This is a genomic window from Alicyclobacillus hesperidum (assembly GCF_900107035.1).
Taxonomy (GTDB): domain Bacteria; phylum Bacillota; class Bacilli; order Alicyclobacillales; family Alicyclobacillaceae; genus Alicyclobacillus; species Alicyclobacillus hesperidum.
Genome location: NZ_FNOJ01000018.1, coordinates 1 through 57,671, shown reverse-complemented (window position 1 = coordinate 57,671; position 57,671 = coordinate 1). Strand labels below are relative to the sequence as shown.

General features: G+C 51.0%; 57 protein-coding genes. 13 read left to right on the top strand and 44 right to left on the bottom strand.

The genetic code is table 11. From position 1 onward, the window contains the following. Nucleotides 1–282 precede the first annotated feature (282 nt). The 6 genes from BLU70_RS12005 to BLU70_RS11985 all read right to left on the bottom strand — a co-directional run bounded on the left by BLU70_RS12005 (nt 283) and on the right by BLU70_RS11985 (nt 4,999). Entirely contained in the window at nt 283–639 is a 357-nt protein-coding gene (locus tag BLU70_RS12005; protein ID WP_074693615.1) for a YciI family protein, read from the bottom strand. A 165-nt stretch (nt 640–804) separates the two neighbouring features. Further along, nucleotides 805–2,070 carry a glycosyltransferase family 87 protein gene (locus tag BLU70_RS12000; RefSeq protein ID WP_074693614.1) on the bottom strand — a complete coding sequence of 422 codons (1,266 nt, stop codon included), beginning with the start codon at nt 2,068–2,070 and terminating at the stop codon, nt 805–807. Between the two features lie 471 nt (nt 2,071–2,541). Next, nucleotides 2,542–2,928 carry a ubiquitination-like system serine protease family protein gene (locus BLU70_RS14995; protein ID WP_476774931.1) on the bottom strand — a complete coding sequence of 129 codons (387 nt, stop codon included), beginning with the start codon at nt 2,926–2,928 and terminating at the stop codon, nt 2,542–2,544. Nucleotides 2,929–2,934: 6 nt separating this feature from the next. After that, on the bottom strand, nt 2,935–4,341 hold the full coding sequence (locus BLU70_RS11995) for a HesA/MoeB/ThiF family protein (RefSeq protein ID WP_074693613.1): 1,407 nt from the start codon (nt 4,339–4,341) through the stop codon (nt 2,935–2,937). Nucleotides 4,342–4,369: 28 nt separating this feature from the next. Then, complete coding sequence (locus tag BLU70_RS11990; protein WP_074693612.1) at nt 4,370–4,738, bottom strand: E2/UBC family protein; 369 nt, start codon at nt 4,736–4,738, stop codon at nt 4,370–4,372. Between the two features lie 3 nt (nt 4,739–4,741). Continuing rightward, nucleotides 4,742–4,999: a multiubiquitin domain-containing protein gene (locus BLU70_RS11985; protein ID WP_074693611.1), complete on the bottom strand. Its 258-nt coding sequence runs from the start codon at nt 4,997–4,999 to the stop codon at nt 4,742–4,744. Between the two features lie 881 nt (nt 5,000–5,880). On the opposite strand from BLU70_RS11985, the gene BLU70_RS11970 reads away from it, so the two are divergent. Then, nucleotides 5,881–6,990, top strand: coding sequence for a DNA cytosine methyltransferase (locus tag BLU70_RS11970; RefSeq protein ID WP_074693608.1), 1,110 nt, complete (start codon nt 5,881–5,883; stop codon nt 6,988–6,990). Between the two features lie 33 nt (nt 6,991–7,023). Here BLU70_RS11970 and BLU70_RS11965 read toward each other — a convergent pair whose 3' ends face one another. Next, nucleotides 7,024–8,628 carry an AlwI family type II restriction endonuclease gene (locus BLU70_RS11965; protein WP_074693607.1) on the bottom strand — a complete coding sequence of 535 codons (1,605 nt, stop codon included), beginning with the start codon at nt 8,626–8,628 and terminating at the stop codon, nt 7,024–7,026. 4 nt (nt 8,629–8,632) lie between these two features. Next, nucleotides 8,633–9,145 (bottom strand): hypothetical protein, encoded by a 513-nt coding sequence (locus BLU70_RS11960; protein ID WP_074693606.1) that lies wholly within the window; start codon nt 9,143–9,145, stop codon nt 8,633–8,635. 142 nt (nt 9,146–9,287) lie between these two features. Between BLU70_RS11960 and BLU70_RS11955 the strand changes: the two genes are divergently transcribed. Continuing rightward, nucleotides 9,288–9,737, top strand: a complete 450-nt coding sequence (locus BLU70_RS11955; RefSeq protein ID WP_074693605.1) for a very short patch repair endonuclease — start codon at nt 9,288–9,290, stop codon at nt 9,735–9,737. Beyond that, entirely contained in the window at nt 9,730–10,092 is a 363-nt protein-coding gene (locus tag BLU70_RS11950; RefSeq protein WP_074693604.1) for a hypothetical protein, read from the top strand. Before BLU70_RS11955 ends, BLU70_RS11950 begins: the two co-directional genes overlap by 8 nt. A 137-nt stretch (nt 10,093–10,229) precedes the next feature. Here BLU70_RS11950 and BLU70_RS11945 read toward each other — a convergent pair whose 3' ends face one another. Then, a complete protein-coding gene (locus tag BLU70_RS11945; protein ID WP_143027535.1) occupies nt 10,230–12,170 on the bottom strand; it encodes a helix-turn-helix domain-containing protein in 1,941 nt (646 codons plus the stop codon). 1,181 nt (nt 12,171–13,351) lie between these two features. Between BLU70_RS11945 and BLU70_RS11940 the strand changes: the two genes are divergently transcribed. Continuing rightward, complete coding sequence (locus BLU70_RS11940) at nt 13,352–14,347, top strand: site-specific integrase (protein WP_074693602.1); 996 nt, start codon at nt 13,352–13,354, stop codon at nt 14,345–14,347. A 106-nt stretch (nt 14,348–14,453) separates the two neighbouring features. Here BLU70_RS11940 and BLU70_RS11935 read toward each other — a convergent pair whose 3' ends face one another. The 3 genes from BLU70_RS11935 to BLU70_RS11925 all read right to left on the bottom strand — a co-directional run bounded on the left by BLU70_RS11935 (nt 14,454) and on the right by BLU70_RS11925 (nt 16,865). Then, a complete protein-coding gene (locus BLU70_RS11935) occupies nt 14,454–14,819 on the bottom strand; it encodes a hypothetical protein (RefSeq protein WP_074693601.1) in 366 nt (121 codons plus the stop codon). A 625-nt stretch (nt 14,820–15,444) separates the two neighbouring features. Further along, the gene (locus tag BLU70_RS11930) at nt 15,445–15,819 is read right to left on the bottom strand and encodes a hypothetical protein (protein ID WP_074693600.1); all 375 of its coding nucleotides are present in this window, start codon (nt 15,817–15,819) and stop codon (nt 15,445–15,447) included. A 236-nt stretch (nt 15,820–16,055) separates the two neighbouring features. Further along, nucleotides 16,056–16,865 carry a DUF3800 domain-containing protein gene (locus tag BLU70_RS11925; RefSeq protein WP_083341283.1) on the bottom strand — a complete coding sequence of 270 codons (810 nt, stop codon included), beginning with the start codon at nt 16,863–16,865 and terminating at the stop codon, nt 16,056–16,058. An 812-nt stretch (nt 16,866–17,677) separates the two neighbouring features. Here BLU70_RS11925 and BLU70_RS11915 point away from each other — a divergent pair. Next, on the top strand, nt 17,678–19,354 hold the full coding sequence (locus BLU70_RS11915) for a recombinase family protein (protein ID WP_074693597.1): 1,677 nt from the start codon (nt 17,678–17,680) through the stop codon (nt 19,352–19,354). Here the strand turns inward: BLU70_RS11915 and rlmH are convergent. The 19 genes from rlmH to BLU70_RS11820 form a co-directional block, all read right to left on the bottom strand. After that, a complete protein-coding gene (gene rlmH / locus BLU70_RS11910) occupies nt 19,307–19,786 on the bottom strand; it encodes a 23S rRNA (pseudouridine(1915)-N(3))-methyltransferase RlmH (protein WP_074693596.1) in 480 nt (159 codons plus the stop codon). The genes BLU70_RS11915 and rlmH overlap by 48 nt on opposite strands. A 16-nt stretch (nt 19,787–19,802) precedes the next feature. Beyond that, nucleotides 19,803–21,017, bottom strand: coding sequence for a S1C family serine protease (locus BLU70_RS11905; RefSeq protein WP_074693595.1), 1,215 nt, complete (start codon nt 21,015–21,017; stop codon nt 19,803–19,805). Nucleotides 21,018–21,109: 92 nt separating this feature from the next. Next, entirely contained in the window at nt 21,110–21,916 is an 807-nt protein-coding gene (locus BLU70_RS11900; RefSeq protein ID WP_074693594.1) for an MBL fold metallo-hydrolase, read from the bottom strand. A gap of 48 nt (nt 21,917–21,964) precedes the next feature. Then, nucleotides 21,965–22,804, bottom strand: coding sequence for a two-component system regulatory protein YycI (gene yycI, locus BLU70_RS11895; protein WP_074693593.1), 840 nt, complete (start codon nt 22,802–22,804; stop codon nt 21,965–21,967). After that, nucleotides 22,801–24,114, bottom strand: coding sequence for a two-component system activity regulator YycH (gene yycH / locus BLU70_RS11890; protein WP_083341281.1), 1,314 nt, complete (start codon nt 24,112–24,114; stop codon nt 22,801–22,803). The genes yycI and yycH overlap by 4 nt, the downstream gene beginning before the upstream one ends. Further along, on the bottom strand, nt 24,111–25,877 hold the full coding sequence (locus BLU70_RS11885) for an ATP-binding protein (protein WP_074693592.1): 1,767 nt from the start codon (nt 25,875–25,877) through the stop codon (nt 24,111–24,113). Before BLU70_RS11885 ends, yycH begins: the two co-directional genes overlap by 4 nt. Next, a complete protein-coding gene (locus BLU70_RS11880) occupies nt 25,878–26,567 on the bottom strand; it encodes a response regulator (protein ID WP_074693591.1) in 690 nt (229 codons plus the stop codon). It abuts the gene before it with no gap. 23 nt (nt 26,568–26,590) lie between these two features. Next, complete coding sequence (locus tag BLU70_RS11875; protein WP_074693590.1) at nt 26,591–27,049, bottom strand: hypothetical protein; 459 nt, start codon at nt 27,047–27,049, stop codon at nt 26,591–26,593. After that, nucleotides 27,046–28,425 carry a replicative DNA helicase gene (gene dnaB / locus BLU70_RS11870; protein WP_074693620.1) on the bottom strand — a complete coding sequence of 460 codons (1,380 nt, stop codon included), beginning with the start codon at nt 28,423–28,425 and terminating at the stop codon, nt 27,046–27,048. The genes BLU70_RS11875 and dnaB overlap by 4 nt, the downstream gene beginning before the upstream one ends. Nucleotides 28,426–28,434: 9 nt before the next feature. Continuing rightward, nucleotides 28,435–28,878 (bottom strand): 50S ribosomal protein L9, encoded by a 444-nt coding sequence (gene rplI / locus BLU70_RS11865; RefSeq protein WP_074693589.1) that lies wholly within the window; start codon nt 28,876–28,878, stop codon nt 28,435–28,437. Between the two features lie 123 nt (nt 28,879–29,001). After that, on the bottom strand, nt 29,002–29,298 hold the full coding sequence (locus tag BLU70_RS11860; RefSeq protein ID WP_244885199.1) for a MazG-like family protein: 297 nt from the start codon (nt 29,296–29,298) through the stop codon (nt 29,002–29,004). Between the two features lie 165 nt (nt 29,299–29,463). Next, nucleotides 29,464–29,694 carry a 30S ribosomal protein S18 gene (rpsR, locus tag BLU70_RS11855; RefSeq protein WP_040288723.1) on the bottom strand — a complete coding sequence of 77 codons (231 nt, stop codon included), beginning with the start codon at nt 29,692–29,694 and terminating at the stop codon, nt 29,464–29,466. Nucleotides 29,695–29,781: 87 nt separating this feature from the next. Continuing rightward, entirely contained in the window at nt 29,782–30,255 is a 474-nt protein-coding gene (locus BLU70_RS11850; protein ID WP_074693587.1) for a single-stranded DNA-binding protein, read from the bottom strand. A gap of 18 nt (nt 30,256–30,273) precedes the next feature. Beyond that, the gene (gene rpsF / locus BLU70_RS11845) at nt 30,274–30,561 is read right to left on the bottom strand and encodes a 30S ribosomal protein S6 (RefSeq protein ID WP_006446057.1); all 288 of its coding nucleotides are present in this window, start codon (nt 30,559–30,561) and stop codon (nt 30,274–30,276) included. A 117-nt stretch (nt 30,562–30,678) separates the two neighbouring features. Then, the gene (gene ychF / locus BLU70_RS11840) at nt 30,679–31,779 is read right to left on the bottom strand and encodes a redox-regulated ATPase YchF (RefSeq protein WP_074693586.1); all 1,101 of its coding nucleotides are present in this window, start codon (nt 31,777–31,779) and stop codon (nt 30,679–30,681) included. 327 nt (nt 31,780–32,106) lie between these two features. After that, nucleotides 32,107–34,149 carry a molybdopterin-dependent oxidoreductase gene (locus BLU70_RS11835; protein ID WP_074693585.1) on the bottom strand — a complete coding sequence of 681 codons (2,043 nt, stop codon included), beginning with the start codon at nt 34,147–34,149 and terminating at the stop codon, nt 32,107–32,109. Then, nucleotides 34,112–34,348 (bottom strand): DUF951 domain-containing protein, encoded by a 237-nt coding sequence (locus tag BLU70_RS11830; RefSeq protein WP_074693584.1) that lies wholly within the window; start codon nt 34,346–34,348, stop codon nt 34,112–34,114. The genes BLU70_RS11835 and BLU70_RS11830 overlap by 38 nt, the downstream gene beginning before the upstream one ends. Before the next feature lie 15 nt (nt 34,349–34,363). Continuing rightward, nucleotides 34,364–35,218, bottom strand: a complete 855-nt coding sequence (locus BLU70_RS11825; protein ID WP_074693583.1) for a mechanosensitive ion channel family protein — start codon at nt 35,216–35,218, stop codon at nt 34,364–34,366. Nucleotides 35,219–35,245: 27 nt separating this feature from the next. Then, complete coding sequence (locus BLU70_RS11820; RefSeq protein ID WP_074693582.1) at nt 35,246–35,854, bottom strand: hypothetical protein; 609 nt, start codon at nt 35,852–35,854, stop codon at nt 35,246–35,248. 93 nt (nt 35,855–35,947) lie between these two features. Between BLU70_RS11820 and yyaC the strand changes: the two genes are divergently transcribed. Further along, nucleotides 35,948–36,559, top strand: coding sequence for a spore protease YyaC (gene yyaC / locus BLU70_RS11815; protein WP_074693581.1), 612 nt, complete (start codon nt 35,948–35,950; stop codon nt 36,557–36,559). 55 nt (nt 36,560–36,614) lie between these two features. On the opposite strand, the gene BLU70_RS11810 is transcribed toward yyaC, so the two are convergent. From BLU70_RS11810 to rpmH, 13 genes are all read right to left on the bottom strand, one after another. Beyond that, nucleotides 36,615–37,133, bottom strand: coding sequence for a DUF4446 family protein (locus BLU70_RS11810; protein ID WP_074693580.1), 519 nt, complete (start codon nt 37,131–37,133; stop codon nt 36,615–36,617). 150 nt (nt 37,134–37,283) lie between these two features. After that, a complete protein-coding gene (locus BLU70_RS11805; RefSeq protein WP_074693579.1) occupies nt 37,284–37,991 on the bottom strand; it encodes a DUF554 domain-containing protein in 708 nt (235 codons plus the stop codon). A 50-nt stretch (nt 37,992–38,041) separates the two neighbouring features. Then, nucleotides 38,042–38,893, bottom strand: a complete 852-nt coding sequence (locus tag BLU70_RS11800) for a ParB/RepB/Spo0J family partition protein (protein WP_074693578.1) — start codon at nt 38,891–38,893, stop codon at nt 38,042–38,044. Then, nucleotides 38,886–39,653 (bottom strand): ParA family protein, encoded by a 768-nt coding sequence (locus BLU70_RS11795; RefSeq protein ID WP_074693577.1) that lies wholly within the window; start codon nt 39,651–39,653, stop codon nt 38,886–38,888. The genes BLU70_RS11800 and BLU70_RS11795 overlap by 8 nt, the downstream gene beginning before the upstream one ends. Before the next feature lie 219 nt (nt 39,654–39,872). Further along, nucleotides 39,873–40,715, bottom strand: a complete 843-nt coding sequence (gene noc / locus BLU70_RS11790; RefSeq protein WP_074693576.1) for a nucleoid occlusion protein — start codon at nt 40,713–40,715, stop codon at nt 39,873–39,875. Between the two features lie 155 nt (nt 40,716–40,870). After that, nucleotides 40,871–41,590: a 16S rRNA (guanine(527)-N(7))-methyltransferase RsmG gene (rsmG, locus tag BLU70_RS11785; RefSeq protein ID WP_074693575.1), complete on the bottom strand. Its 720-nt coding sequence runs from the start codon at nt 41,588–41,590 to the stop codon at nt 40,871–40,873. Beyond that, the gene (gene mnmG, locus BLU70_RS11780; protein WP_074693574.1) at nt 41,583–43,469 is read right to left on the bottom strand and encodes a tRNA uridine-5-carboxymethylaminomethyl(34) synthesis enzyme MnmG; all 1,887 of its coding nucleotides are present in this window, start codon (nt 43,467–43,469) and stop codon (nt 41,583–41,585) included. The genes rsmG and mnmG overlap by 8 nt, the downstream gene beginning before the upstream one ends. A gap of 37 nt (nt 43,470–43,506) precedes the next feature. Further along, nucleotides 43,507–44,886, bottom strand: a complete 1,380-nt coding sequence (gene mnmE / locus BLU70_RS11775; protein WP_338082089.1) for a tRNA uridine-5-carboxymethylaminomethyl(34) synthesis GTPase MnmE — start codon at nt 44,884–44,886, stop codon at nt 43,507–43,509. Between the two features lie 101 nt (nt 44,887–44,987). Beyond that, on the bottom strand, nt 44,988–45,638 hold the full coding sequence (gene jag / locus BLU70_RS11770; RefSeq protein WP_074693572.1) for an RNA-binding cell elongation regulator Jag/EloR: 651 nt from the start codon (nt 45,636–45,638) through the stop codon (nt 44,988–44,990). 49 nt (nt 45,639–45,687) lie between these two features. Beyond that, on the bottom strand, nt 45,688–46,686 hold the full coding sequence (locus tag BLU70_RS11765) for a membrane protein insertase YidC (RefSeq protein ID WP_074693571.1): 999 nt from the start codon (nt 46,684–46,686) through the stop codon (nt 45,688–45,690). A 12-nt stretch (nt 46,687–46,698) separates the two neighbouring features. Further along, the gene (yidD, locus tag BLU70_RS11760) at nt 46,699–46,917 is read right to left on the bottom strand and encodes a membrane protein insertion efficiency factor YidD (RefSeq protein ID WP_040288737.1); all 219 of its coding nucleotides are present in this window, start codon (nt 46,915–46,917) and stop codon (nt 46,699–46,701) included. Between the two features lie 21 nt (nt 46,918–46,938). After that, entirely contained in the window at nt 46,939–47,277 is a 339-nt protein-coding gene (gene rnpA / locus BLU70_RS11755) for a ribonuclease P protein component (protein ID WP_074693570.1), read from the bottom strand. Between the two features lie 55 nt (nt 47,278–47,332). Then, complete coding sequence (gene rpmH / locus BLU70_RS11750) at nt 47,333–47,467, bottom strand: 50S ribosomal protein L34 (RefSeq protein ID WP_040288739.1); 135 nt, start codon at nt 47,465–47,467, stop codon at nt 47,333–47,335. Between the two features lie 483 nt (nt 47,468–47,950). On the opposite strand from rpmH, the gene dnaA reads away from it, so the two are divergent. The 7 genes from dnaA to BLU70_RS11715 all read left to right on the top strand — a co-directional run bounded on the left by dnaA (nt 47,951) and on the right by BLU70_RS11715 (nt 57,582). Beyond that, nucleotides 47,951–49,348: a chromosomal replication initiator protein DnaA gene (gene dnaA / locus BLU70_RS11745; protein ID WP_074693569.1), complete on the top strand. Its 1,398-nt coding sequence runs from the start codon at nt 47,951–47,953 to the stop codon at nt 49,346–49,348. Between the two features lie 228 nt (nt 49,349–49,576). Continuing rightward, nucleotides 49,577–50,698: a DNA polymerase III subunit beta gene (dnaN, locus tag BLU70_RS11740; protein ID WP_006446077.1), complete on the top strand. Its 1,122-nt coding sequence runs from the start codon at nt 49,577–49,579 to the stop codon at nt 50,696–50,698. A 2-nt stretch (nt 50,699–50,700) separates the two neighbouring features. Continuing rightward, a complete protein-coding gene (locus BLU70_RS11735; RefSeq protein ID WP_040288741.1) occupies nt 50,701–50,925 on the top strand; it encodes an RNA-binding S4 domain-containing protein in 225 nt (74 codons plus the stop codon). Continuing rightward, the gene (gene recF / locus BLU70_RS11730) at nt 50,912–52,024 is read left to right on the top strand and encodes a DNA replication/repair protein RecF (RefSeq protein WP_040288743.1); all 1,113 of its coding nucleotides are present in this window, start codon (nt 50,912–50,914) and stop codon (nt 52,022–52,024) included. The genes BLU70_RS11735 and recF overlap by 14 nt, the downstream gene beginning before the upstream one ends. A gap of 29 nt (nt 52,025–52,053) precedes the next feature. Continuing rightward, a complete protein-coding gene (gene gyrB, locus BLU70_RS11725; RefSeq protein WP_006446079.1) occupies nt 52,054–54,009 on the top strand; it encodes a DNA topoisomerase (ATP-hydrolyzing) subunit B in 1,956 nt (651 codons plus the stop codon). A gap of 55 nt (nt 54,010–54,064) precedes the next feature. Then, nucleotides 54,065–56,539 carry a DNA gyrase subunit A gene (gene gyrA, locus BLU70_RS11720; RefSeq protein WP_040288744.1) on the top strand — a complete coding sequence of 825 codons (2,475 nt, stop codon included), beginning with the start codon at nt 54,065–54,067 and terminating at the stop codon, nt 56,537–56,539. A gap of 251 nt (nt 56,540–56,790) precedes the next feature. Further along, entirely contained in the window at nt 56,791–57,582 is a 792-nt protein-coding gene (locus BLU70_RS11715; RefSeq protein ID WP_040288746.1) for a GNAT family N-acetyltransferase, read from the top strand. Nucleotides 57,583–57,671 lie beyond the last annotated feature (89 nt).

Here is a 57,671-nt window from a genome sequence, read left to right as displayed (position 1 = left end):
GGATTCGCTTCGTGCCTAGGATCTCTATCCAAAATCACATGGAATTATGCCGTTCTTATACTCCCTCTCATGAATGTATGCGACAGTGCATTCTGAACCAGGAGCAAGGCGGCACTTTTTGTGTGGTTTCAATCGTATACCCACAAAATCGCTCTTGTCCGGTCAGGAAGACCTGCGCACAGTCATTCCCCCACAACGATGTTGAATCGCCGAAGTGCCAATCAAAATGACAGCAACGCCATCACCTCGCGTATTTCCACCAATAAATCCTCTAGATACCGATCACGCTGAATGAAACTGCCGTACTTCAATTTTCCGATTGCAAGCCCTCGATCCATCAGCGGCAAGCCTAAGTGCAACGCTCATATCAGGAGCATCAATGATCCATATTCCAGCGACATACTCCTTTGATTCTGAGGATGGCCCGTCAATGACAACGGCATCTCCACTGCGGTTGTCTATCACAGTGGCCGAATTCGGAGATCCGAGACCGCCGGCGAAAAGCAAGTGGCCATCGGCCATTAGTCGGTCATTGAAGGCGTCGATCGCCGCTCTCTCGTCCGAGGTTGCCGTGCCATTCGTAAGCTCGGCATCGGACCGAATGGTCATGTCATCCATCACGAAAAGTATGTACCGCATGTCAGGCTATCCCCTTAGATCAATTAAATGGCACAACGTAAACGCTCGGCTCTATGTACTTTCAGCTGCTTCAGAGAATGACCATATCCATTCTCGGTTTTGGAGTGTCCACTGTATTGACTCAATACCAAACACTCTTGAATAAAAGCTGGTTAACTCACCCCCTTATAATGACACGTCTAATTGTTTTAGGGTGCTAGGACGTTGTAAAACAAGCAGCATGACGATAAGGCAAACGAGAGACACAAACATTTGTGTGTGTAACCAGAAAAGCGACGGTACTCTCCGGGTCAGATCATTGAACAAGAACGTCACCGGCAAGGTCTGAAGACCGTATGCAAGTGCGATGATAGCAAGGTACCGCGACTTGATACTGACGTTCATCCGTTCTGCCATGTAGAGTCCGGTTAACATTGCAGGTAATGTGAAAACCATATGCGGTTGTTCAAGCAACGGCGATACCGAGATGGGTAACATCGACGTGAGCCCTACACTTACGTGAGCCTCGGTGTGCTTGGCCTGACGAATCCTCCACACAATTGCCGCCAAGACCGCTACGGCGTAGATATTGAAGGTGAACTGGAGCATAGGTTGGTGGTATAGACCCTTCAGATGAACTAGGAAAAGTTCCATCACCCCGAGTAGCGACTGATTGTATGGTGCCGGCCCATTTTGCATACTGTCGTGGCTAAATTGTAGGAAGTGGATAGCGTATCCAAACGTGCTCCCAGGTCCCAACCAGCACCATGATGTCAGTATGATCAAAGCACCGAACACAGCTGTGTACCATATCGTCCTCCATTTTCGCTGCATGGCAAGCGGGAGCAAAATGACGATGGGGGTAACTTTCATCAAAATAGCCAGGGCTATAGGCAGTGCAGCGGCGGTCTCTAATTTACGTCGATATAAAAGATAGAAAGCGAGCGACAAGCAGCCGAACAGCACCGTATTCACGTTGCCCACAGCGAGGTCCAATTGAAATGGAGTCAAAGTCATTACTGCAACCATGAGACCCAACAGATAACCACGGCGCAATCTCCCCCACAACAGCTTCGCCGTCCAAAATACGCCGAATACGCCACATAGAACCGTTAACAACCGCCATACGGCCAGCGAAACTCCAAAAGGCAACCAGGCGAGCCAGGAGAATAACCAAGCAAATTGGGGTGGATAGACATATTGATTGTGCATATCCATTGGATAGTGGTGAGTTTGCAGAAATGCACGCTCCGAAGTACCACTGTATAATGCGGCCCATGTCACGTGCCCCTCGATGACATGCAGGAATGCCGTATAAAAAAACGCATAATCATAGCCCAGGAAGTGGATATGCGCTAAACCCGTCCATTCCTTCCAAACACACACGATTACGATCACGATGGCACAGGAGAACCACCATAGCCGCAGACGTCCCAACCACAGCACACTCACCTACAAGCCCTCTTTCCAGTTAGATTTCCAAAATGCTGAGTTGGCATCACAGTATTCATAGTTTACAAGGCGCACCTCGAAATGGTCTTTGTTTGCTCCCAGCGCCTGTAGGCATCCATACTGGTTATAAGGGCATGTACAATTATCACGAAATCGGATAACGATTATCGGTTAGTGCGTTTATGGCATAGACATGTGCGCAACTTAGCGACAACCGTCCATTCAGCCATGCAACACAGTGCTCTGATCCTCAGTTTACTTGTGGTACGGTTCACCGTACCAATCTAAAGGTGACGGATGTACTTTAGGAATTCGGTCGGAGACGTCACGGGTGGTTTTAGATAGTCTCATCCAATCCCGGAATCCCTGAGAAATCAGGGTTTTCCGGGGTAGCATTTCACTGTTAGTCACGGGCCGTCACGGATAGCATATGGGCACGATATGGGCAACATCCACCTGTTTAGATCGTAATCACCGAAGACCGGACTTCTTCTTCCTTATAGAACGGTTCGGCTTTAGTTCTGCCCATACTACCTTGCTCCGCTTTATCCAAAAGTGAGCTCCACACCCCGGCGCCGCTACATCAACGGAAGGATATACCGATATAGTTCCATTGTTTTCGTATGTGACTTGCCAATGGGGGCGCCGATTCGACATCAACGGCAGGCTGTGTATTGCACCGCATCCGCATGGACATGAGAACTTTAGCCATTTGGGACTTGTACCGCCCATCACGAGAACTAACGTCCCGTCAGGTATCAGATCCGGTTGCTCGTCCGTTTCAATGATATTTCCAAATATTTCGATTCCCCGTTCACCACGAAAGAGTTTCCATAGTTGCTTCGCCCATCCAAACACGTTTTACTACACCTCACATTCCGGTTCAGCCATGAAGAGCATTCCAAGAAACTGTCTTCGATCACCCCGTCCAACTTTCTTATAAGTGGTACAGGAGCATCCTTCTGAATTTGGGACGGGACGAAAGCTGTACGCTGTCGAGTCCAGGCGCCAAAGAATGTCTCTTACATCACGCTCGTCTCCCATGTACCCAGTGATAAGATGTAGCATCTCCATAACACTTTGAGTAGCGACCGCCGTGGTAAAGCTCACGACTGCTGGATCCTTCTCCTCAAGTTCTGGCGCATATCCTTCCTTTACTCTTTGCTCACGCAACTCCGCCGCCATTAGTTCAGCAGCTACCAAATCCATCCTGATCCATTGTCTACAAAGTAGGCAATTCGCCTTGGGTCGAACTATCGTGACACGGCCTAGCACGCTACGGAGGTAGCCCAAATGTGAGTCAATCACAACCCCCATATCGATGAGAGGGATATAGTAATGAATGGATAGCTCATTTAGAACCATCCGGCCGGCTTGGTCATCAGTACAGCCAAAAATAAGGTCACAGTTACGGAGGTCACGAGCGACTGACTCGTAAATCACTTTCTTCTCGATGACATGAACTCTCGTCCCGAACCCAATCTGCTTGATCATGTCTTCCATTACTTGAACCTTGCTACGGCCTTTATCGTATAGGCCACTGCCATGAATCCGGCTTATGTTTGTGTCTTCCACCTTGTCAGGGTCGACGATTGTCATCTGACCTACGCCAAGACGTGCTAATTGCTCGAGGACTGCGGAACCAGTACCGCCACACCCAACGACTCCGATATGGAGGTTCTCAAGCAACCTCTGTAGATCTTTACCAAACGCACGTATTTGCCGTTCAAAAAACCTCTTTGGCATTACGGTCTGCGGAGCTGGCCCATTTGCCGGAATCAAAAACTCGTATCTGCGACCTATGATACGAATCAAATTGAGTGGGATTGGTCGCAATTCATCACCATCGTCGATCCACACTCGTCCTGATAATGTATCTCGCCCGCTAAACACTAAACTACCGTGAATGCCGAAGCCAACACGAATGTAAGCCGTACGAAAGAGTTTTGGTTCCTCGAGATCATCCTGCGATGAAAAATCCTCAAATCCTGGGGGATGAGAATGCACAAGGAAAAAACACTCTTGGCGGTCAGCCGCCTGCTTCAACACAGGAACAAAAGAGGACGATGGGATAGACAGATGCTTGTCGCTCTGTTCTTTCAATGTATCGGGGGAAACTAGGACCACGGTCCGAACTAGAAACCGAATCTCTGACTGGGTTTGCGAAATTCCACATAACAAGTACGCCGCCTGTTCCACTGAGGAATCCTCAAACAGGTGGGCTGTCAATTTTTCGTAATCGTCTGATACAAAAGTCATTGAGTATCGCAAAGGGCTCAACCTACTTCTGCCGGTGATTTCAGGCCCGTTCCAAAGAATTTTGTATGACCCGTAGATGGCTTTCCAAACTGTCAATATTCGGCCGCCACTGGTAGTGTCTTGAAAATCGTTGCCAACGGTCACCGAGATAGTTCTCGAAGTAGTCGGCTGCCTGTGGATAAGCACCTGATGCTTTCAACCGAATTTCCGGTCGTACCCAGAACATATCAAGGGGATTCATGGGATAAAGTCTCGGAATGATGATGAGGACGTCAGTCATATCCAGGGTGAACTTGCTTGGCAATTGGTAATCCTTTATCACAAGCAGGGTGCGCTCTGGCTCTTCATGAATCTCAAAACGCCATCCCTTCTCCGTCAAATACTGCTCATCATCTTCTAGCAGAGGCATAAACTACCGACCGCTCCCAGGATTGATAACGGGTGGTACAGAGAAAAACTTCATTCCAGACTTCAATTCGATACTCTGGGTGTTCTCAATTTTGTCGTCCTCTCCGCTGTGTACCTCAAGCCACAACTCGTAGTCTTGAGGAATACCTGCCAAGCTTTTAAGTTCACTACCTGTCATTGCATCCTTTTCAATTGGATAGCGCTTTTTGTCTATGAAGATGTTTCCATCGTGGTCATGATGACTCTGGTCATGATCCGCCATTTTGACGCCCCCTGCTTATCTGGATTTTCAAATATTCTGCCGCTATTATATCCGAATTCTACCAATCCAACAACGCTAGGCCAACTCGCTCTTTCACGGTTCTGTATGAGCGTTTTTTTTGTATGCGTAAACATAGGTGGTTTGGTCGCTTCCGCCTCCAGGACCGCCATCTGTCCCCAACGTTTCAATGAAGTATTTCTCAATTCGTCGGGCCACTGTTGAATTCTCCGCATTTCTGTAAATCCAGGCGTCCTTTTTTTCGTCGACAGTATGATCAGAGAACAACCTGTCTCGGGCATCGGCTGCAATTCCTACATACCAATTTGAATATGCACCCCCGCACTGCTGAATGTGAGCGTCGATCTCACTTTTGATGGTTTCCTCGCTCTTAGCCATTACTATCACCCCGGCCAATCAGAATTTTATAACATTACTCTAGCACAGTTACTTCCTTTCAGCCCCGAAATCTCGCAAAAAAATCAGGTTTTCAAATATTATTGAGAAAGGTGAGGAGGCGTCACGATACAATTGATGACCGGATATATTGCCTGCAAAAGTCAGATCTCCCCGATGATCTCTCGATGTTGCTCAAGCAGGCTGACGTTGCCTTTCTCAAGGATGATGACATTCGAGCGGATGAACTCATCACACACATCGAAGCCGAATGCAGTAGGCTAGGGTTGGTCTTATACCGGGATGAATATATGGAAGATTGACTATTGCGGCTTCTTCACATCAGGTTGAGCCCCTTGTCATACTCAGACTAGTGAGGGATTTTCACCTTCTTCGCATCCCACCCCATCGCCTTCCAATTTATGGGCTGCAAAATGTTGCGACGTCCATTATACTTAGAAGGAACGTACGTTTGGGAGTGGTGTGACATGATCTTCAAAAAGGGCGAATTCTTCAATGGACCTGGGGGATTTGGACTTGCTGCCAAACTTGCCAGAGTGACGGACAAGCATGGAACCGAGTACCGTGTAGAACATCAATGGAGCAATGACATTGATGAATCTGCGTGTGAAACATATATCCGGAACATCTGCCCAGACCGACCAGAGTCAGTTATTTTGGGAGACGTACGAGAACTTGATATTGAACAACTTGAAGGGATCGATGCGTTCACTTTTGGGTTTCCTTGCAACGACTACAGTCTTGTCGGAGAACATAAGGGATTGGATGGAGATTACGGCCCTTTGTATACATATGGCGTCAAAGTGTTGCGGCGCTTCCAACCCAAGTGGTTTATTGCCGAAAATGTGTCTGGGCTCCAAAGCGCAAACGACGGTCAAGCGTTCAATCAAATCTTGGTTGATTTGATTGAATCGGGATATAGAATCACCCCCCATCTCTACAAATTCCAAGATTACGGTGTACCGCAAACTCGACACCGAATTATTATCGTCGGGATCCGGGATGATCTTGGCCTTGAGTTCAAAGTACCCGCCCCAACGCATGGACCTGGTACTTCGAAACCATATCGTACTGCACGTCAAGCATTGATGGACCCTCCCATTGCTGACGATGCGCCAAACCACGAATTCACCCGGCATACAGCCAAGGTGATCGAATTGCTTAACCATATTCCTCCCGGAGAAAATGCTTGGTATGAAGGCATTCCTGAGAACCTGAGACTCAATGTTAAAGGAGCAAAGCTCAGTCAAATATACAAGAGGCTGGAGCCGGATGCCCCTGCGTACACAGTCACTGGTAGCGGCGGAGGCGGCACGCATATTTACCACTGGGATGAGCCGAGAGCTCTTACTAATCGAGAACGGGCGAGACTTCAGACTTTCCCGGACGATTTTGTGTTCTGTGGTGGAAAAGAGAAGGTCCGTCAGCAAGTTGGTATGGCAGTTCCTCCTCAAGGTGCGAAGGTAATCATTGAAGCCATCTTGAAGACCTTTGCTGGAGTTGAGTACGAATATACGGATGCCACGTGGAATACGGAGGACTTCGTACCGGAGAGACAAATTGTGCTGTCGCTATAAGATATGGACTCCCGTTTCCGGGAGTCCTCACTGTTAATTCCGGAGAAATTCACCCAAGGTAGAATACGCCTCGTTCCTTACTGCACGGAGAAACTTCGAAATTCGCTGTTCCCTTGACAAATTATTATCCATACAGTAGTCCAAGAACCCCAATAGGACTCTTGCGCTAAGCATGATTCCTTTGATTTCCCTGCCTCGAATGGTTCTGGCGGCCAGTTGACTGATCTTTGTTAAATTCCGTTCTCCACTCCAGTCCGCTGCTGTAACGTAGCCGAAAAACATCACTTTTCGGCCATCATATCCATCGTAGTTTGGAATGTATTCACTGGCCATGTGGGATGCCAGGCTCGCCGAAAGGGCGAATTTGTTCTTGTAATTCTTAGCGTCGATGATGCCGCATTCACGATCACCGTACTTTAGTAGAATTTCTATTTCAGTCTCAACATCCGCATTTGGTTTTGGACGCATCTCTACGTCAAAGCCAATTGCTTTGAAGATCTCACCGGTCTTGTCTTCAAATGCCCTGTTATCGGGTTCGTGCAAATACGTCTCGACAAAATCTTGATTCAATGCATGGGAAACGTCCTGGGTGACTTCATTGGTATATTTCTCTGCATCCTTTTCGGGCAGCTCGTTCAACAAAATCGCCTTGATCTCATCACGTGTAAGTGCGCCTATATCGGGATACTCCGCAAGCATCGCCCTAACCTTGTTCTCTGTCTTCCCCCTATTCGTTGCTGGCTTGACATTGCCGTAAGCACTCGCTTTGTAACTGTCGACATCAAGGCCGTTGTTCTCGGCCATCCGTTGCAAAGAAATCAGATACCGTGTGTTGAAAGGATACCGCTGGTCAAAAACCTCCATCAGATCAGAAACCTGTTTACTGTCGGACGGATTGATCCTTAAGGCTTCTCCCCTGATGTATTCAACAAGGCCCGTGTACTCGCAAATAAGCATGAACGTGTGTGCGACGTCACCGTGAGCAACTTCATAATCCCGAGCTGCCCTGTCGGATCGTTCCCGGTGGTCATATTCTTCAGCAATAGACTGCTTCATCAGTTCTCTCTCAGCAGGAGATGCGTTTCTGAATGCACGGATTTTGTCAGTGACCACAGATAATTCATTGTCTGTTTTGGCGGTCAGCGCAAAAAATGTGATTTCTTCCTTTGTTACGAAATAGTCCAAACAAGCTTGGTTCGTCAACTTGATAAGAAACCGAGCAGGTCTAATTCGAAACCCGCTTTCAAAAGGCGGTCGGAACCCTGACTCCAAGAAGTACGCATTGGGAATCTGAAGTGTAAGAATCTGTTTGGTCACATTGTCGTGTACCTTTTCCTTGTCGAGGACTTTTTGTCCGACTTTTGTTAAACGCAAATAGCCATCGTCGTCTGTATACACATAAGCGAAAGTCTTCAGCATGGCCGCCCATGTTCTCCCTCCCGAGCCGTCATTGCTGATGTGTTCCCGTTTGATTCCCCTGGCGTTCAACGCCTCTTCATATTTCTGGTGCACTGCCCTATTGCCTGACCACTTAACTTGAAACCCGTCTGTGGCCTCTGCGAGTGCCAGAAGCGCATCCCGATGGAATTTCGGGTCTCTTTCAGGCCTGGTGATAAACCAAATTTTGCGATCAGCCATAACATCATCTCCTCTTGGACTGTAACGTTTCAAGAACGTACTCAAACGCATGGATTTCTTCATCAGTAGCCTTCTTTTGTACCCCTTTCAGAGCCTCAACATAAACTCTCAGTCCGACAAAAAAATCTACAAGCGTTGGATCGAGATCAGCCAATGTTTCGATATCATCCGTTCTAAGATCGAGCGCCAACGCACTTAAGCGGAACAGATCTCCATCAAACAATGCCTCTATGGCGGGAGGATTCCATTGGAATTGCATTTTTGCCTCGCTGAGCTTGGACACCGCAGCGAACAATTTGAGAAACGTTGATACTCTCATGTCTTCCAGCCCGTTAAATGCATTGTTAAACCAATTTCTAGCTCTCCCGCATGCTTCACTCAATTCGCTGTGTGAAATCTTCCTTGCCTTCAGTTCCCTGTCCACGTTCCTTGTAAACCGATATACAATGATCTTGTCGATGAGCCCTCTAAGCGCATCTGATGTTGGGGTACTCTGTGGTTTTTCTGAGCTTTGCAAGGGTTATCACCCCAAAACGTGATTTTTTTGAACTGCGATCGCATTCTTATCGTATGTTGTTTTCTGTTTCCGCATGTCATGCCATGGGGTGATTTGCTGAGCAAATTGGTGGATTATTTTCATCCGGAGGGTGGTGAATTTCATGGCGGATAACTTGTCCCCGGAAATAAGACGAAAAAACATGCAGGCGATTCGTTCGCAGAACACTATAATGGAAAATCGGGTTTGTTCGGCTCTGTGGCGTCGAGGATTGCGTTTTCGAAGAAATGTCCGCAACTTGCCCGGTAAACCGGATATAGCTGTGAAAAAATATAAAGTGGTTGTGTTTCTCGACTCCTGCTTTTGGCACTCATGCCCGCAACACGGAAACGCACCGGCGACGAACATGGAATACTGGTCGCAGAAACTTCATGGAAACAAAGCCCGTGACCAGGAGGTGAATGCTTATTATGAATCAAAAGGATGGAGCATTCTTAGGGTTTGGGAACATGATGTAAAGACTGATCTTCAACAGACAGTGGATACAATCGAACAGTTCATCCGCAAACATGAACGAAAATCTCCTAAACAAGGTGGGACGAATCATGGATGACCTGTGGGGAATCGTACATGAGGTTTTCGAAGAAGGCATGGGTCGACCATTGAGCGTGGCCGAGAATGACAAATTTCTGGCATGGATGACACAGTACCCAATAAGAAGTGTTCTTGTGGGTTTTGTGCAGGCAATTGGACGCAAAAAGTTCGCCTTCAACGTCATCGAAAAGTTCATTGCTGAACATGCAGAGAAGCATAGTCATCAAGCTGATCGAGTATATGTTGAAGCGGCGGATCTCAGTGACATGGAATTACGTAAGAAAGCCCAGCGGGTGTTGGAAAGGGCATTACAAAGCGATGATGATCGCATACGGCTTAAAGCAAGCGAAGTGATTCTACAATACATACATTGATAAACTACGGAGGCTGGAACAATTGCAAATGCGATTATGTACTTGAAACGCGCTGCGCGCGTTTCAAGCTAATCCGGACAAAAAACGCCATTCCTTCACCCGTTTTCTCGTTGATGTTCAGCTGTAAAGAAAACTCCTTACCCTGCCGAAGCCTCTTCGTTCGACGCCTGAGCGACATAGGCTATCACCGACAAGTACAAGTCTCTGGTCTCTTCGATCGTCCAATCGTGTGGAGAAACCAGCGACAATTTTATTGCAACGTACCTCTTGCACACAGCGGGTGCATCCGGCGGCAACAGTCTCGTCACGAGGAACACTGATGCAGAATCACAGGGTTCAGTTCCCTGAGCAACAGTGTAAGCACCCTCGTCGATCGGTAATACCACGTAGTCATCAGGCAGAGGAGAGCTTGACCACCAACGGGCAGCCTCCCTCAAAATATGCCGCACACGCTCGCACCGCACACACGTGCAGCTCCACACCACCTCCGTCTCGGCACATATAGATACAACCCTACGCACCTCTTCGTTGACACCTGAAGCAGTGTTGTTCAATGCTGTCACTGACGTCTTCAACAAGCGCCGAATCTCGCCTTCTGAACAGTCCAAGACGCCTGCTATGCGACGATTACTAAGGCCCTGTGCCTTGAGTTCTGCGATACGTCGGCGGCGTTCTTGGGCAGTGGCCACATACTCCTCACGAGTCATGCTGCTCTGTTTACGAGTGCTCTTGGATACACAATCAAGACGAAGAACTTGCAAGCCGGACTGTTCCTTTGGCGTAATTTCCAGCCAGTCCACGATTTTCTCCGTGGAGTACCAGTACCGCTTTATCTCTGCATAGCGGGTCTCACATTCGACGACGTAATCGTCTAGGGGTGACTTCAAACGCTCGTTAAAGGAACGGGTCATCTCAAGCGCCTTTTCGGACTCATAGGCACACAGCGCAGTGACTCGGTACAGGAAAACTGCCCTACGACGGCGATCTCCGTCGAAGGCACCCATTTCCCGCAGGGTTTCGAGGTCTTGTAGCCGTTTTTTTGCCTGTGGAACAAATGATACAACAACATTTTTGTTGGGTTCCTCAGCATGACCAGGCTGGGATTCGTTCTTTGCCGTAGAAGCTTTTCTCCTTTTACTAGCTTTCGACGAACGCTGTGTAAAAGGAACGACGTTGGACGGCGCCCGAGCCGGCTTTTCCTGCTCCTCCGACAGCTTGGACTGATTCTCGTGTTTTGACAGCCATTCCTCAAATGGAATCCAGTCGGGCATCACCCGCTCGCCAAATTGGCGGAGATCGTATCTCTCTGCCCGAAGATACAGAACTTCTGTAGTCTTCCCACGTTTGCTGTTAAAGCTTCCGTCTGGCCGCAGAACACGCACAACATCGCTGACTCCAGTATCGACGCCATACGGCTGGAAAATCTCGATAAGCCGAGCCTCAATTTTCTTCCAAAGATCCACCTTGTAGTGACTAACGGGATTGATCCACCACACCAGGTGGATACCGCCACCGGTGAAGGCCACTACGTTAGGCGTTGGAACCATAACACCAAAGCACTCTCGCACCTTAGTCCAGGCTTGCGCTACGGTCATGCTGGTGAGTTCCAAGATGTCAAGATCCACATACAACGAGCGTACCTCTTTCACGGTGTTCTCCGTCCGCCGTCCTGCGACAAAACTCGGGTTTTGGACGAAGTAAAGGTCCCTCATCCCCCATTGAAGAAGCAGTTCCTCCGTTATTTCATTGAGCTGATAGGTGTACTGTCTGCTGCGTTTTACCGGTCGAATGAGGAGCTTGCTGCCGCCATCCTTGCGTAGTTTCTCAAGGCGTTTTTCGGCTTTGATAGTCCGTAAATCAGCCAAGTATTGCACCTTTTCTTCCTCTGAAAGTTCTTCCATGCGATTTTGTTCGGTTTCTGTGAGCTCGTACGCAGCACACGATATTACCCGCTCGTACACTGGTGTCAGACGCACAAAAATCTGGTTACTCCAAGATTGACTGTCGTAGAAGTCCAGTTTTTGAAAAAATGCGATCCAGCCTTGTGTACCCTCGTGGTGTTTTTTGATGTGATCCACAGCACGTTTGGCTCCATCCATCTCCTGCCGCAACTGTTCAGCCAGCGACGGATTTTGACCTGGTGTGCTTAGTGATTGTGAGGAACGAACACAAAGCGCTGTTCGATTCGCTACCATTCGTAGCTTTTGATGGTTGTCGACCGTCTTGGCCATACGTCACCCTCCTTTCGTCAAACAAAAAACCGACTTCTCAGCCGGGCGACTTGAGAAATCGGGATGATTTCCAGGGAGGTGCTTTTAACACTTGCAAAGTCACTATAACTTTGCGCATAGTGACTTCAGCAATCACTCCAGTCGTCGCCTGACTGGGGGGCATGATATCCGTCTCGGTGTTCCAAGCACCGGGGCGGATTTTGCGTTATAAGCAATGCCCCACTTCTTGACGGAAAACCTACTGAGCCTTGATCGGAAATTGCAAGTGTCACTCGATACCGAAAAAATGTTTGAAGGTGGCCTTGCATTGGAAGAGCAACCGTTTATAAGATCGCAACCGTTGAACAAAGGAGAGATGAAGGGAGAGATGAAAAGGTGAATCGCACACCCATATGAGTGAATCACGTCTACAGGCTGGAAATGAGATTGAACCCTCGTTTTATAGAGATGGAACCCCTCGGTAATAAACGCCTCTTGCAAGAAATGCGAACGGGTCTTGTAGCCCCGGCGGTGCCCAAAGCCGCAAAAGCTCCATAACGGAGGGCTGGTCATAGACCAAGCGCCTGGTGCGTCAGATCGCTCACCTAAAACCGAGCGAGAAGCCCGACAAGCCTAGTTGCAGCGGCCATGGGCATGGCTGCACAACACGGATGACAGTCCGCATAGGTAATCTGCTCAACCCATGTACCACCTTTTTCAAACCTTTTGCTTTACTTGTTTTCAACCCTTTTGAAACCGGTTCAAACCCTTTTCACACCCCTACGTTTCCTCCTGCTATGGCAAGCGAGAGAGCAAATGGTCGACGCTCTACGTCGACCATGCAGCGATTGAAGCGAGCTATCGCAGGAGGAAACGTAGGGGAACAACAAGGAACAAAATCGGGAGATCCTTTATAGGAAAAGGGAATGAAAAGATGAAAAACGTAACCTACGGAAAAAAGGCCGGGAAAAAGGGTGGAAAAGAGATGAAAAGATAGGAATAGACCGGTTTTTTCGTTTTACATATTTTGGGTCAAGGAGGTGATACAAATGAAAAATCCAGGATTGGTTGATGCCGTACAAAACGAAGGGATATACCGGTCTCTTTCGCAACAACTCGAGAGTGTGTTTCGGCACGCTAACCAAGGCGGCCATAATACACGAGAGAGTTACGAAGCGTGCCTCCGGCGTTTCTGCGCCCACCTGGCGGACGACTATCGGTTGCAGAGCCTGAAAAACTTTGATGCGAAACACGTATTCAGTTATGCCGATGGAATGGTTGAACGAGGCCTTTCAACGAGCTCGATGTATAAGGAGATAGATGCCCTCCGATACCTTGATCGCCAACTTCCGGGACATCGCCACGTTCCGGAAATTGATGACATCCGGCAGTACCTGGCGGAAAAAGGAGAACAAATGGAAAATCGACAGACCGAAGCCGTGGAACGGGCATGGTCCCCAGCAGAACTCGAGCGAGCCCTCAATCTGGCGGTCCAAAAGGCGAGCTGGTGGAAAGTTGAACAGTTTCTCAAGGTCGACCAACACCTCGGTTTTCGCATCGGCGGCTTCGTCAGAACAACTGTCGAACAAGTCAAGGAAGCTCTTCGTGATGGGGTTTTCCATGTCAGGAGGGGCCAAGAAAAGCATGGTCGTCCGAGAGATATCCCCCTTACTCCAGAAGCCCGTCAGGTTCTTGAAGGCTTGCTCAAAGTGGCATCAGCCCATGGAGTACTAAACGGCTATATTGTGGTGGACCATCGCAAGAGAGAAACCATGAAAAGCGTATCCAAGAGCATCCAAAACTGGCTGTACCGATACCGAGATGCCTTTCAGGACAAAGATCGAGGCAAAGGGGAAAAGAGAGCAAATCTGACGGCCCACGGGATCCGACATCACTACACGCAGAATACACTGGTGGAAAACGTAGAGAAGTACGATAACATCCGAGATGCGAGGAGAGCCACCTCACAAGCTATCGGACATAATCGTGACCAAATTCTCGACACGTACACCGTTGGTTCACCGCTTCACAAGGTCAGGAGCTAGGTGGACTGGATGATCCTACGCCCCGCAAGGGGCGGATGCGTCCTGAAGGGGCATGTATAGGACCCTCATCGCCGGATGATGAGGGTTGTGAGGCCTACCGGGGCCTCTACATCGGCTTCCGCACATACGCTACTACCGCTTTTTCATCTGGAGTCATGGTGCCGTAGGCCTTTAACAGCAATTGCTCGATCACATCGCTGTCACTCTTGTACTTTAGCGACATCGCCCTTAGTGTGGCATACGCCAAAGGGGACAGATATGCACCAACACGCTGTTTCGCCACCCCCTCTGTCTCCTCGATGATTTCAGACACCTGGGCATGTCGTGCCTCCCGCCGCTTTGCCGCATAGCACTCCAGACAAATCGTCGGGTTAGCAACTTGACGATAGGCGCTCCGTGGTTTGTCAGTCCGACAGCGTTGACACGTGATTAACTCCTCTGTGCCAATTGTAGTTTGGTTCTGCATCTCCATGATGACCACCTCCTATGATCAAGATGGAGACATAGTGCCAAGGGTTGATGGGATAAAACAAGTCTTTGTTTGCGGAAAGCGCTACAATCAGCCCACCAATCAAGCAAACCTTCACTGCACATTGTTGCAAAAGCCTCGTAGTCTAAGGAACCACGTAACTGAAAGAACGTTTTTCGAAAGATTTTTGATCAAATGAGAGAGAATTTTTGAAAATTCACTTTGAAATACGGTGGTGAAGGCAAAACACCACGTAACTGAAAGAACAAAACCACGTAACCAAAGGAACGGAGACCACGTGAGCAAAAGAAATAACCTCGTAGTTCAATCAACAACCTCGTGGTTCAAATGACGCTGAGCCCTACGACGATACCTTTGAAGGTGCATAAAAAAGAATTAGCCAACCCTGGTTATAGCAGATCTGGTGGCTAATTCTGTACGGAAAAACAACTTTTCCCCTTATGATTGTACCGGAAATCCAAAGGAAGGTCTCGCACGAACCACAGCTCTCCGCCCACAACAACTTTGCGAGCCGGTGGTAGCAGGGTCTGGGCTGCGTGTTCGTCAGCACCGGCCGGGCGTCGATTTTCTCTCCTCCGCCGGAACCACTTCCACACATGCTTTCACCTCACTCAACTCTCTGACCGTCACGTAAAATCACCTCGAGGGGCACACGTGGGCACTGCTGTTCATCATCCGACACCCGCCAGATTATCCATTTGGGCTGAGCCTCTATACAAGAAAAATAGGCATCAGGATCAGCTCGCAACGCACGCCATGGCCCACCGGCCTTTGCTAGATTCGTCACATCATAGTCGTATACACAGCCATCATTCAGGTGTGCACGAATGGTCCATAGCTCCGGAGCCTCTACGGAGATTATTTCTTTCTTTTGACCGTAAAACACCTCGATGCCATTCGTCGCCGGAGGGGGGGTGATGCCCTTGATCACAAACCATCCGCTCTCGCCCTTTGGTACGATCTCGATCCTCTTGTCCGCCATTTTCGTCACCTCGATCACAGTGAAAAAACTGATGCATCCCGGTCGCTTTGATGATTGAATACTTTCAACGCACTCCCGTCTTATGAACGAGAGTCACTCCGGAAATGACGAATGGCCCCATCTCACCTACTAAGGAGCCCACGTAGGAACGCAAGCCTTCGGATCGACAGAGCCATATCTTCTTGCATACATCGTAAACAACATTTTTTGAATTTGCAATACAGAAAACCGCCCAATCAGGTTTCGTTAGGAACGAACAGCCAGTGTCGGTATGGTTGTTCCCAACGGTCGGCATAACTATTTGTTCCCGTTGTTACCCCAATGTTGAAGTGTGGACGTATTTCACGAAGTCTGCGATTGATGTGATCGTACAAGTCACTTTTGGCTTTAGTCCGTTTTGCTCTAAATCGGGACCCTTCCGGTTTGACAAGGTGTAATTTGTTTAATCTGAACCACATTGCACCTGTTACAATGTCAGCACATTGTAGGATTACATGATCATGTGAGGTCGCTTCGATTATGTCTTCCGTTCGAATTTTCAAATTTGACTCCAAGAAAGTCCGCTGAAACTGCAATCTATAGATATAGTCCTTAAAACGTTGGGCTTTCTCACGAGTGTCAGGTATTTGGTCAAAGAAAATCTTCAAGTAAACCGGGTCCCGTGAAGGGTTGGAATACGCCAGACCAAATGCATGCTTGAAAAATTGGTAATACAACAGGAAATAGGAATCGTCACGTTGTTCCCTGGTTAAGTTCCGCAGCCGTGGCTCTGATCGTTCTTTTTGCTGAAACATGACACGCATCTTTATTTTGTCAGCCTGCACCAAATCAAAGAATACATCCATAAGGCCCTTGTATTTATCGACGTACTGCGCCGTTACCTTGGTCCACTTCATTTCACTCGTCAGATGATTGTCGGTCTTGTACTGTTCAAGCGCATCGACAACTTCATGGTAGTCCACCGATCGTACAAGTGCTCCTCCGTAAAAATTCGTGAAAAGATCCCCGTTCTTTTCTGATTCGTCGCAGTAGATGAGATATTCCACAAACGAACTCCTCTCGTTGCTTCTCACGATCGTTCTCATAGAAAATCTTCTATTTCGGTGAGTAGCAACAAATTATGGCATCACTACTATACTTACTCTCACTATGTATCCACCACAAGTTCGTGGTGGATAAGTATATCTATGCGGCGATATCAGCGTGTTCTTGATTTTGCTGGTCTTCGGTTTCCATCTGTATCGTATTGCAACCAAACCGTAATTTTGGACTTTGCGAATATCCTCGTATTACCATGGCGGCAATACCCTAGCAGCAAGTTGCACAAAACTTGTTGAAATCCTAGCTCCTGGGGATCTGATTCGTAAATTTTGACCTTTTGCCACGCATCCCTGTAGGCTGGGAACATCAAATCAGAGAGGAAGTGGTGTTATGCAAAAATCGGAAGTCCTTTACTCACGTACAGACGAGGGTGTGGAGTTGAAAAAATCATCATCCCATGCCTGTCACGGCTTTTTCTGGACTGGCCTGAGTGACCAACTCCATACCGATATCCTCGCCGAATTTCAATACTATGAATCGCAAGTGCGGTCACAGCGGGCGAAGCTGTCCCGCCAACGTCTCAAGTAAATGTAACCATTTTTTCGAGCATGTGACCTTACACAATCGCTGGGGGTTCAGAACAAATGTCGGATTTGAAGGGCGGTGACGTAAATGGAAGAGAACACTGGGACGCAGACCGAGTTGCTGGATACAATCGCCAAGATTTTGTTTTTGGCATTACTGCGCTCTGGTATGCTCGAAGAAACGGCGGACGCCATCGAAGCGGCCTAATAATGACTATGTGGGGGTGATTCTATTGTCACAAGCATTGAAGATCTTGTTGATTGCGATCTATATCAGGGTATCAACCAAAGCACAAGCCGATGAAGGCTATAGCCTTGATGGCCAATTGGAGGCATGTAAAGACCGAATCAAACAAGAGTACGGCGATGATGTTCAGTTCCAAGTCTACGTGGACGGAGGTGAAAGCGGGAAGTCAACAAATAAACGTACAGCACTGAAACAAATGCTGCGGGATGTCAAGGCAGGTAAGATTCACGCAGTCCTGACATGGAAAGTAAGTCGGCTGGCGAGAAATATGACTGATTCGCTTCTCATTGTTAAAGAAATCGATGAGAGTGGCGTGGAATTCGTCTCCTTGAAGGAAGGGAAGTACGGTTCACCCCACGACAAGTTAAGATTCAACATCTTGAGCGCTGTCGCCGAATACCAACGTGAAGAACTTGCGGAAAATGTGCAGCTCGGCATGACTCAGAGGTCCAGAGAAGGGTACTGGAACGGTGGCAGGGTCTTGGGGTATGAAAGTGTGGATAAAATGCTTAAAATCGTGCCCCAAGAAGCGGCGATCGTACGACTCATTTTTGAGAAGTGTGTTCATGAGCGTTGGGGCGGAAAGCGACTGACCAACTACCTCAACACATGCGGGTATCGGACAAAGAGTGGGAAGCCTTTCAAGGTGGACGGTGTGCATCGGATTCTTCGCAATCCGATCTACAAAGGTTATGTGCGGTTTAACCAGGTCGTTAATTGGGACAAGCTCCGGCGGAAGGGCACAAACAAGGAACCTGATATCACCAAGGGACACCACGAACCCATTGTTGCTGAAGAACTCTGGGATGAGGCGCAACGTATTCTCGATTCTCGTGCAACGGGTGTCCCCCGTCAATACAGTGGCACATTCCCTCTCACAGGGCTGACGAAATGCCCAGAATGCGGGTCATATATGACAAGCATGTATGGCGGTAAGCGCAAAGATGGCTCCAAGCGGCGGTATTATGTATGCGGCGGTTATCATAATAGCGGGAGAGCCGTATGTCGGCCCAACTACGTTCCCGCCGAGCGCCTGGAGGAAGCCGTTTGGGAACGTTTGGTCAAAGCCATGACTACCGACGAAATCCTTCAGGAACTTGCACAGCGGGTGAACACCCAGATTATCCGCCACAATGATTACGAACCAGATGGTTCGCAACAATTGATGCGTCGGTTAGAGGCACTTGAGGAACAGAAGCGTCGCATTCATGAAGGATTCGAGGCAGGGATATACACTGCGGCTGAATCCACCGAAAAACTCAAACCGATAAGAGAGAGTATCGCAAAAATTGAGCAAGAACTGGCCAGCAACGGCGTGACAACAGACCAGAAAAAGACCAGCTTACGCCCCGTGACACCTGCTCAGCTTGGACGGCAGTTGCAGGAGTTCTTCGAACTCAAAAAACATCTTGACGTAGGAGAAGTCAGGCAGTTGCTTCAAGCCAGTATCACGAAAATCGAAGTTCACAACAAGTCTCTCAAAAGAGTGCATTTCTCGTTCGTTATGGGAGAGGAGTCCTCGGAACCCGATTCATCGGATCCAGAGGATCCCGTACATAACCCCGTCGAACATCTTCTGCTTTACCGGACCATTTTTTTACCCCAAAAACGTCACCTATCGATGATACGGTTCCCCCCGCATAATCCTGATCCCGCGATATAACTGCTCGAGCAGCACCACTCGCGCCAGTTGATGTGGCAGCGTGATCGGCCCAAAGCTCCAGCGCATCGTCGCCTGTTTCCGCAGGCGGTCGTGCACACCACAAGATCCGCCAATGACAAACGCGAGCCTCCCGTACCCCTGCGCCTGCAAATCGGCGTACGCCTGGCTCCAACCGTCCGATGACAGCTGCTTCCCACCAATGTCGAGCACGATGACACCGTCGCGGGGGCGTAACAGCTTTTCAATGCGATCCGCCTCCCGCCTCAAAGCCTGCTGCCTGTCCGCTTCGCTCATCCGCTCCGGCACCGGCTCGTCCAAAACCTCGTGCATAGTCAGCTCGACATAAGCCGAAAGGCGCTTCTCGTATTCGCGAAGCGCCTCCAGCCAATACCGCTCTTTCACTTTCCCTACCGCGATCACGGCAACCTGCATGTTCCCCGTCCCCTGTTTACGGAGAGCCCACATCTCCCGTCGTCAATTGCGTGTCCATCGAGCCAATTTTCACTCGCATCGTCACAAGGCGAGAGTCCCGGTACACCTTCAGTGTCACCGTATCCCCCGGCTTCGTCTGGAACACCTGCGTCCGCAAGTCAGCCATCGTGCGAATCGTTGTCGCATTTAACCCGACGATCACGTCATTGGACCGCAGGCCTGCGGCACGTGTCTCTGGAGAAGTGACTTTCTTAACCCACACACCGTAATCCACCGGCACGTCCGGCCACATCTGTTGTGGCAGCGAAGTCAGTGAATACGCCTCAATCCCAAGTGCGGGATGAATCGCGTGCCCGGTTTGCATGAGTTGCTTAGCCACGACTTTAACCTCGTTCGACGGAATTGCAAAGCCCATACCTTCAAAATTTTGCGCTACGATTTTGCTGCTATTGATGCCCATCACATCGCCATGAATGTCGACCAACGGACCACCGCTGTTGCCGGGGTTAATGGCCGCATCTGTTTGAATAACCGTTTGATAGTCCAAAGTCTGTTGAGTTGCCTCATCCTGTACTGGCATGATGCGCGACTTGGCGCTTACAATACCGCTTGTCACCGTATCCGCAAAATCAAGCCCTAACGGCGTGCCAATGGCGATTGCTGGTTCTCCCGCCTCAATTTTATCGGAATCGGCGAAATTGATGGCATCAACGCCTTTGAAAACGCTGGCTGGAACCTTCAACACCGCCAGATCGGTGTACGGATCCGTTCCCACGACCTCAGCGTTGTAATGCTTGCCTGAGTCGCGAACAATATCCACCTTCGCAGCGCCTTCTACCACGTGATTGTTCGTAACCAGATACGCAGACTTATCGTCCTTATAAAACATGACACCCGTACCAATGCCGGTAGCCTGTAACTTGGATTGCTGCGAGAAAAAATTAGAGACCAGTTGATAATTCTCGACTCCAACCACATCCGGTTCGACCTTGCGAACCGCTTGTGTGACATCACTTGAAATTTGGATGGTCATCGGCTGCCCAACTAACCGTGTCGCTATGGGCTTTGGCTGAGTCACATGGTTGCTTTCTGCAGAAACGCGCGTCAATCCGATGGTCAAAGCAGATCCTGATAGTGCCGACAAGGCGACCACTGTCATCCAGCGAGCTGCGCTCCCTGACCATAAGCGCCGCGAGTGGCGCGATTGCTCTCTGTCCTGGTTTTCGTTCACCTCAACACCCCTCCTGCCGGCCTGCGTGGATGAGGCCAACACCGTACCACGCGATCATAATCAGGGGTTATTTTGGGCGTTGAGGCATGGGATCATACTCTTGCCCGGGAAATTTCCGTTAACGTCGTCGCCTCTTGGCGGCTCGTTCGTTTAAGCGTCAGGACCTCAGCCAGTCTAGGTCTAGCGTCGATCACGATTTGCTCGACAGTCAGTTCGGCCAGATCGGGTAGATTGTTATCTGCGCTTAGATGAGCCAGATAGACCTCAACAGGCGATTCCGGAAGGATGTCAATTAAAGCGTAACCTGCATCGACGTTAGACAAGTGGCCTTTATCACCGAGAATCCGCCGTTTTAGGTGCCATGGATACCTGCCAGCGCGTAGCATGTCCGTATCGTGATTGCTTTCAAACACATAAGCGTCACAGTTTTGCAGAAGCTCCTTTTGGCGATCACTGACGTACCCAAGGTCAGTCACAACGGCAAGGCTGGCATCAGGCGTATCAAAACGATATGCCACGGGTTGCTCGGCATCATGCGACACGGCAAAAGGCGTGATTTGAATATCGCCGATGGTGAACGATTCTTCTTCACGAACCACTTGAAAGCGGGACTCATCTTCCAGTCTCGCCTTATCTGGAAGGTTTGCGTATGTACCCTCGGTCATATAAATTGGCGCCTGACTTTTTTTGCATACCTGTGCTAAACCCCGGACGTGATCGTCATGCTCGTGTGTGACTAAAATGGCAGTGAGATTCGATATTTCCTGAGTACAGGCGAATTGCAATCGCGTCTGCAACTGCTTGCCGCTGATGCCTGCATCAAGCAGAATCTTGGTCTCACCATCCTCAATATAGACGGCATTGCCATTGCTCCCGCTCGCGAGTACTGAAAAACGCACTACCGGAACCTCCTTACGGTTGCAAGACCGTATTTGTATCGAAATTGACTAAAATGCCGTGGCCATTTCGACCTCTCCTGTAAACGCATTGACATAATAGGTTCCTGCAGTCGTTACGATGCGCCATACCGGAAACCAGTAGCTTTGTAGCACCTGTTGGTTTCCTGACGCAACCTGAACTTTGCGCGCATATCCGAGATCGACCCTGACGACCGTACTACTCGTCGCCGTATCCGTTTTATCAACTGCGTCGGCTAAACTGTCCAATGCGTCCAACGCACTGATGACTGGCTTCGGTGAGCTGTTGGCCACAACATGTTCGACCAGTGTCTGACTGTACGCCACCAAAAGCCCTTTTGACTCTGTACTAACAATGGCCGCATCAAAAATCGGGTAATTGTCCACCATCTCATAATACACCGCATGATTCGGATCCGACGAGATGGGATCCGGCGTGTAGTCACTGCCCCGATATACGTAGGACAGCACTGTATGCGTCGTTGTAATCTGCATAGGACTTTGATATTCAACCGTCCAATTGCCTTGTGCAGTGACGGTAATGCTACCCTGGTTGGTGGTCACCCCAACATTTCCTGAATAGGTCAATTTGCCTTTTACATTTGGGAATGCAGCCTGTACCAACGCGCTTAACTTGGGATTGGCAAGGTCCGCCTGAAAGGTCACAAGATTCGGTTGCCCACTTGGCACCGGCGTGTCCAAACTGAATCCGTGGTTCGCCAGTAGCGTCTTCGTATTGGCAAGCAAGTCTGCCGGCGATTCTGCATAATCACTTGCTAGCTGCCTCGACTCATACAACTGCCACCCAAGCACGGCGTCCAGAACAATAAACAGTGCAATCAACCACGACTTTGCAACCTCCCAATTCACGCCAACCCCTCCGCAATGATAGCGCCATTCACGGCATCCAAGACCCAGACGTCGCCACCGTTGTTGGTCACATAATAAGCCGGCTCCAGTTCTATCTCACCTGCGGGCATACTCTGGCGCACCGGAACATAACCAAGTTCCACGTGAAACGTATGCACATTGACGCGTGAACCAAGCCTCTCGAGAGACGAGATTAGTTGACTTTGTCCGATCACGCTAACTTGAGTTTGCCTTACGACTGTTGAAAGCGTCCACAATGGGCGATCAAACTCGAGTACGTGCCCACTCTCAATATCGAGATTATAGTCGGCCGCATTGTCGAGAATCGGGTAGCCATCGACAAACTGCGCGAACGACAGCGTCGGACCATTCAAATTGACGGTCAGCATGCCAAGCAAGTCGAACCCAATCAGATTCTCCGGGCCGCCCCCGTGTGCGTGCAGGAAGTCGATTGCGGTGAGATAGTCTTCCGAATGCAGGCCCGAAGCTCCTGCATTCGGATCCTCATATTCCAGCTGGTCTGCACCCTTGTCGATTTGCACAGCTCGACTGCCGTCAGTCCAGAGTGTCGTTGAAGCGTTTTCTTGGATCTTGGTGATTGCTTGTGGATTGAGGAAAAACGACTGAATGAGCGGCAAGGCTTCTGGTTCCGTATAGCTATACACAATGCGTTGCATGTGTCCATTTTCGGGAACCCTGCTTTCTCCCTCAAAGTCGTCCCAAACGCTGTAGGGAGCCTCTGCTGCTTCACTTTGCGCCGTGCTCTCAAGTGACGGCACGGAAAGAGTCGTTTGTTCCATGAAGATTTGCGTTTGCCCGCCCGCGTCGTTACCTATCAACGCCATGCTACAAGTACTCCAACCTGGCATTGCATAGATCACGATGGTGCGGCATTGCCAACCGACCAACTCCTGCCCTAGACCATCTAACCATGACTTGCCGATAGCCCCGTTCAGTGGAATACCAAACTGAAAGGAAACGCGCAAAGTGGCACTGTTCGGCATGTCGGTGCTCACAATCGGATGCATCGGTCGAGCTGTGAGCAATTGTCCTGTCCAAAATGCATACGCTGCACTACCTGGTCGGATCACAGTATGTCTATCGCCTGTCTCCACATCGATCTCATATGGCCGGATCGTTTGCGCCAAACTCGGCGTCGCCGCGATAGGTAAAGAATGTGGCTGGGCCAGACCAATTTCGCTCCCTTCTTGGAGGTTGTCTGACCACAGCAAAAAGCTCAAAACCATGCTGCTTGCCACCAACAGGACGAGAATCGCCGTTTTTACCGTGCGTAGGAAGGATGGCATCATAAGGTCTCCTCCTCTGCGCGCCGCAACGAAACGTACGCCGTCGTCCCTTGGTTGGGTTGACTGACAATGCGGATTTCCCCACCCATGCGCTCGACCATCTCACGAGCAAGCGCAAGACCAAGGCCTGTCCCGCCGCGACGCCGACTGCGCCCCTTTTCAACCCGGTAAAACCGCTCAAAGACATGGGGCAAATCCTCAGCGGGGATACCTATGCCGTTGTCCGACACAGCAAACGTGACAACTTCGTCAGCCGCTTTTACGTGGACGTCGATCTCACCGCCAGGCGCGGTATATTTGAGCGCGTTCGAAATCAGATTGTCAAGGACGCGATTGACCATGTCGCTATCTCCATACACAGCCAAGGACGCCTCTGTGGGTCCGTGCACGCGATATCTCAATTGCTGACGCGAGGCTTGTAGCGCAAAGCGTTGTGCCACCCCGGCAAGTAAAGGTTGAACCCGTAACGCTTGTAGCGCAAAAGCCTTTGACCCACCGCGATCAAGCCCCGACAGTTGCAGCAAGTCCCGCGTGAGGCGTACCATGCGGTCCGTCTCTTCTGCGATCACGCCTAGGAACTCCTGCCTGGTTGCGTGTTCATCGTCATCGAGATCGCGCAGAACTTCGATGTATGACTTCACGGTCGTCAGCGGCGTGCGCAACTCGTGCGAAACATTGCTGACGAAGTCGCGACGCGCTTGCTCAAGCTGTTCCTGCTCTGTGACATCCCGCACGACAGCCACGAAGCCATCGATTTGGCCGCGCCGCTGGATACTCGTCAGGATGATATGAAAAATGGCATTGCCGACAACGCGCACTTGGCGAACACCTGATGATACATCTGCCTTCGCCATGCCATCGAGCTCTAAGAGCGCGAGCGCTTCGTCCTCTTCGTTCGCAGCAGTCCGCAGCATTTGCCTGGCTGCCCGATTCATCATCAACACCTGGCAGGACGAATCGAGGACTATGACGCCCTCACCCATCGACGTGATGACGGCGCGCAGGCGTTCCTGTTCCAGCCGATTGCTGGCAAGCGCCTCGTCGAGTTCATCCGCAAGATGGTTGATGGACGCAACGAGTTCTCCAAACTCGTCGTTCCCACTCACCGTCAATCGCTTTGAGAAGTCTCCTTTTGCCATAATCTGTGCCTGCCGCGTCACTTCCAGCACAGGACGCGTGAGGGCACGAGCGACGACCATGCCAAGAATGACGGTAAGCACAAGGACCCCCATCGATCCGGTGTAAAAAATGCTGGTGGCTTGATGAATTGTCTCGTATGTGGATTGTATAGATAAGACATATTCGAGGATGCCAAGGTATGACCCGTGGAGCTCAATGGGAACCGCAATCGCCAACAAGTGGCTCTTTGAAACTGGGTCATAACGTACAGATTGGGCGTTTGAGTGATGTAATAACGCCTCTGTTGCGACAGAATCAATGCGCTTTTGCCCAATTAACGCCCCGCCCGCGGTGGTGTACATCACATACCCATCCTGGTTCAGAACATACACGGTTCCGTTCAAAAACTGAGGAACCGATTGCAGGACGGTTGTAATAGATGTGCCCACACTTTTGGCGTCGCTTTGGATTTGTGGAGCCACCAAGGTTGCCATAAGCTGAGCCTGGTTTTTGGCCGCCGCGGCTTGATTGTGAATCAAGGAAGACGTCAGGGCACGCACAAAGTACGCACCAATCAGCTCGACTGCAAACAGGATGAGCAAGGTGTACACCAGCACAAGTTTGACGCGCAGACTCCGCCAGCGCATTTATTCGTTCCTCACATAGTAGCCGACTCCGCGCCGTGTCATAACATAGCGCGGCTGGCTGGGATCAGGTTCCAGTTTTTCACGCAAGCGGCGGATCGTCACATCGACCGCTCGCGTGTCCCCCACATAATCGATGCCCCAAACCTGGTCGACGAGCTGTTCCCGAGTAAATACCCGCCCAGGGTGAGCCGCGAGCAATGCAAGAACTTGGAACTCGCGATGGGTCAGCGAAATGGGCTGTCCACCCTTGGCCACGCTATACTCTTGCAGATCGATGACAAGATCCTGCACAATATATCGCTCGCTCTCCTTGCCATCGTTCAACACATCGCCGGCGCGCCGGAGGTTCGCCTTGACACGCGCAAGTAACTCTCGCGTGCTAAAAGGCTTGGTCACATAATCATCTGCACCGAGTTCCAAGCCAAGTACCTTGTCGACTTCGTCGTCCTTAGCCGTCAGCATAATGACAGGTATACCCGAGGTTTGGCGCACAGTGCGCAATACATCAAACCCGTCTAACTCTGGCAACATCACGTCGAGCAACATCAAGTCCGGCGCATGTGCACGCCAGAGATCGACCGCCTCGCGCCCGTCGTACGCACATGTCACGCGGTAGCCACTGCGTTCGAGTGCAAAGCGTAGGATATTGGCAATAGGCTCTTCGTCCTCGACGACCAAAATGTGCTGCACATGACGCCCTCCTTTCGACGGTGTCAGTGACTTACCCAAATGATTTGTGGATGAGTCAATATCGGCGCATACTGCCCCAGCTTGTATAACAGCACCGCATAAGGATCCGAAATGGTTCCACTACTTAAATCCGGGCCGTACAGGCCGAGATCGAATATAGGCGGTCCAAACCACCACGGCTTGACTGTGACATATGCGCGTATGTGGGGTGGCAGAACAGACGCCGCATAGCTCGGAATGTCATACACGTACGCAAAGCGCGCCCAAAATGCAAGCAATAGTAGCAGTGCGAGCGCGATTGCCGCCCGCGTCCAAAACTGAAGGCTGCGCAAGGCGCGCCATGCCTTGACGCGACGCACGCGCGCCCGCCTGCGCCGACGCCGGCGCTTTTGCTGCTTAAGCATCATTTCGCGACGTTCTTTCCGCGTCAGTGTGCGCGGCACCGTCAACCCCGCTAGTTGTTCCGATTCATCGTTGTTCATGGTCCGCTATGCGCTTTCTCCAGATTGACAAACTTGTTGTAGTTTTTGAGGAATACCAACTCGACCTTGCCAGTTGGGCCGTTACGCTGTTTCGCAATGATGACCTCGACGATATTCTGACGCTCCGTCTCCGGGTCATAGTAATCATCGCGATAGAGAAACGCGACAATATCCGCATCCTGCTCAATGGAGCCCGATTCGCGAATGTCAGAGAGCATCGGACGCTTGTCCTGGCGCTGTTCAACCGAACGACTCAACTGGGCCAGCGCCACGATGGGAACCTCCAACTCGCGCGCGAGTTGCTTGAGCGACCGGGAGATATCCGAGATTTCCTGTTGTCGATTTTCGCCAGAGGATCGACGGCCGTGAATCAACTGCAAATAGTCGATGACGACGAAGCCAAGTCCATGCTCCATCTTCAATCTGCGCAGCTTGCTGCGCATGTCTGGCACGGTGATGCCCGGCGAATCGTCAATGTAAATTGGCGAATTGCCTAAGGTGGTCACGCCCATGGACAGCTTCGGCCAATCGTCATCATCCAGCGTACCGTTACGCAACTTATGGCCGTCAATATATGCCTCTGCACAGAGCATACGTTGAACGAGTTGGTCTTTTGACATCTCGAGAGAGAAAATGGCAACGGGCAACCCGCTGCGCACTGCCACATTCTGCGCGATGTTCAGAGCAAACGCCGTCTTACCGACAGAGGGACGCGCTGCAACAATGATGAGGTCAGACTTTTGAAAACCGCTCGTCATCCGATCCAGTTCGCTGTAACCCGTTGGCACACCTGTGATGTTGCCATCGCTCTCATAGAGTTGTTCGATCCGCTCGAACGTCGTCTGCAATACATCGGAGATATGCGTGAAATCCCGAGTCCGCTGAAACTGCCCAAGCTCGAGAATCGCCCGTTCAGCGTCTGCTAGAACGTCTGCCGCCGGTACCTCCTGCGCGTAGCCTGCCTCCGCAATGTGCGTAGCAGCCGCAATAATCCTCCGCAGCAAGGCTTTTTCACGCACAATTTCTGCGTATTGCACGACGTGTAACGCCGTAGGCATCGCGGCGGCGAGATCTGCCAAGTATTCTGCGCCACCAACGGCATCCAGCGCGTCATCGCGCGTGCGCAAAGCCGCTGCCACCGTGACCACGTCGACTGGGTTCCCTGCATCATAGACGTCGCGCATCGCCCGAAAAATAGACTGATGAGCCGCTCGGTAAAAATCGTCCGGCTCTAGGATTTCAAGCGCCTCTGCCACGGCGTCTGGCGAAATCAGCATTGCACCCAGGACAGCCTGCTCCGCCTCAACTTGCTGCGGTGGCATTCGAAGCCCTGTATCCGCAGCGGGCGACGGCCAGAGAGCACCCTCATTCACCATGGCCATCCGTCATTCCGCCTCGACGTAGACAAGCACCTGTACGTGAACCTCCGGATGGAGTTTAACGGTCACGCGGTGCCCTCCCAAAGACTTAATGGGTTCACCGAGGCTGATTTTACGCTTATCGACCGTAAAGCCCTGCTGTTTCATCGCGTCAGCAATATGCTTGCTCGTGATGGCCCCAAACAGGCGTCCACCTTCGCCGGCTTGCGTTTTAACAACAATCTTTTGATTCTCCAGCTGTGCGCCTAATTGTTTCGCATCAGCCAGTTCTTGTGCCTTGTGACGCCTGTCCTTCTCGCGTTTCTGCTCCAACTCGCGCAAAGCAGCAGGTGTAGCCTCCTCGGCCAACCCGCGGGGCAACAGGAAGTTGCGAGCGTACCCTTCACTCACATCTTTGAGTTCGCCTTGTTTACCTTGGCCTTTTACGTCTTGCAACAGGATCACTTTCATCGTACCGACCCCCAATCAAAATCCATCGTATCGCCGCATGGTTGCGGGCGCAAATGCAAAACCGACCAAGATCGGTCACCTTCGGATCCGACACGTTCATCTCGCCGCCAACCGCTGTACACCCTAGATGCGACCACGGAGATGGCGCACGATGTCCGCCATTTCGTCTCGCCGTGGATTGTCTACGGACGGCGCGTCCTGAAAGGCCGCTATGACTTCGCGATCGATCCGGTGCGGTGCAATTCCCATTTGAACACCCAGCAGGTATGCAAAGCCAACAACGCCAGCCAACGCTTCGGTCAAAAGTGTCTGGTTTCCCGATTGGACGCTGCGTAAAACTTCAACCGCCTGCTGCACCAACTCGATCCGATCATGCTCCACAGCCTGCAGCTTTCTCGTCAAGTTTGTCTCCGCTTCCATACCCGTCACCGCGCTACCTCCCAATTGGTGCACTCGGCAAATCTTATATCTTTACGCATTCCACAAACTCACGAATAAGTCCTGCTGTGCCAAGACGAAGAAAGGCCGCCCGAAATTGCGGGCGATCCGCAATCCCGAACGGCCATTCGCCGTACGTTAGACAGCTCACTCTGTGGTGTATGGCAACAATGCAACCTGGCGAGCCCGCTTAATCGCGACCGTCACCTGGCGTTGATGGCGCGCGCAATTTCCAGAAATGCGCCGCGGGAGAATTTTCCCACGCTCCGTCAAGAACTTGCTCAAACGGCCTATATCCTTGTAGTCTGCGTAGTCAATCTTATCGACGCAGTACTGACATACTTTGCGGCGCTTTCCACCACGACCTTTACGCGGCATTCCACTCACTCCTCGTCGTTTTCTCCAGCGGCTAATACGCCCGTCCCACACGCTCGTGCGAGCAGTGTCAGCCTCTGGGCATCGAAATCAAAAAGGCAAATCATCTTCCGAAATATCGATAGTTTGGCTGTCATCCGCAAACGGATCGTCTTCGTAAAGAGGAGCTGAACTCCGATCAGGACGTGGCCTGTTCATTGGTGTTGAACCACCACTGAACCCACCAGCTGACTGTGCAACATCTGATCCGCGATCCAAAAAGCGAACGGTTTCCGCGACAACTTCCGCAACGCGGACCTTTTGACCTTCGCGATTGTCGTAGGTGCGAATCTGAAGGCGACCATCGACCGCTGCCAGTCTGCCTTTTTGCAGATACTGTGCAACAATCTCGGCCTGCTTCTGCCACACGACAATATTGATAAAATCAGTCTGGCGCTCACCGCTTTGCCCGGAACGCATTCGATCTACCGCCAGTGTAAACGACGCAACCGCCGTTCCATTGTTGGTGTAGCGCAGTTCAGGATCCGCCGTCAGCCGTCCTATTAAAATGACCCGGTTCAGCATCGTTTTCCCCTCCGCGAATTACTCACCCACGCGGACTGTCAAATAACGAACGACATTTTCGTCGATGCGCATTACACGTTCGAGCTCTTTGGACACATCTGTGCCCGCCGTGTATTTAAACAACACGTAGTAGCCCTCACGGTTGCCTTCGATTTCGTACGCCAAACGACGCTTGCCGATCTCTTGAAGTTCGTCGATTTGACCGCCTTGTTCAGAGATGAGCGTTTGATATTTCTGAACCAACTCAGAGGTCTGCTCAGACTCCAATGTTGGATTCACAATGAACATCGTTTCGTACTGACGCATACCGTGACACCTCCTTCTGGTCTGATGGCCCCTTGCGGAGCAAGGATGTTGGCAGCATAGATCATGCACCGATTGTCTATGCTATCACGAACAGCCCAACATCACAAGTCAAATTCATCAGACATTGAAACGGAAGTGCATCACGTCGCCGTCTTCTACGATATAATCCTTACCTTCCAAACGAACCTTGCCCTGTTCTCGAGCAACTTGATAACTGCCGGCGGCTATTAGATCCTCATAAGCGACTACTTCTGCGCGGATAAAACCGCGTTCGAAGTCGCTGTGAATGACCCCTGCTGCCTGTGGGGCCTTGGTCCCGGTTCGAATCGTCCACGCCCGAACCTCCGGTTCGCCAGCCGTAAAATAAGTACGCAGCCCGAGCAATTGGTAGGCCTTGCGGATTAACCTGTCCAGGCCTGCTTCGGCGAGGCCTAGATCCGACAAAAAGGCATCCCGGTCTTCGCCCTCCAGTTCAGCGATTTCCGACTCTAACTGCGCACAGACAACGACCACCTGTGCCCCTTCCGTCTCTGCACGCGCTTCGACGGCTTTGACATGCACATTAGCCGAACTGTCGGCAGCATCTTCTTCGCCAACGTTTGCGACATACAGAACTGGCTTCCGCGTCAACAAGTGAAGATCCCGTAGCAAGGCCTGTTCCTCGTCGTTGAGCTCGACAGATCTAGCTGCTTGTCCCGCTTCCAGAGCTGCCGCGATGCGTTCTAGGGCCTCGGCTTCCAACCTAAAGCGCTTATCGCCACTCTTCATGTTCTTTTTCGTTCGCTCCAGCCGCTTTTGCACGGTCTCGAGGTCGGCTAAGATCAACTCGAGATCAATGGTCTCAATGTCTCGGATGGGATCAACAGAGCCCGATACATGTGTGATATCACCATTTTCAAAGCAACGAACGACGTGGACGATGGCATCGACTTCGCGAATATGACCCAGGAACCGGTTGCCCAGTCCCTCGCCCTTGCTTGCTCCTTTGACCAAGCCCGCAATATCGACAAATTCGAAGGCTGTCGGCACAATCCGCTTTGGATGTACAATCTCAGCGAGCTTTTGGAGGCGCGGATCCGGCACCTCGACGACGCCGACATTTGGATCAATTGTGCAAAATGGATAGTTTGCGGCCTCTGCCCCGGCCTTTGTGATGGCGTTAAACAAAGTCGACTTGCCTACATTGGGCAAGCCTACAATTCCAGCCTGTAGTGGCATGTTGACACCTCGCCATGTTCTTTGCAGGATAAGTATAGACGGTTGTCCCCAACTGGCAACACGCAATTGGAGATTTCTCAACGTTCGGTACCGATAATCAAAAAAGTTTGCAAATCCGTTCGCAACCCGGGCGTTTACCTGGATAGAGAATCTCCACGTAGGAATACTAATCCACTGAGGAGGTGATCGCGAATGCTGCGTCGACTTTTGCGTCGATTGAGGGTCCGCAAGCTCTCACCGAAAGCATTGGCCATCGAAACTGGACCCTCCGCTCGTGTGAACCGGACAAGACCCCGTTATCATGCGTCGTAATTCCTATACCTACACTCACTTCCCGGTAGTTGCCGGGGCAATCGCGGAGAGCTCTCGCTGAGAGGGCTCTTCTTCATGTGCAGGAGCACGGACAACACTGCAAAAGCAATCGTATTGAGCGCTTTGGCTGCCAAAGTCAGCTTTACGCGTATCGGTAAAGTCGTTTGCGGTCACACCTTGCCCAGACCAACCAATCTCAAGGCGCACCGACTTCGCGTGCCCTGCAGCTTGCACGCGAGCAATTGCCCGAATCCGAGCACGTTCATTTTCTACATAAACAAAATCGCCGTCGGCAATCCCCTGTTCATTCGCAATCCCTCGACCAATCTCGACGATTGGGCACTCACCGCGGCCTTCCGGGAACGTCTCGCGCTGCGACAACTGCCACTTGCGCGGGTGAATCGTGAGAAGGACATACGGATACATTTCAGTTCCCCGTTGCAACTTGTCGATCTCGATCCGCGCAACGGGATGATGGCCATCGGCGACTGCCAAACTTGATGCAAACTCAAACTTTCCACTTGGCGTACCAAATTTGCGATCCGCCCAGGCCACAGACGGTACATCCAATTTGACAAAGCCACACTCTTTCAGTTCCGCAACTTTCTCCTGCGGCCATGGCGACAGCGCCCTCTTAATCCACACATCCACACTGCCCTCCATGATCTCCGGCCTGCCAAGGGCACAAGCGAGATCGGAAAAAATCTTCCAATCCGGCTTCGCTTCCCCTCTTGGCGCGACGACTGGCTTCACGTAGCTGACATAATCGTGCCACATCGTCGTGTAGGCGACATCTTCTTCCTCTAAGACGTTGGTACACGGTAGAACATAGTCGGCCATTTCTGCTGTCTTCGTCATGAACGTGTCGATCACGACTTTACACCGTATCGATGCGAACGCCTTGCGGAACAAAGCCGAATCGGGCACTTGTAGCACTGGATTCGTGCGCGTGACAAAAGCAACGCGGATGGGTGGATTCGCCGCAAGAATGTCAGCTGCCTGTGTCGCCCGTTCAAATTCACGAACGTCAGCTTTACTACGCCCGGTCAATGCCTCCTCGTCGAAGAAGCTTGCAAGTTGACGCTGCGCATAGCTGACACCACCGCCCGGAACGCCTACGTGCCCAGTTGCAGCGACTAGCGCGTCAATGGCACGTACCGTCTGTCCTCCTTGCGCATAACGTTGCATACCAATCCCGAGAATGGTTGCCACTGGCCGTGTACAGCCGTATAACTCAGCCAACCAGTATATGTCTTCGACAGGCACGTCGGTTAGCGAAGCAACCGTTTCCGGATCATACATATCGAGTTCAGCGGCAATCGCGTCCCAGCCAAGCGTAGCCTCACGAATAAAGTCGTGATCAATCCAATTGCGATCTCGGCAGACGCGGAGCGCCGCCAGAGCCAGTAGGCCATCCGTGCCTGGGCGCGGATAGAGACACTTGTCTGCCCGGCGCCCTAGATCCTGCGAAAGCGGACTGATGACCACCAATTGCGCGCCACGTGCTTGCGCGGTCTTGATAAAGGGTGTCATGTGTACATTGGTGTTAGCCACATTGCGTCCCCAGACGACGATGGCCCGTGCATGCTCCGCCGTATCCTCTGGAGCATGGCTGTTTGCCCTGCCAAAATCGTACGTCTGTGCCGTGAGACCCGCATCCCAGCACAAACTCCCGACCGTTTCCGTACAACCGCCGAGGCCGTAAAAGAACCGCTGATTCAAATTCTTCAACAGCGTTCCGGAACCCCAATCGTAACAATGAAAAATACCGTGATGCCCCACTTCATCAAGTGTCGCCTGAACCTGCGCAGCGATCTCCGCGATGGCTTGCTCCCAAGAGATATGAACAAATGTGTCTCCCACTCGCTTGAGCGGACGCAGTACCCGGTTCTCACTGTTCCTCCGAATACTTAGTTGCCTTCCGCGATTGCACAAAGCACCCTTTGTGATAGGATGCTCGGGATTACCTTCGAGCTTAATGTTCCCTTGCCCATCAACCTCTGCAAGAATGCTGCAGCTGTCATAACAGTCCATCGGGCATGCTGTTTTGACTTTCATCCTTAGCCTCCTCCCCTTTCACCAGTACACTGCGAATCAGCCGCTCAAACCGCGCCCTCGGGATCAACACACTGTGGCCGCACTTTTGACACTTGATACGAATATCCATGCCTAAACGGATAATTTGCCACATGTTCTCTCCACACGCATGTGGCTTCTTCATCTTTACAATATCGTTGAGTCCAAACGAGATTGGCACAATATCGCCCCCTTCTCATTCGGTCGCCAATTCACCCGCGCCATGTGCATAGCCACCCTCGGCTTCAGTTCGCTGCAACGTATCAAGTGCTTCCTTGATCCGTTCTTGTGCCTCTCGCTGTACTGACGAATTTTTGGTCGGCGCACAAATCGCTGTGGCACGAACCACGACAGTTGAATTGGACATTTCCTGAACCCCAAGCACGTGGATATCACCCGTCAATACATCCGGTTGCTCGCGCTTCATGGTGTTAAGCACATGTTCCATCACAGATTTTACGTCATTGACATCCGAATCGTACGGCACGGTGATATCGATCACGGCCGTGGAATAGGTCCGGGAGAAGTTGGTGATCGTCGTAATTTGCCCATTCGGAATGACCTGAACTTCCCCGGTCCAAGCCTGCACACGAGTCAAGCGAACACCAATGGACACAACCGTGCCCGTGAATCCATTGATTTGAACCGTATCTCCCACAGCATACTGATCTTCAAATAAAATAAACAACCCAGTGATGACGTCTTTGACGAGACTCTGGGCCCCAAAACCAACGGCCACACCGACAATCCCTGCACCAGCGAGAATGGCGGAGATGTTGACATGAAAAATCGCCAACACCTGTACCACGAACACAAAGTACACCGTGTAACGAATCACGTTTGCAAACAAGGATTCCAAGGTCGCCTTCCGCCGCGATTCCATGCGCGCATGCATGGCGAGCATTCGCTTCATAACACGAATGCCTGCGCGGATGATTAGCCTTGCGAGCAAGTAGAATACGACGATCTTGACAACGTCCCAGATGACAACTTCCACGCTTGGCATGTCACTAAAGGCTTTGTCCTCAATATGTTTCCAGAACGACTGCAATCGTCCACCCCCTGTCCCGCATTATGCTCATGATATCATAATACGCAGACCTGGTAGGGCACGCAGAAGGATGTCCAAGCCTTGATAACTCAGCGAAGCAATCGCATACTTGGCGATTGACTGAAGCGGTTGTATCCAGTCTAATGTCACGAGCAAGCACAGCGTAGTAGCTGCAACCCATAAGCCAGCAAACGTCGCGGCAAGATTGCGAAACAACCGCTCTCCCACAAAATGTTGAGCATGTTGTGGCACATCCCAAATCGCCTCTGCAACCGAGTCCACCGCAACAAAGACCATAAAGACAGCCCAAGCCATCATAATGGTGATCAACACATGGAGTACCTGTATGCTTAGCCATCTTGAATAGGACGATGCATCAGCATTCGAAGCAGGAACAGAGGGTACCACATGTTGCATCCACCCTACGGCGTGGGTATTTAGGGATATCTCCTGCATAAGCCATGAGAAAGCCGACCCTGTTTCAATGAACGTTCGTACAAACCATGGCGTCAGGTGTACAGCCACATACATCGAGGTCAAGATGGCCGCCACATACAGAAGTGCCTGCTCTGTTTGCTTCGTTCGAATCCACAGCCAAATCCAGCAGGCCTCCGCGAATAAACACAAATCGATCACGCTTGTCTCCCCTAATTTACAGGAATCTTGGACAGGTATAGTTGATGGTACGCCTACGTATACTGGGAATATTCCATGCTAGGGGGATATCCCGTGAACAATCGGCAGATAGAGTCTCCATCAGTTGAAATCGGGGACGTGATCGGCCGCGTTTCCTTGGAAGACACCTTCGCGGCAGACAAACTCGAGGCCTATTTGGATGGCATTCTTGGTTCTGTTCAGTCACAACGCATTCTTATTGTTTGTGTTGGTACAGATCGATCGACAGGTGATGCATTCGGTCCCATTATCGGTTCACGCCTTGGCCACAATCTCCGCATTCCCTTCATCGACATATTCGGTACTTTGGACGAGCCGGTGCACGCCGTCAATTTGAGTGCAACTTTGGAACGGATCGAGACCATGTATCACGAACGACCTTTCATCATCGCAATCGACGCCTGCCTTGGCAAGTTCGATCACGTCGGTCACATTGCCGTGGAACGCGGTCCCTTGCGTCCCGGGGCCGGCGTTAAAAAGGTTTTACCGGAGTTTGGGGACGTAACCATTACAGGAATTGTGAATGTCAGTGGCTTCATGGAGTACTTCGTGTTACAAAACACGCGACTTGGTATTGTCATGCGCATGTCGGACATCGTGGTACAGGCATTATCGTCGAGTCTTCAAAAGTGGCAACACTCCGTAGCAATGCGAATGGGGATGTGAACAAACAGCGTGTTCACATCCCCACAAGGCGACATTGTACAATTTGCAATGACAGTTATGAAATTCTCGCTGGCTGGCGCTCCAAAGTCCCCATCGCGCCGGAAATCACGCTTTGCTCCTCCTCTGTCAGAAGGTATGGAGATTCTCCTGCTTCGATTGGCTTGCCATACGTTACAGAATCTTCTCGGCCATAGATAGATGTCAAAACGACACCATCCCCCTGGTCGTCGAGGAATGCAACTGAATAACTTAAATCGCTACCTACCTCTGAAAACGCATTGTAACGACGAATCACAGGAGTGGAGACCTTTTTGTTCAAGGCTTTCTCCAACTGGGAGATATGCACCTTGGCAGCATCCAGTTGCGCTTGCAGCGATTGCACAGCATCTTTGGTCTCCGTAAAGACCTGTTCCAAATCCGCGGCCGAACTGATCTCCCGCAATCGGTTAAGCTTGCGACGCAAACTTGAGGCACGCGCCAAACTGGACACCGCAAGGATAAAACAAATAATGGCCACTGCACCGCTCGCTAACGCGATATCCAGGGTGTACGGTTGAAGAGAAGCTAAGTTCATTGTAACGTTTCGTCCTTTCGCAAAAGGATACATACTGGATGGATTGCAGATAACCCCCGAATTCGCAAACGGTTGTAGTATAGCGTGATCGCCAATCCTTGCATCATCCAATCATTGGTTGTATTAGCCAACCCAGATCGGGCTACAATGTCACCAAAAGGCGTGGATGGCATGCACAATCTCTTTACAGAGAGGCGCCAGTACGATAGCGGGCAGCATATTACCGACAGCGATTTTTGTTAACCCGCTGATATTCAAGCCTATTGCAACAATCAAGAGGCCCCCGGTTGCCGTAACGGTGTCGATAAACATCGGTGTATTCAGTACATTGCCGACCAAGTGTGAGACGAAGGCAATTGTGCCTTGATACAAAAACACCGGAATGGCTGATAGACCAACGCCCAAACCAAGTGTAGAAGATAAGACAACCGCCATAAAACCGTCTAACATCGACTTGGCGAGCAATGTGCGGTACTCACCTTGGATCCCGTCCTGGATAGCGCCGACAATCGCCATAGAACCGATACAATACAACAGAGTCGCTGAAATAAAACCTTCTGCAATGGGCCCACGATATATTCGCGTAACCGCTCGCTCCAGTCGATGTGCAACCCTGTTCAATCCGCCCTCTATGTTCAATAGCTCCCCCAGAATCGAACCAGCAACGATAGAGATAATGATTAACAGGATGTCGGACATATCGCTGAGAGCCATACTAAGACCAATGATGATCACGCAGAGTGCAAGTCCCTTAGTTACCGTATCGCGCATTCGGTCCGGAATCTTTGGAAGCATCACACCTATCGTCGTACCTAGGATGATGGCTAATGCGTCCACGATCGTCCCGAATAGAAACATAGGTTCACCTCAGCCTTTACAAACCAAAGCCGTTACAGCAAGCTTCAGATTCATGGTGCATGCAAAAGCATTAAATCCATAATGCGTTTCAAGTCTTCATCCGAGAAATACTCGATCTCGATTTTCCCCCGCTTTTTCCCCTGTTGTATACGGACTGATGTACCGAGATATGCTTGCACCTGTTCTTGATACCGTCTAAACTCGGCCGGTAGGTTATTTGATTTTGTTTCACGTGAAACTTTCTTCTTCGGTTCGTAAATCACGGTTTCTAATTTGCGAACACTCCACTCTTCCCGCACTGCTTGCTCCGCTAAACCTAACTGCAAGTCAGTATCTTCGACAGAAAGCAACGCTCGAGCGTGTCCCATCGACAATGTTCCACGTGAAACCATATCTTGAATCTCACTCGGCAATTGTAATAAACGCAGCATATTGGTGATATGACTGCGGCTCTGGCCAACGCGCTTTGCCAACTCGTCTTGAGTCAGATCGCACTTTTCGATTAAGTTGGCATATGCGTCTGCAATTTCAATGGGATTCAAATCTTCACGTTGCAAGTTCTCGATTAACGCAATCTCCATGAGAAGGACATCGCTAAAGTCGCGAACCACCGCAGGAACAACCTGCAGTCCAGCAAGCTTGGCGGCACGAAAGCGACGTTCACCTGCCACAATGTCAAAACCCTTAATCTCACTCTTACGCACGATCAGCGGTTGAATGATCCCGTGCTCTTTAATCGAATTGGATAGCTCTTGAAGCTTCTCTTCGTTAAACGTCCGTCGAGGTTGATACGGATTTGGTCTCAAATCGCGGATGTCAACGGACACAACCTTGTCCTCATCCGAGACACTCAATTGCGGAATCAAAGCATCTAATCCGCGCCCCAAACCACGTTTAGTCACGCCCTATCACTTCCTTCGCCAATTCCATGTAGGATTCGGCTCCACGTGACTTTGGATCATAGTGAATAATAGGTCGACCATGACTTGGCGCTTCACTCAAACGAACATTCCGTGGAATAATCGTCTTGTACACCTTATCGCGAAAGAATTTCTTAACATCCTCAATCACCTGCAAACCCAGATTGGTCCGCGCATCCAGCATAGTCAATACGACACCCTCGACCTCAAGTGAAGTATTCAGATGCTTTTGCACCAAGCGCACGGTGTTGAGTAATTGACTCAAGCCTTCTAGCGCGTAGTACTCGCACTGAATCGGAATCATCACGGAGTCCGCGGCCGTCAAGGCGTTTACGGTCAACAACCCGAGTGATGGTGGGCAATCGATCACGATATAGTCGTACTGATTGCGCATGGTTTGAATAGCACGCCGCAAGCGAACTTCGCGTGAAATCGTCGGCACCAATTCAATTTCGGCACCGGCGAGCTGAATGGTTGCAGGCAGAAGCGACAAATTTTCCAACCCTGACGGCATAATCGCATCCGCCATCGCGACGTCGTTGATAATGACATCGTACACACAGTACTTCACATCCGCCTTGTTAATCCCGACGCCAGACGTGGTATTTCCTTGCGGATCGATGTCAATGAGCAAGACGCGCTGATTCAGTGTTGCTAAACACGCGCCAAGGTTGACTGCAGTTGTCGTCTTCCCCACGCCACCTTTTTGATTTGCAATGGCGATAACACGGGCGTTGGACACAAACAGTCCTCCTTACTAATACGTGGGTGACCAAACGTCACGGACTTTTATCATTCTACTTCAAAACGGATTGGATGTGGCGAAAAAAGTATGGAGAAAACAACGCATTCTAGCATACACCCAGGGGAAAGAGATTGCGAATCAGCGGCCTTTACGGCCGCTTTCACGCAAACCGAAGATAAAAGGGTATGATTTCAATAGTCAGGAAACGTGTACACATCACACCGACTTAGGTACACGAATCGTAAACTGATAGAACGCCTCTTCATCTGATTCTTCACACACGACGTCGAGGCCAGTCTGCTGAATCATTTCCAGTGACTGACGTATCGTATTCACTGCCAAACGCACATCTTTCGATAGTGCACGTCGGCGCGTTTTAGAACGCTTGCCCCCCGCCGTCTCCAGCGAAGTAAGCTTGGCTTTTACGCGTTCTTCCATCTGTTTGACGTTCCAACCTTTTTCCAAACACTCATTTAACAGTTCAATCTGCATTTCCTCGGTTGGTAAGGCTAGCAAAGCACGTGCGTGGCGTTCCGTGATCTGCTTGGTTAGCAGAGCCTGCTGTACCGTGTCCGGCAAATGCAAAAGACGCAATTTGTTTGCAATCGTAGATTGTCCCTTGCCCAATCGTTGTGCAAGGCTCTCCTGTGTCAAACCGTGCAGTTCAAGCAACTGCTGATAAGCCACCGCCTCTTCAATAGGCGTGAGTCCTTCCCGTTGTAAATTTTCAATCAACGCGGCTGAAGCCGTTTGCGCATCGTTCATGTCGCGTACAATCGCTGGAATCGTCGACCAACCAAGATGGCGTACCGCCCGCAAGCGACGTTCCCCCGCGATCAACTCGTACACATTACCTTTCTTTCGAACGACAATCGGCTGGATGACGCCGTGTGTGTGAATCGTTTTCGCCAACTCTTCAATCGCTTCTTGATTAAAGATGGTGCGTGGCTGATATGGATTCGACACAATGTTTTGGACAGGGATATCCACTACCTGCGTCTGTGCATTCGCGCTGCCGGAATCGCGCAGACTGATGAATCGTCCCCAAGATTCCCTCATGATGACCCCTCAATTCCGATCAACAAACGAGTATCGACACTCATTGTCGAATTCACCATATAAGCCCCGGATTCCTTCATGGTGACAAACGTTCTCATATATTTACAAAAGACTCACGGAACTGACACGATTCGACATACCGTGTCGTTCACATGTCACAAAGGCTGCTTACTCGGTACACCGGCTCGACGGGGATAGGACTTCGACACAAGTTGCAGCTGGATAAATGAAGCGAATGTCCGATTCCCTAACCCCCGAGGCAAATCATATGTCAACGGATCCAGTAGACGACAATGCAACTTGGTGGCGGCACGTTTTGCATCGTCGAACTCCTCATGTACAAACGAGGGTCCCTTATAGCAGATGCCTGCACCACCGGGCCTCAGAAAAGGAGCCATATACTCCATAAGCACATTGGCACGTGCCACGGCCCTTGCCAAAGCTACATCAAATGTACCCCGCCACGCTGAATCGCGACCCATATCTTCTGATCTGCCATGAACACACTCAACGTGATTCAAACCGAGATCGGAACAGACTTCCTGCAAAAAGTGAATCCGCTTCTGAAGCGCATCGCATAAGACAAAAGACATGTTGGGATAAGCAATCGCAAGCGGAATCCCAGGGAAGCCGGCTCCCGACCCAATGTCGATAGCACGCCCCCCCTGTCTTGCCGCCTCTTGCCACACAGGTAGCTTTGCGACAGCCAGACTATCGTAGAAGTGTTTGATATATACCTCATCCTCATCAACAATACCGGTCAAGTTGATGCGTTCATTCCAGTCGACAAGCATTTCATAATAACGAGCAAACTGCCTTAACTGGAACTCGTTCAACGCGACGGGCCACGCTAGCCACTCCATGTCATTACCCATGCATCATACGTCCTTCGTACGATTCAAGATAGACGAGCAGGATAGAAATATCTGCAGGTGTTACGCCTGGTATGCGCGACGCCTGCCCCACAGTCCGCGGTCGAATCCGCGACAATTTTTCACGAGCTTCCTTGGCCAATCCCCGGATCGAAGGATAATCGATACCATCGGGCAGAACCCGATTTTCCAAACGCTTCTGACGTTCAATTACTTGGGCCTGCTTTTGGATATACCCAGCGTACTTCATTTCAATCTCGACTTGCTCCTGTACTTCAGGATCAAGTTCAACGCCACCTGTCGGATCCATCTCCCTTACCTGCTCATAGGTCAATTCCGGTCGCTTAAGCAATTGAGCGAGTGTTGCCCCATCCTCCAACGGCTGCGAACCATACTCTATCAGCTTCGGATTGGCCTCCGCCGGCTTAACCCGTGTCCTTGACAACCGTTGCAATTCTTGTGCAATACCCTCTCTCTTTCGCATCATCCGGCTATACGCCTTTTCCGGTAAGAGCCCAACCTGATAACCAATCTCCATCAACCGTAGATCCGCATTATCGTGCCTAAGCAAAAGCCTGTATTCAGCTCGTGATGTCAGCAGCCGATACGGTTCATTCGTGCCTTTGGTGACGAGATCGTCAATCATCACCGCGATATACGCATCCGATCGCGATAGCACAACAGGTTCCTTGCCTTGTACCTTGCGCGCAGCGTTGATGCCCGCCATAATACCCTGTCCTGCAGCTTCTTCATAGCCGGACGTGCCATTGATTTGGCCCGCCGTAAACAGTCCTGCGACCCGCTTTGTCTCCAACGACGGCCATAGCTGTGTCGGAACGATGGCATCATATTCGATCGCGTACCCTGGCCGAAGCATCTCCGCCTTTTCGAGGCCAGGAATACTATGCAACAACTGAATTTGCACATCTTCAGGCAAACTCGTCGACAGCCCCTGTACATACCATTCGCACGTGTTAGGCCCTTCTGGCTCCAAAAAGATCTGATGGCTCGGCCTGTCGCGGAAACGCACCACCTTGTCCTCAATTGAGGGGCAATAGCGAGGACCCGTACCTTTAATCTCGCCGCTGTACATCGGAGCGCGATCGAGATTTTCTAAGATGATGGAATGCCCTGTTTCCGTTGTACCGGTAAGCCAACATGGCACCTGCTCGCGGATCGGCGTGTCTGGGTCGAATGAAAAGTGTTTGGGCACTGGATCTCCGGGCTGTGCAATTAACTTGCTGAAGTCGATAGAATTTCGATTGATTCGCGGGGGTGTGCCTGTCTTAAAGCGAACCAGTTGGAAACCGAGATCAAGCAATGAGTCCGATAGTTTGACTGCCGGCATCTGCCCATTTGGACCACTCTCATACGAAACATCCCCGATAAAAATACGCCCGCGCAAATACGTTCCCGTGGTCAAGACGACTGCCTTTGCGTGAAACTCCTGCCCACTCTTTGTGACGACACCATATACAGCGCCATTTTGCGTCAGTAACTCTTCGACCAAAGCTTGCTTCAGATCAAGGTTCTCCGTCCGCTCCAATGTCCACTTCATATTCAATGCGTAATATGCCTTGTCCGCTTGTGCACGCAATGCTTGAACTGCAGGCCCCTTACCCGTGTTTAACATCCGCATCTGAATGTAGGTCGCGTCTGTGTTGCGAGCCATTTGCCCACCAAGCGCATCGATTTCACGAACGACAATACCCTTTGCAGGCCCACCAATCGACGGATTACACGGCATGTAAGCGATGGTATCCAAGTTAATCGTCAACAAGAGTGTCTTACAACCCATCCGTGCCGAAGCCAAGGCCGCCTCACAACCGGCATGGCCCGCACCAATGACAATCACGTCATATTCGCCGGCAAAAAATCGCATCTGTATTCACCTCTTTCCGAAACTAAGAACTCGTTTTCTATTTACCTAGACAAAATCGCGAGAAAATCTCGTCCAATAAATCTTCCCCTGCTTCTTCGCCAATCGCGTAACCAAGCTGGACATACGCCGCTTGCAGCGCAACGGCTACCAGGTCGAGTGTAGCACCTGCGGCAGCTGACTCCATAGCAGAGGACAAATCCTGCCTTGCCAATTGTAACAATTGCGTCTGACGTGCATTCGCCATGTAACTCACGTCCATATCCACAGCGATGTCCCGTTCAATCACGTCAATCACGCGATCCGCAAGTGAATCGACGCCCTCTCCTGTCTTCGCCGAAAGATAGACGACGCCCTCCGACGCCAACCCTTCGATCCACGCTCGCGTTTCGGGTCGCACTCCACGGTCAGACTTGTTCACCACAACAATCCGCCGCATGTTACCCGTTTCACTTGCAAGTGCACGATCGTCCTCATTTAGCAGCTGGCTGCCGTCGTAGACGAGAAGGACCAATTCAGCATCGGCCATCGACTGGCGTGATCGATCAACACCGATTCGTTCGACCACATCTTCGGTTTGCCGGATGCCAGCCGTATCCATGAGTTTAAGTGGGATGCCACGCAGATTGATATATTCCTCGAGCACATCCCGCGTCGTCCCTGGAATATCCGTGACAATCGCACGCTCCCTCTGGAGCAGCGCGTTTAACAGCGACGACTTACCGACATTCGGACGCCCGACGATGGCCGTTGCGACACCTTCACGCAACACTCGCCCGAGCGCTGCCGAGGCTATCAGTTTGTCTATCCGCTTTAACAGGCCTTCGCCGACAGTCAGCACCTGTTGACACGCAACGTCTTCGACATCGTGTTCTGGATAATCAATCGTTACCTCGACATGTGCTTGCAGGGTCAGTAACTCCTTGCGAATGGATCGCACCTCGTCACCAAAGCGACCCTCCACTTGACGCAACGCCATTTTGCCCGCAAATTCGGTCTTGGCTCGGATTAAGTCGATCACGGCTTCGGCTTGTGACAAGTCCATGCGTCCATTGAGAAATGCTCGCTTTGTAAACTCCCCTGGCTCCGCCATGCGAGCACCGGCCGCGAGACATGCCGCAAGAACGGATTGCAACACATGCACACCTCCGTGCACTTGCAACTCAAGTACGTCCTCACCCGTGTAACTGTGCGGACCAGGCATCCACAGGACGATTGCCTCATCGAGTGGATCTTCCGAATCTGGCTGCACAACCCGGCCATAGCGTATGTTGCGCCGAGCCAATCGTATCGGCTTCCCAGATGGGGTACGCACCAGCTTCTCGCCAATAGACTTCGCCATCTCACCACTGACACGAACAATTCCAACACTGCCTTCGCCAATCGCCGTTGCAATGGCCGCAATGGTATCCTCCTGCACACTCTCACCTCCACCCATCGTAACAAGAAACCCCACTTCGCAGCGGGGTCACTCGAAAATCGTTCAGTTCTATCCAACGGTTCAACTCTCCGTTGACTCCGTCAATCGACAAAATGATTCCGCTTAGGCGCCACCTTCACTCGTCGGTACGGTTCTTGACCTTCACTCAACGTCGTAATATCGTCCCGCCCTTGCAGATATGTGTGAATCCATTTGCGATCCGCAGACGGCATCGCTTCTAATGAAACCGGCCGGCCTAAGCGGACGGCTCGGTCCACCGCCTGGTCAGCCATGCGTCGCAAGTTTTCTCGCCGACGTTGCCTGTATCCCCCGGCATCTACGGCAAATTTGACCACCGAATGGGCATTGCGATTTGCAACGAGATTGACCAGGTACTGCATCGAGTCAAGCGTCGATCCGTGACGTCCAATCACAATCGGTAGCGCATCTTCTGCACACGTTATGGCTAAAGGTACTGCCCCATCCTCTGTCAACTGATTCTCGGCCGTGACATCTGCGGAGATCCCCATTTTCTCGAGCAGGCCGTGCAAGAACTCCTTGGCCATATCAAGCGGAGTCTCCATAACACAAACCTCCACCTCAGCATCCCTGCCACCGATAAATCCAAAGAACCCCTTTACCGGCTCAGAAATCACGCGAATCTCCGCCTGCGATCTCGAGACGCCAAGGCGGACAAGCGCCGATGTAATCGCCTCTTCAACCGTACGTCCGGTTGCGACCACTTTTTTCATCTAGGCCACTCCCTCAGTCAACACGTTGCACGCGACCCTCGCTAACCGTTTAATCCACCGTCTCTGTGTCCGAACGACTCGAAGACTGATCTTGTTGATCAACTTGTTTAGGAGCACTTGATTTACGCTTTTCTGACTTACTTCCGCTCGTCGAATCAGCCTTCGACATATCTTTCTCACTGCGGTTTGCCTTCGCGGGCGTCGTGCGATTTGACCCCTTCGGACTCGTTGAAACCTTGGCAGACCCGCGCTTCTCCCCCGCAGACCGAGCTGGTGCTGAAGCCGTCGCAGACGCTCCTGCTGGAGCCAAAGTGCCTTTAGCAGTTGGGCGAGTAATGAAAAAGTACGTTTGAATAGCCGTGATCAGGTTGGTGTAAATCCAGTACAACACAAGTCCGCCTGGCAAGCGCGCACCGATAAAGAAAATCATCACGGGCATCACAAACAACATGGCGCGCTGTTGCGCGGGCTGATTGCGCATGGTCAACCACGACGATAACAGTGTCGACAAGCCGGCTAAAATCGGCAAGACGTAGTAAGGGTCATGTTGTCCCAAGCGGAAAATTCCGAGGAACGTACTCTCACGCATATTGGGATTGCCCAATATAGCGCCGTAAAACGCGTACAAAAACGGGAGCTGAATAAGCATTGGGAAACATCCCGCAAGCGGATTGGCGCCCGTCTCTTGATATAGCTTCATGGTTTCTTCTTGAATCTTCTGGTTGTCGCCCTTGTACTTGGAACGAATCTTCTGAATCTGTGGTTGCAGCTCCATCATGACTCGTTGATAACGGAGTTGCCGAATAAACAACGGAAGAATGATCAAACGGACAATGATGGTCATAATTAGGATGGCAATCCCGTAGTTATTGCCGAGATGTCGAGCAAAGAAATCCATCAAGTCCGAAATGCCATGAAGGATAGTACCCCATACGTTATGCGGCCAATGGCCAGGCTTGCTTGGGTACATACCGCACCCGGTTACGGCCAGCACCACTACCGCACTGAGTAAAAACGTCCACTTTCTCTGCGTGCGTTTTGACTTCAACCAGATATCCCCCTACTTCGCCTGCGGAACTTCGTCAACGCCGCCTGGATGCCATGGACCGCATTTAACCAATCGGCGAACCGCGAGCCAACTACCGTAAACAGGCCCAAATCTCGCAACAGCTTGTACAGCGTATTCAGAACACGACGGAGTAAACCGACAAGTCGGAAGCGTCATCGGTGAAATAAACAACTGATATGCGCGAATCAACTTAATCAGCAACCATCGCATCCGTACTCATCCCCGGTCACATCATATCACGATTTTTGACTTGTGGAGGAGCTTCGACACATCTTGATACAAAATTTGAAAATCCGCGTCGGCAGCGTCTGTACGGCATACCACTACAATATCAATGGACTTGTCTTTCAACTCTGGCAACCACGTCTGAAAAACCGCCCGCAACACACGCTTTAAACGATTGCGAACGACCGCATTGCCAACCTTTTTGCTTATCGAAAAACCAACACGTACGCCATCGTGACGATTGTCGCAATAATACAATACAAGTCTTGCTGTCGCAAACGACTTCCCTCGCCGAAACACACGGCGAAAATCGCGATTTTCCTTTAAACGAAACTGGCTCTGCAAAACCCAGTCCTCCAGTCCCGATACAGTCATCAAAAAAGGCCACGAAACGTGGCCCTTACGCTGATAGAACTTTACGGCCCTTGGCGCGACGTGCGGCCAAGACGCGACGACCGTTCTTTGTCGACATCCGCTTACGAAATCCGTGGTTCTTTTTGCGCTTCCGTACATTCGGTTGATAGGTCGGCTTCATCAGGACACCTCCCTCTTAAGACAAAAGACAGACGTTAGGTACATTACACAATGATACTCCTCTTGTCAATCGAACAGCCATCCACCTATCCACATGTGGATAACACATCTCAAAGCCCTATTTTATTTTCCACAACCTCTCTTCATCCACAGCAACGCGCACATTTCCACAACCGAAATCCACTTCGACATCCTTTGCTATGGATTGTGTGGAAAAGATACATTTCGACATTGCTCGACTCTGAATTTATCTGCTATGATAAGCCCTATCGTTATCCACAGACGCTGTGTATGATTCGCTTATATCCACAGCTTTATCCACAGGTTGTGGATAACCTTTCCCACAGCCTATTTATATGTTTATAGATTCGTAGAATATATCCACAGGGACGCCTCTTTGAAGGATTGCCGTCACTTGTCATTCCTCGACTCCCAGGTGCTGTGGATAACTTTTTTCTTTCATCACTAGGGGGCTTCTTGTCATATGAATGCAGGCTTAGACGCGACGTACCTTGATACCCTCTGGGATCAGGTGCTGATCATGCTCAAGGAGCGCTTATCCGGGCCGACATTCAACATCTGGTTTGAAGAAACAAAGATTGTACGGCTAGATGAGGAAGCGCGCATTTTATATGTCCTTGTGCCGTCTACCTTTGTACGAAACTGGATTGAACAGCGCTATACATCCATGATTCAAAACCTCATTATTGCGCTGACAGAGCAGGAGTATCGGATTCGATTCGTTACGCCTTCTAAAGAAGAACAAACGGCTGCGACATTGGAAACGCCAGCGAAGGATCGCCAACCTGCGCAAACGGCTGGACAAGCGGCAACGGAAGAGGACGGGGATACCACTGCGTCACTCATCCCTCGCTATACCTTTGAAACCTTCGTCATCGGTGCCAGCAACCGATTCGCACATGCCGCGTGCTTGGCTGTCTCAGAGAGACCGGCACAAGCGTACAACCCGTTGTTTATTTATGGCGGTGTCGGCCTTGGCAAGACGCACCTCATGCACGCGATTGGGCACTACGTCAAAGAGTACAATCCGTTGGCCAAGGTTCGCTATTTGTCATCAGAACGCTTCACCAATGAATTCATCACGGCCATTCGCGATGGCAGCACAGAACTGTTTCGAAGCAAGTATCGCTCGATAGACGTCCTGCTGATCGACGATATTCAATTTCTTGCAAACAAAGAACAGACCCAGGAAGAGTTTTTTCACACGTTCAACAGCCTTCATGAAGCGGGAAAACAAATTGTCATCAGCAGCGATCGCCCGCCGCGTGAAATCCCGACGCTGGAAGACCGCTTGCGATCGCGCTTTGAATGGGGGCTCATCACCGATATTCAGCCGCCAGATCTCGAGACCAGAATCGCTATCTTGCAGCGAAAGGCGAAATCCGACGGACTCGATATCTCCGAAAATGTACTTGCGTATATTGCGGATCAGATCGACTCCAATATACGCGAGCTGGAAGGAGCACTCATTCGTGTCGTCGCCTACTCGTCGTTGGTCAATGAAGACGTAACGCCCGAACTTGCACAGGTGGCGCTAAAAGATATTATTCAGCCCAACCGGCCGCGCGCCGTCACGGTCAACCAGGTACAAAAAGTTGTCAGTGATCACTACGGCCTGCGCATCGAGGACTTACGTGGTAAAAAGCGCACGCGCAATATTGCGTTCCCGCGCCAAATCGCCATGTATTTGACACGCGAATTGACCGACATGTCTTTGCCGCGCATTGGAGAGGCATTCGGTGGGCGCGATCACACTACAGTCATGCATGCTTGCGATCGCGTCGCGGAGGAAATGGAGAAAGATACGGATTTACGTGCAACCATCGACCGACTGGCAGAGGCCATCCGCACACTTATGTGAATCTGTACACAACTATGCACATGTGGACAACGTGATTTATGCACTTATCCACACGTTTATCAACAAGCTGTGTATGATATATTTCTTCATGATCCGACACTTATCCACATGATTCACCGCACCTATGACTATGAATACGATCTTGTTAAAGATCTAACCTACTTATTCTAAATTAAGAAAACGAGACACCTAAGGCTCATCTTCGGCCTCAGGAAGGAGTCGACGTGCATGCGTTTTGCCATTTCCAAAACGGCGTTGGTACTTGCGATACAAACCGTTTCGAAGGCTGTGGCAGTCCGTACCCCGAAACAGGCATTGACAGGGATTTTGCTTGAAGTTCGCGAACATGAACTCATTGCAACGGCATATGACTTGCAATTGGCGATTCAAATGCGAATCCAAAGCGATGAACATAATCAGTTGACCGTGCTTGATCCGGGCTCCATCGTGCTACCGGCGCGTTACTTCAGCGACATTGTCCGCAAGCTTCCGGACACACAAATTACTATGCAAGTCGCGAGCAACTATATGACTGAAATTTCATCTGGTAAGGTGCAGTTTCATCTACATGGCATCGATGCCGATGAATTCCCCGAATTACCCAAGTTTCTCGGTATCACAGGGGCCCAAATCCCATCGTCCACACTAGCAAGATTGATTGAAACGACTGCTTTTGCCACGGCGACATCGGAAGTTCGTCCTATTTTGACAGGGATTTCGATCACGTGTAAAAATGACGAACTGACTTTTATCGCAACCGATGGTCTGCGCTTGGCCAAACATCGTGTCGTCCAAGCCGATCTTCCAAATTGGGAAGCCGTTATACCAGGAAAATCACTGGTTGAACTGGCCAAGATCTTGCCGGACAACGATGAGCCAGTTGAAATCTATCTAACGCCCAGCCACAGCTTGTTCGTTTGCGGACAGACCAGTTTTTATACACGCTTGCTCGAAGGCACGTATCCTGATACTTCACGCTTGATCCCTACATCAGCCAAAACCGAACTGGTCGTCTCAGGCGATGAAATGCTCGGCGCAATTGACCGGGCTGCTTTGATTGCCCGCGATCGCGATAACAATATGGTTCGCCTTGAAATGGAACAGGACGCCATTACGGTCTCATCTAGCTCGCCGGAAATCGGTAATGTCTCAGAAACGGTGCAAGTCCTGCAGAGACAAGGGGAAGACCTGCAAATTGCATTTAATGCGCGCTATGTCATGGATGCGTTACGAGCTCTCAATGCAGCGGAAGTCAATATTCGATTTAACGGTCCAACACAGGCGTTTGTCATAGAAAAGACCGGCGACTCATCGATCCTCCAGCTGATTTCGCCAGTGCTGTGGAGGTAAACATGGACGTACGCATAGAAGATGGGTACATCACATTGGGACAGCTTCTAAAACGACTCGACATCGTCTCTTCGGGCGGAGAGGTTAAGGCCTATCTCGCAGGACAATCCGTTCGTGTCAATGGTGAGCCAGAACAACGCCGAGGACGGAAGTTGGTTCCTGGCGACATTCTCGTCATTGGTGCCAAGACCTACCGACTGGTCGGAGATGAGCATGCAACTCCATAGCCTATCTTTGCTTAACTTTCGCAACTATGAAGAGCAGTCGCTCACCTTCAGTCCTGAAGTCAATGTGTTCTGTGGCGAGAACGGGCAAGGTAAGACCAATGCGCTTGAGGCGATGTTGTTGCTGGCTGTAGGTAAATCTCACCGTACGAATAAAGACAGAGATATGGTTCGTTGGGCTGCCAATACGGCCACCATCACTGGTGACATTGAGTGTCGTACGGGTTCTCGTTCGCTTCGCCTTGAGCTTGGAGGAAACGGTCGAAAAGCGTATATCAATCGCCTTCAGTTAGGGAAAATGACCGATTTTATCGGTCATTTTCAGGTTGTACTCTTTGCGCCGGAGGATCTCCAATTGGTCAAGGCAGGTCCTCGTGAACGCAGGCGGTTTCTCGACGTGGAACTCGGGCAAACCCAGCCCTTATACCTGCACCATCTAACCCATTACAACCGCACACTTGTACAGCGCAACAAGCTTTTGAAAGACGGTGCGAGTGACCCAACTCTTTACATGTCCTTTGACGCACAGCTTGCTCATCATGGTGCCCATATACTCCACCGTCGACTGCGTTTTCTGGAAGAGTTACAGCGCTACGCCAAACAGATTTACGAAGAAATTTCCGACGGACGTGAAGAGTTCACTTTCCGCTATGCAAGTTCAGTTGGTGAGGTTCAAGAAGGTCTGTCCATTGATGAGATTGCAATACGAGTAGAACAGGCACTGGCCAGTAAGCACTCGACAGACATGAGGATGGGATACACATCCGTCGGTCCGCATCGCGACGATTTGCGCCTTTACTTAAACGGCCAAGATGTCCAAAGCTTTGCCAGTCAGGGACAGCAGCGGACCATTGCGCTCGCTTTGCGCCTGGCCGAGATCGACTTTATGTATCAGGAGCTAGGCGAATATCCTGTGTTGCTCTTGGACGACGTACTCTCTGAGTTGGACGATAGACGGCAGCGAAATCTCGTGTTGTCCATGAGCCGAAAGGTACAAACGATGATTACAACGACGAGCCTATATCACTTAGAGCGAGAGCTCGCGGATGGTGCCCGGCTCTTCCGAGTCGCTTCTGGTATAATAAGCTGTGATAACGTCTGAACGAGCAAAAACTCGGTGATTCTGTAAAGATGAACATCCGAGAGGCTTTGCTCTGTCTTGACGTGAGTGTGGAGGGAACCCAGTTGTCAGAACAAGTGTACGACGAGTCGCAAATAGAAGTCCTGGAAGGCTTGCAGGCTGTGCGAAAACGCCCTGGTATGTACATCGGATCGACCAGTGTTAAAGGCCTACACCATCTGGTCTGGGAAATCGTCGACAATGCGGTCGACGAAGCACTGGCGGGGCGATGCACGAGAATCGTCGTCCAGGTTCACCCGGATAATAGCGTCAGTGTTATAGACAACGGCGCCGGGTTTCCCGTCGGGATTCACGCCAAGACAGGGCGGCCGGCGGTTGAAACGGCTTTAACGGTCCTGCATGCTGGTGGGAAGTTTGGTGGTGCCGGATATAAAGTGTCAGGTGGATTGCACGGCGTGGGTGCATCCGTTGTAAATGCTTTATCCGAATGGCTGAAGGTGGAGGTTCATCGCGACGGCAAAATCCACGTCCAAGAATACGAGCGCGGAACTCCGCTTTATGATTTGAAAGTTGTTGGCGAGACGGATCGGACAGGCACGACGGTTACGTTCCGGCCGGACCCGGAGATTTTTACGGAGACCACGGAGTTTTCCGCGGAGACTTTGCAAAACCGTTTGCGGGAGCTGGCGTTTTTAAACGCTGGGCTCGAAATTGTGCTCGAAGATGAACGCGAAGGTGGCAAGCGATTTGAGTATCACTACGAGGGTGGCGTCAAGGAGTTTGTCCTTTACTTGAACCATTCAAAAGACGTTCTGTTTGCTGAGCCAATTTATGTACAGGGTGTCAAAGATGAGGTCACGGTCGAGATTGCCCTACAGTACAACGATGGCTATAGCTCCACCTTGTACTCGTTTGCGAACAACATCAACACAGGTGAAGGCGGCACGCATGAAGCCGGCTTTAAAAGTGCACTGACCCGCATTATCAACGACTATGGCCGTCGCAATAACCTCATCAAGGGCAGTGACGGCAGTTTGACAGGTGACGACGTTCGCGAAGGACTGACGGCGGTTGTCAGCGTAAAGGTCCCGGAACCGCAATTTGAGGGACAAACAAAGACAAAGTTGGGCAATAGCGAAGTCCGCGGGATCGTGGAAAGTCTGTTTGGCGAACGGCTACAAATCTTTCTCGAGGAGAATCCGGCCGTAGCTCGGAGAATCCTCGAAAAATGCGTGCTCGCGGCGCGCGCTCGAGAAGCTGCGAAACGAGCACGTGAACTTACTCGCAACAAGAAGATGGAAGTCACAAGCTTGCCCGGCAAGCTGACGGACTGCGTTTCAAAGGACCCGGAAGTGTCTGAACTGTATTTGGTTGAGGGCGACTCAGCCGGCGGATCGGCAAAGGGCGGGCGAGATCCACAAACACAAGCCATCCTGCCGTTGCGAGGAAAGATTATCAATGTCGAAAAGGCCCGCTTGGACAAGGTATTGTCCAACGAGGAAATTCGGGCCATTATCACCGCATGTGGCACAGGGATTGGCGACGAATTTGATTTGAGTAAAGCACGCTATCACAAAATCGTCATCATGACGGATGCTGATCACGACGGTAGCCACATTCGCATTTTGCTGTTGACCTTGTTCTATCGGTTTATGCGACCGCTTATCGATGCAGGCTATATCTATATCGCACAACCACCGCTTTACAAAATCGAGAAGGGCAAAGTGATTCGCTACGCGTACTCGGATACACAACTGGAGCAAGCGTTACAAGAAATGGGCCGACAGGGCGTGAAATTGCAACGGTATAAGGGGCTCGGGGAAATGAACGCAGACCAACTCTGGGAGACGACGATGGATCCAGAGTCCCGCACCCTGCTGCAAGTTACCATGGAAGACGCCATGGACGCCGACATGATCTTCAGTACCTTAATGGGCGACAAGGTCGAACCGCGACGAGATTTTATTGCAGAGCACGCGCGCTATGTGCGGAATCTCGATGTATGATCGCGCTCTACTAAAGGGAGCCCAGGCGGGGAAATTCCGATGAGGGGTGAATGGCATGGCAGAACAGAATAGTTCTCGCGGCGTCCTACCGGTCGATATCAGTCAGGAGTTGCGAAACTCCTTCATGGATTACGCGATGAGCGTCATCGTTGCCCGGGCAATTCCCGATGTCCGCGATGGCCTTAAGCCTGTCCATAGAAGAATTTTGTATGCGATGTACGACGCTGGCATGACGCCGGACAAACCGTATAAAAAGTCGTCGCGTATCGTAGGTGATGTTCTCGGTAAATTTCACCCGCATGGTGACACAGCCGTATACGACGCACTGGTGCGCTTGGCGCAGGATTTTTCGACGCGGTATCCACTAGTCGATGGCCACGGTAACTTTGGCTCAATCGATGGCGATTCGGCCGCTGCTATGCGGTATACCGAATCTCGTATGTCTGCGATCGCGCTCGAGTTGCTACGCGATATCAACAAAGAGACGGTCGACTTCATCCCGAACTATGACGAGCAAGAGCAGGAGCCTGTCGTTTTGCCCTCGCGGTTTCCGAATTTGCTTGTCAACGGATCGAGTGGCATCGCTGTCGGTATGGCGACCAACATTCCGCCACACAACCTGCGTGAGGTCATCGATGGTGTCATCATGCTTATCGACAGACCTGATGCCACAGTTGATGATCTCATGAAGGTCATCAAAGGCCCCGACTTTCCGACAGGTGGTTTAATTCTCGGCCGTGACGGGATCCGCAAAGCGTATGAGACGGGACGAGGATCCATCACGGTTCGTGCGGTCACGCACTTTGAAGAGATGTCGGCAGGCAAAACGCGCATTGTTGTCACGGAAATTCCATACCAACAGAACAAGGCGCGGATTGTCGAGAAAATCGCGGAATTGGTGCGCGATAAGAAGGTCGACGGTATCACCGATTTGCGCGACGAAAGTGATCGGAAGGGCATGCGCGTCGTGATCGAGTTGCGGCGCGACGTGCGGCCACAGGTCGTGTTGAACAATCTGTTTAAACACACAAGCCTGCAGGCGAGCTTTGGAGTTATCAACTTGGCTTTGGTCAACGGCGAGCCAAAGATTCTGACGCTGCGGGAGACGCTGGTCCATTATCTCAATCACCAGCGCGAAGTCGTACGGCGACGTACGCAGTATGATCTAAACAAAGCCGAAGCGCGTGCACACATTCTGGAGGGACTCCGGATTGCACTCGATCACTTGGACGCCGTGATCGCGCTCATTCGCGCATCGCAAACGGTTGATGAAGCACGCGAGGGTTTGATGACTTCGTTCGGTCTCTCAGAGGAACAGGCGCAGGCCATCCTCGACATGCGCTTGCAGCGTTTGACTGGCTTGGAACGTGAAAAAATTGAGCAGGAATATGCAGAGTTGATGGAGCGCATTCGCTACTTACGTTCCATTTTGGCTGATGAGTCGTTGCTCTTGGGTGTGATTCGCGATGAGCTGAAGGAGATTCGCGACAAGTACGGAGATGATCGGAAATCGAAGATCATCGCGGCGGAGGGCGAGATTAACGAGGAAGATTTGATTCCCGTGCACGACGTCGTGATCGCCATCACGCATCGCGGCTATATCAAGCGGATTCCACTTTCGACGTACCACAGTCAGAAGCGTGGGGGACGCGGCATGTCGCTCATGGGAACGCGCGATGAAGACTTCGTCGAAGGCTTACATGTCACATCAACGCACGATTATCTATTGTTTTTCACCAATCGTGGGCGGATGTACGCCATTAAGGCGTACGACGTGCCGGAGTTCAGCCGGCAGGCGCGTGGCATTCCAATCGTGAATCTGCTGAATGTCGAGCAAGACGAGAAGATCAACGCTGTGATTCCTGTGAAGTCGTTGGATCCGGCCGAGATCGAAGGGATCAATCTCGTGTTTGCAACTCGCCAGGGCATCGTCAAGAAGACGCCGCTCAGCGAGTACTCTAACATTCGCAAGAACGGCTTAATTGCTATCAATCTTCGCGATGATGATGACGTGGTTGGCGTTAAATTGACAGACGGAACAAAGGAAATCATGATGGTGACTCGCCAAGGCCTCGCCATCCGCTTCCCTGAGACCGATGTTCGTCCGATGGGGCGTGCCGCGACAGGAGTCAAGGGCATTTCTCTTGGTGCCAAGGATGAAGTGATTGCCATGGACGTTGCAGAGGATGATCACGATGTCCTTGTGGTCACGTCGCGCGGCTACGGGAAGCGTACGCCGGTGCAGGAGTATCGTGCGCAGTCGAGGGGTGGCAAAGGTATTAAGACCATCAATTGCACCCCGAAAAACGGGCAAGCTATAGAAATGTGTATGGTTACAGCGGACGACGACTTGATGATCATTTCGCAATCAGGCGTTGCAATACGCATTCATGTGCGCGATATCTCTACGCAAAGCAGGAATACGCAAGGCGTGCGGTTGATCAACGTAGATGAGGGACAGGAAGTGGCTTCCGTCAGCCGGGTGGTCGCGGATGATGATGCTGACGAAGGCGATTCGCCAAGCGAATGAGTTGCGCTCGCGTGGGTGGTTGACATGCCACCCACTGGAGATACTCGCCTTAGTTTGCTAGGATGAAATCCGAGGAGGAGACGCCGATGAGCAATGTGCTTTGGACGTTTCTTGTGCATACGGCAGCTATGTACCTTGCGTTTGCCGTTTTTGTGGTGCTCTGTTTCATCGTCGTGAACGCGCTCGTCAAAGAATAACGAAACACGCTTGGCTGCCGATTACTGCGGCGGATCGGGAAATGAGGGGAAGGAATGTTCCGGAAGTTGACCGCTTGCGATCACGACCGGGTGATGCCGTTCTTGACGCGCAGACCGTCGCAGAATCTGTTTCTGCTTGGCGATATTGAGGCGCACGGTTATGATGCACCGTTTCAGGAAGTGTGGGGGTACATCGACGATCAGGGCGATGTACACACCATGCTCTTGCGCTACTTCGGTAGCTATATTTATTCAACAGAAACAGGAGAAGGCTCCGAAGAAGTCGTGCGCATTCTTGCGGCGAACACCGCATGGACTTTGCTTCAGGGAGATTCATTGTCGCTTGCGACATTTCGCAAGGCTGTTGGATACATACCTAGTCGTACGCGTGAGTTCCACTTTGCAGAACGCAAACCCGGTGCGCCACGTCCGTCCATAGATACCTCTTTGGTACAGGAAGCGACGCTCGATCACGTTGACGCATTGTTGCAATTGCGGCGAACCATCGTCGAGTTCGCGGATAGCACAACGACCCGAGAAAGCCTCAGGCAATCCATTCAATCACGGACGGGACTTCACTACTTTGTGCCCGGCGAAGCAGGAGAACTTGCATCATCCGCTTCCACTGTCGCCGAGAATTCACTTTCGGCAATGGTAGTAGGCGTTTGCACCAGGCCCTTATATCGAGGGCAGGGATATGCCACGCAGTGCTTGGCTAAAATCTGTGAAACGTACGACCAGCGTGGCAAGGGCCTTTGTTTGTTTTACGATAATCCGAAGGCGGGTAGGATTTATCAACGGCTTGGGTTTGAAGAAATCGGAGGCTGGACACAGTTCTATCGCTGAACTGTTGGACAGCCTCTTTTTTGATGTTTCGTTTGAGATGTTGACACAGGCGGCGAAAGGTGTTAGTATGCTTTTCGCCGCCGTGATGG

Coding starts and splice junctions, on each gene's coding strand:
- BLU70_RS12005 (WP_074693615.1), bottom strand. CDS start 639: ATGCGGTACATACTTTTCGTGATGGATGACATGACCATTCGGTCCGAT.
- BLU70_RS11990 (WP_074693612.1), bottom strand. CDS start 4,738: ATGCCTCTGCTAGAAGATGATGAGCAGTATTTGACGGAGAAGGGATGG.
- BLU70_RS11985 (WP_074693611.1), bottom strand. CDS start 4,999: ATGGCGGATCATGACCAGAGTCATCATGACCACGATGGAAACATCTTC.
- BLU70_RS11970 (WP_074693608.1), top strand. CDS start 5,881: ATGATCTTCAAAAAGGGCGAATTCTTCAATGGACCTGGGGGATTTGGA.
- BLU70_RS11965 (WP_074693607.1), bottom strand. CDS start 8,628: ATGGCTGATCGCAAAATTTGGTTTATCACCAGGCCTGAAAGAGACCCG.
- BLU70_RS11955 (WP_074693605.1), top strand. CDS start 9,288: ATGGCGGATAACTTGTCCCCGGAAATAAGACGAAAAAACATGCAGGCG.
- BLU70_RS11950 (WP_074693604.1), top strand. CDS start 9,730: ATGGATGACCTGTGGGGAATCGTACATGAGGTTTTCGAAGAAGGCATG.
- BLU70_RS11940 (WP_074693602.1), top strand. CDS start 13,352: ATGAAAAATCCAGGATTGGTTGATGCCGTACAAAACGAAGGGATATAC.
- BLU70_RS11935 (WP_074693601.1), bottom strand. CDS start 14,819: ATGGAGATGCAGAACCAAACTACAATTGGCACAGAGGAGTTAATCACG.
- BLU70_RS11930 (WP_074693600.1), bottom strand. CDS start 15,819: ATGGCGGACAAGAGGATCGAGATCGTACCAAAGGGCGAGAGCGGATGG.
- rlmH (WP_074693596.1), bottom strand. CDS start 19,786: ATGCAGGTTGCCGTGATCGCGGTAGGGAAAGTGAAAGAGCGGTATTGG.
- yycH (WP_083341281.1), bottom strand. CDS start 24,114: ATGATGCCATCCTTCCTACGCACGGTAAAAACGGCGATTCTCGTCCTG.
- BLU70_RS11885 (WP_074693592.1), bottom strand. CDS start 25,877: ATGCGCTGGCGGAGTCTGCGCGTCAAACTTGTGCTGGTGTACACCTTG.
- BLU70_RS11875 (WP_074693590.1), bottom strand. CDS start 27,049: ATGAACAACGATGAATCGGAACAACTAGCGGGGTTGACGGTGCCGCGC.
- dnaB (WP_074693620.1), bottom strand. CDS start 28,425: ATGGTGAATGAGGGTGCTCTCTGGCCGTCGCCCGCTGCGGATACAGGG.
- rplI (WP_074693589.1), bottom strand. CDS start 28,878: ATGAAAGTGATCCTGTTGCAAGACGTAAAAGGCCAAGGTAAACAAGGC.
- BLU70_RS11860 (WP_244885199.1), bottom strand. CDS start 29,298: ATGGAAGCGGAGACAAACTTGACGAGAAAGCTGCAGGCTGTGGAGCAT.
- rpsR (WP_040288723.1), bottom strand. CDS start 29,694: ATGCCGCGTAAAGGTCGTGGTGGAAAGCGCCGCAAAGTATGTCAGTAC.
- BLU70_RS11850 (WP_074693587.1), bottom strand. CDS start 30,255: ATGCTGAACCGGGTCATTTTAATAGGACGGCTGACGGCGGATCCTGAA.
- rpsF (WP_006446057.1), bottom strand. CDS start 30,561: ATGCGTCAGTACGAAACGATGTTCATTGTGAATCCAACATTGGAGTCT.
- ychF (WP_074693586.1), bottom strand. CDS start 31,779: ATGCCACTACAGGCTGGAATTGTAGGCTTGCCCAATGTAGGCAAGTCG.
- BLU70_RS11835 (WP_074693585.1), bottom strand. CDS start 34,149: ATGAAAGTCAAAACAGCATGCCCGATGGACTGTTATGACAGCTGCAGC.
- BLU70_RS11810 (WP_074693580.1), bottom strand. CDS start 37,133: ATGAACTTAGCTTCTCTTCAACCGTACACCCTGGATATCGCGTTAGCG.
- BLU70_RS11805 (WP_074693579.1), bottom strand. CDS start 37,991: ATGTTTCTATTCGGGACGATCGTGGACGCATTAGCCATCATCCTAGGT.
- noc (WP_074693576.1), bottom strand. CDS start 40,715: ATGAGGGAATCTTGGGGACGATTCATCAGTCTGCGCGATTCCGGCAGC.
- rsmG (WP_074693575.1), bottom strand. CDS start 41,590: ATGGGTAATGACATGGAGTGGCTAGCGTGGCCCGTCGCGTTGAACGAG.
- mnmG (WP_074693574.1), bottom strand. CDS start 43,469: ATGCGATTTTTTGCCGGCGAATATGACGTGATTGTCATTGGTGCGGGC.
- jag (WP_074693572.1), bottom strand. CDS start 45,638: ATGAAAAAAGTGGTCGCAACCGGACGTACGGTTGAAGAGGCGATTACA.
- yidD (WP_040288737.1), bottom strand. CDS start 46,917: ATGCGATGGTTGCTGATTAAGTTGATTCGCGCATATCAGTTGTTTATT.
- rpmH (WP_040288739.1), bottom strand. CDS start 47,467: ATGAAGCCGACCTATCAACCGAATGTACGGAAGCGCAAAAAGAACCAC.
- dnaA (WP_074693569.1), top strand. CDS start 47,951: ATGAATGCAGGCTTAGACGCGACGTACCTTGATACCCTCTGGGATCAG.
- dnaN (WP_006446077.1), top strand. CDS start 49,577: ATGCGTTTTGCCATTTCCAAAACGGCGTTGGTACTTGCGATACAAACC.
- BLU70_RS11735 (WP_040288741.1), top strand. CDS start 50,701: ATGGACGTACGCATAGAAGATGGGTACATCACATTGGGACAGCTTCTA.
- recF (WP_040288743.1), top strand. CDS start 50,912: ATGCAACTCCATAGCCTATCTTTGCTTAACTTTCGCAACTATGAAGAG.
- gyrB (WP_006446079.1), top strand. CDS start 52,054: ATGAACATCCGAGAGGCTTTGCTCTGTCTTGACGTGAGTGTGGAGGGA.
- gyrA (WP_040288744.1), top strand. CDS start 54,065: ATGGCAGAACAGAATAGTTCTCGCGGCGTCCTACCGGTCGATATCAGT.
- BLU70_RS11715 (WP_040288746.1), top strand. CDS start 56,791: ATGTTCCGGAAGTTGACCGCTTGCGATCACGACCGGGTGATGCCGTTC.